We start from the raw sequence: 55,930 nt of genomic DNA, 5'->3' as shown, positions 1-55,930 counted from the left end.
CCTGGGAGGTGCTGCTGTCGAGCGCCGGCGGCCGGCGCGGCGAAGGCCCCCAGGACGGCCACTTCGCACTTGCGGGAGACGAGGCCCTGGTGCTGATCCGGCGCGCGCCGGCGGCGGACGCCTGAGCTGATCGTCTGCCTGCCTGAGCTTCACCCGTTACACGGCACAGCTTCGGAAAGCGGCGAGAAACGGGTTTTTTGCTTTCCGTTAATTATTTTTGTCTTGCCGCTCTCATCCGTTCTGATATTGTGCACCGCACTGGAACCGGAGCCGCAGCGGTGCGTTGTCGTGGTGTTACGCCGCGGTTATATCCGCTCGGGGTCCGTCCGGCTCGCGGTGTGGGGGCTCATTCATGACATGTCCGGCGTCGGCACGGTCGGCTTCGCAGGCGCCGGCGGTGTCGTCAGAGGGTTCCCCCGACGGAGCCATCGAGGCCGTGCGCGGCTCGCTCCGACCGCGCATCCTCTATGCCACGCCAGAGATGGCCGATTTCGTGAAGACCGGGGGCCTCGGCGAGGTCGCGTCCTCCCTGCCCCGGGCCCTGCGCCAGCACTACGACGTGCGCATCCTGATCCCGGGCTATCGCCAGGTCGTCGACCGCCATCCGGAGATCGCGGTGGTGGCCCAGCTTCCGGGCAGCGCCGACATGCCGCCCTGCGACCTCGGCCTGACCGAGACCGGCGACGGCCTGCCGGTCTACGTCATCATGAGCCCCGACCTCTACGACCGCGACGGCTCGCCCTACGGCGACCAGGGCGTCGACTTCTCCGACAACGACCTGCGCTTCGGCCGCCTCAGCCTCGCGGCCGCCGAGCTCGCCCAGGGCATCGACCCCGCGTGGCGCGCCGACCTCCTCCACCTCAACGACTGGCAGACGGCGCTCGCCCCCGCCTACCTGGCCTGGCGCGGCCAGCGCGTGCCGAGCGTGCTCACCATCCACAACCTCGCCTATCAGGGCCTGTTTCCGTGGGAGAATCTCGGCCGCCTCGGCGTGCCGGAGAGCGCCTTCCACATTGACGGGGTCGAGTTCTACGGCAAGCTCTCCTTCCTCAAGGCCGGCCTGTTCTACGCCTCGCACGTCACCACCGTCAGCGAGACCTACGCCCACGAGATCACCACGCCGGAATTCGGCTGCGGCCTCGACGGGCTCCTGCGCACCCGCGCCCACCAGGGGCGGCTCGCCGGCATCCTCAACGGCATCGACGAGGCCTGGGACCCGCGCACCGATCCCCACCTCGCCACCCGCTTCGAGCCCGACGACTGGAAGGGCAAGCGCGCCAATGCCGACGCGGTGCGCGGCCGGTTCGGCCTCGGCGTCTCGCGGGGACCGCTCTTCGCCATCGTGTCGCGCCTCGTGCACCAGAAGGGCGTCGACCTGACCCTGGCGGCCGCCGAGTCGATCGTCGCGGAGGGCGGGCAGCTCGTGGTGACCGGCCAGGGCGAGCCCCGGTTCGAGGCCGCCTTCCTGGACCTCGCCCGGCGCCATCCCGGTTCCGTCGGGGTGCGGGTCGGCTTCGAGGAGACCGACGCCCACCGGATGTTCGCCGGCAGCGACTTCCTGCTGATGCCCTCGCGCTTCGAGCCCTGCGGCCTCGCCCAGATGTACGCCCAGCGCTTCGGCTCCCTGCCGATCGCGCACCGCACCGGGGGGCTGGCCGACACGGTCGAGGACGGCGTCACCGGCTTCCTGTTCGGCGAGGCCTCGCTCAAGGGCCTCAGCGGCGCCATCCGCCGCGCCTTCGACACCTTCGCGTCGAAGCGCCGCCTCGGCGCGATGCGCCGCAACGCCATGGCGCGCGACTTCGGCTGGGACAGGGCCGCCGAGGGCTACGGCTCGCTCTACACCCGCGCCGTCGGCAACGGGGCCGACCTGATGCGGTCACGCGCCGCCGCCTGACCCTCCCCGGCCCTCGTCTCCCCCGGCCCACACTCCCCGACACTGCGATCGACCAGGGGTCACCGACCTCCGATCCTCAAACCTCATCCCGAGGGTGCGGGTTGGAGATGCGCCGCCGCAGACAGATCGGCCGTGGCGTGTCCCGTGCCCCGGCCCTGCGGCGCGACCGGTGCCGCGAGGCCGATCGCATTCGGGCAAGAGGGACGGTTCCCGCGCTTGACATCGGCCGCCACGCACCAACACATGAGCAGGTGTTCATGCGTTGGTGAGAATCAACGTGCGGCTCCTGTCGCCCGAGCAGGTCGCGGACGTGGCGGAGGTCTTCCGGCTCCTCGGGGAGCCGAACCGCCTGCGCATCGTGCTCGCCTGCCTGGAGGCGGAGAGCACGGTCGGCGAGATCGGCGGGGCGCTCGGCCTGTCGCAATCGCTGACCTCGCACCACCTGCGCCTGCTGCGGACGGCCCGCATCCTGCGCGCGGTCCGCCACGGGCGGCACGTCGCCTACGGCATCGACGACGATCACGTGCGCGACGTCCTCGGCAGCATGGTCGCCCACCTCACCGAGCCGCACGAGCCCGTACGAAACCAGGACCACGAGGAGGAAACGGATCCATGACCGGTACCAACGTCGAGACGGTGAAGTGCGCCTGCGAGGATTGCGTCTGCGTGGTCCCGACCGAGAAGGCGGTATCGCGCCACGGCAAGGCCTTCTGCTGCGACGAGTGCGCCGAGGGCCATCCCCACCATGCCGGCTGCGACTACGCCGGCTGCACCTGCCACGGCTGAGCGCAGGCGGGGTCGCCCTCGGACCCCGACATGCTCTACACCCGTCGCCATGACGCCCGGGCCCCCGCCCGGGCCGGGGATGGACGACGCCGATGATCGCGGGCTGGACGGTGGTGCTGACCGCCCTCGTCTACATCTGTGCCCTGTTCGCGGTCGCCCATTGGGGCGACGTCGCCGGACGGACCCTGATGCGCGACGCGCGGGTGCGGCCGACGATCTACGCCCTGTCGCTCGCGGTCTACTGCACCTCCTGGACCTTCTTCGGCTCGGTCGGCCTCGCGAGCCATGCCGGCCTCGACTTCCTCACCATCTATGTCGGCCCGGTCCTGGTGGTGGGCCTCGGCTACCGGCTGCTCGGCCGGGTGGTGCGGATCGCCAAGGCCCAGAACTCAACCTCGATCGCCGACTTCATCGCCGCCCGCTACGGCAAGAGCGAGCGCATCGCCGCCCTGGTCTGCCTGATCGCGGTGGTGGGCGCGGTGCCCTACATCGCCCTGCAATTGCGGGCGGTGGCGGCGTCGCTGCAGGTGTTCCTGCGGGCGACCGACGGGGTCGGCGCACCGGCCGGCATGCTGGGCGATCTCGGCCTGTTCGTGGCCCTGGTGCTGGCGGGCTTCGCGGTCGCCTTCGGCACCCGCCACGCCGACGCCACCGAGCACCAGGACGGGCTGACGCTCGCGGTGGCGCTGGAATCCCTCGTCAAGCTCCTGGCCTTCCTCACCGTCGGCGGCTTCGTGGTCGGCTGGATGCTGCACGACCGGCCGGTCGCCGCGAGCGTCGCGCAGGGGCTCGGGCCCCTGGTCGGGCAGACCTCCGGCCCCGCGACGCTGCTCGTCCAGACCCTGCTCTCGGCGGCGGCCGTGCTGCTGCTGCCGCGCCAGTTCCACATGGCGGTGGTGGAGAACCGGGCGCCGGCCGATATCGGCCGGGCGGCCTGGACCTTCCCGCTCTACCTCGTGCTCATCAACCTGTTCGTGGTGCCGCTGGCGCTGGCCGGCCTCGCCCTCTTCCCGGAGGGCACGGTGCAGCGCGACATGATCGTGCTCGCCCTGCCGCTGCACGAGCGCGCCGACGGAGTCGCGCTGATCGCCTTCATCGGCGGCCTCTCGGCCGCGACCGCGATGGTGATCGTCGAGTCGGTCGCGGTGGCGATCATGATCTCGAACCACCTCGTCATCCCGGTCGCCCTGCGGCGCCGGCCCCTCGGGGCCGGGGCGCCCTCCGCCCCGGAGGCCGGCGCCTCGGATCTCGGCGGCTACGTGCTGGTGGTGCGCCGCATCGCCATCGTCGCCGTGGTGCTGGTGGCCTACGTCTATTCGCGGGTCGCCGGCGAGGTGGCGCTCGCCTCGATCGGGCTCCTGTCCTTCGCGGCGGTGGCGCAGATCGGCCCGGCCTTCGTCGGCGCGCTTTACTGGGGCCGCGGCACCGGCGCGGGCGCCGCCGCCGGGCTCACGGTCGGGTTCGCGGTCTGGCTCTACACCCTGCTGCTGCCGAGCCTCGTGACCGGCGACGGCTGGGCGGCGACGCTCATCGCCGAAGGACCGTTCGGCATCGAAGCCCTGAGCCCGACGGCGCTGATGGGCATCGACGACGTCCCCCGCCTCGTCCACGGCACGCTGTGGAGCCTCGGGCTCAACACCCTCGCGTATGTCGCAGGCTCGCTCCTGCGCCCGCCGACCGCCATCGAGCGCCTGCAGGCCGAGGCGTTCGGGCAGGTCTCCGGCTTCGACGAGGCCGGGCCCGGCGCGCCGAGCTTCCGGCTGTTCCGCAGCGCCGTGACGATCGCCGAGTTGCGCGCCACCGTGGCCCGCTTCCTCGGCGAGGAGCGGGCGGTGCGGGCCTTCGAGGAGTTCGCGCAGGGACAGGGAAGGGGTCCGCTGCGCGACGACGCGATCGCGGGCCTGCCCGAACTGCGCCACGCCGAGCACCTGCTGGCCTCGGCGATCGGGGCGGCCTCGGCCCGGCTCGCCCTGTCGCTGCTCCTGCGCCGGCGCAACGTCTCGCCGAAGGCCGCCCTCAAGCTCCTCGACGACGCCTCCGCGGCCTTCCAGTACAGCCGCGACATCCTCCAGCACGGGCTCGACCACGCCAAGCAGGGCATCACGGTCTTCGACCGCGACATGAAGCTGATCGTGTGGAACCGCGCCTTCGCGGATCTCTACGACCTGCCGCCGGACATGATCCAGACCGGCATCGACCTGGAAGCCATCGTGCGCTTCAACGCCGGCCGGGGCGCCTACGGGGCACGGGACGCCGACACCCTGGTCGCCGAGCGCATCGCCGCCTTCCGGCTCGAATCCGGGCCGCAGCGCCTGCGCCTCCATCCGAGCGGCCGGGTGATCGAGATCCGCGCCAACCTCCTGCCGAACGGCGGCGTGGTCGCGACCTACACCGACGTGACCGATTCGGTCGCCGCCGAGGAGGCCCGCACCCGCCTCAACGAGGAACTCGAGACCCGGGTGCGCGAGCGGACCGAGGAGCTGACCCGCCTCAACGCGGCGCTGACCCGCGCCAAGGCCGAGGCCGAGGAGGCCAACGCCTCGAAGACCCGCTTCCTCGCCGCGGCGAGCCACGACATCCTCCAGCCCCTCAACGCGGCGCGGCTCTATGCCAGCGCCCTCGTCGAGCGCGACCGGGCCACCGACCCGACGCTCGCCGAGAACGTCGACGCGTCCCTCGACGCCGTCGAGGAGATCCTGACCGCGCTGCTCGAGATCTCGCGCCTCGACACCGGCGCGCTGAAGCCCCAGCTCTCGATCGTGCGGGTCTCCGACCTGTTCCGGCAGGTGCAGCGCGAGTTCGGCCCAATGGCGCAGGAGAAGGGCTTGCGGCTCACCGTGGTGCCCTCTTCCCTCGCCCTGCGCTCGGACCGGCAATTGCTGCGCCGCCTCCTGCACAACCTGGTCTCGAACGCGATCAAGTACACGCCGCGCGGGCGCGTGCTCGTCGGGGCGCGCCGGCGGGGCGACCGGGTGGTGCTGACGGTGTGCGACACCGGCCTCGGCATCCCGGCCGCGCAGCAGAAGCTGGTCTTCCGCGAGTTCCAGCGCCTCGACCAGGGCGCGCGGGTCGCCCGCGGCCTCGGGCTCGGCCTGTCGATCGTCGAGCGGACCGCGCGCCTCCTCGACCATCCGGTGACGCTGGCGTCGAAGCCCGGCCGCGGCTCGGCCTTCTCGGTCGCGGTGCCGGGGGCGCCCCGGAGGCCCGCCCCCGAGGCGCAGGGCGAGGCGCCCCGCCCGGTCACCGTGCCGCTCGCCGGCCTCACCGTGCTGGCGGTCGACAACGAGCCGGCGATCGTCGACGGCATGCGGGTGCTCGTCGGCAGTTGGGGCTGCGCGCTCCACACCGCGGGCTCGCTCAGCGAGGCGCTGGCCCTGGTGCTCGGCGGCCGCTTGCGCCCCGACGTGATCGTGGCCGATTACCATCTCGACCAGGGCACCGGCCTCGACCTGATCGTGTCCCTGCGGGCGGCGCTCGCCGCCGATATCCCGGCGGTGCTGCTCACCGCCGACCGCTCGCCGGAACTGCGCGACGCCGCGGGCGCGCAGCGCGTCCACGTGCTCGGCAAGCCGCTCAAGCCGGCGGCGCTTCGCGCCCTGCTGACCCAGTGGCGCGGGCAGCGGATGGCGGCGGAGTGAGGCGGAAAACAAGGAGCTGAGCAGAGTTGCGACAGGCAACCCTGCTCCGGGCCACGCTCACGCCGCGGTCCGGCGGCCCAGAACCTCCGACACCGCGATCCCGCCCAGCACCAGGGCGAGCGCCAGCGCCTCGGTGGCGCCGAACGGCTCGCCCACCACCGCGACCGCCAGGATCGCCCCGAAGACCGGGACCAGGTTGGCGAACAGGCCCGCGCGGTTCGGCCCGATGGCCTCGACCCCGCGCATGAAGGCGAGCTGCGAGGCCAGCGAGGGCCCGAGCGCCGTGAACGCGATGAGCCCCCAGCCCGCGGGGCCGGGCCAGATCGTGTGGCCGGCAGCCCATTCGCCGATGAGCAGCGGCACCGAGGTCGCCCAGGCCGCCACCGCCATCGCGGCGAAGAAGACGAGCCCCGGCACCGCCGGGCGCAAGGGCAGGGCGACGGTGTAGCCGGCATAGAACAGGCAGGCGAGCGCCACGAAGAGGTCGCCGCGGTTGAAGGCGAGGTCGCGCAGGTTGGCGAGGTCGCCGTGGCTCGCCGCCAGCGACACCCCGGCCAGGGTGATGGCGGCGCCGAGGAGCTGGCCCGGCCGCACCGCGACGCCGCGGGCGAGGTAGTTCAGCCCCATCACCAGGACCGGGATCGCGCCCTGGAACAGCACCAGGTTGACGGTGGTGGTGTGCGCCCCCGCGACGTAGAACAGCGCGTTGAAGGCGGTGTAGCCGAAGCCGCCCATCAGCAGGATCATGAGCCAGTGGGCCCGCAAGGCGCGCCCGTGCCGGAGCGTCTCGCGCCCGGCGAGGAGCGCGATGGCGGCGAGCGCGATCGACCAGCGCAAGGAGACCAACGCCTGCGGCGAGACGAGGCCGACCGCCGCCTTGCTCACCACCGCGTTGGCGGCCCAGAGCAGGGCCGCGAGGGCGAGGAGCGCGTAGGCGGTCGCCGCGGATCCGCGCCTCACGCTAGCGCCATCAGGAAGCGCTCGATCAGTTCCAGGGCCCTCTGAGTCATGGCGAGGGGGTAGCGGATGAAGACGTGGCAGCCGCCGGTATAGACCGAGGTGTAGCCGCCGTTATTGGCCGCGGCCCAGCGCATCGACATGAACAGCGTGTCGTCGAGGAGCGGATCGCGGGTGCCGACCGAGAACAGGGCCGGCGGCAGGCCGGCGAGGTCGGCATAGAGCGGCGAGACCTCGGGCGAGCGCCGGGCGACCCCTTCCGGCACGAAGCCGTCGGCGAAGCGGCGTATGTCGGTGGAGTTGAGGACCAGGCGCTGCTCGCCCCAGTTGCGGGCGCTGGCCGTCACGCCGAGGTCGAAGAGGCCGGAGAACAGGTTGGCGCCGCGAAACGCCTTCGGCAGCCGGTGGCGGTCGCGCAGGCGCAGGAGCGTCATCACGCTCAGATGCGCCCCGACCGACTCGCCGCCGATCGTCAGGGCCTCGACCCCGAACAGCTTGCGGCCCTCGTGGTGGAGCCACAACGCCGCCGCCTCGCAATCGTCGATCGGCGCCGGATAGGGATGCTCGGGCGCGAGCCGGTACGCGACCGAGACGCAGACGAAGCCGCAGCGCTCGGCGATGCGCTCGAGCCAGGGATCCTGCTCGTCGGCCCCGCCCCAGATCCAGCCGCCGGAATGGATGTGCAGGTAGGCGCCCCGGGCCTTGCGCTGCGGCCGGATCACCCGCAGGGTCAGCGGACCGCCGGGACCCTGGATCGTCATGGTCTCGGCGCGCGAGCTGTGGGGCATCGCCGGATAGGCGAGGCTGCCGCGCCGCCGGCGCTCGCGCACCTCCGCCACCGGCATGGACCAGGGGTCCGGCGCCCGGGCCTGGGCGGCGATGATCTCCTGGTTCAGCCGCTCGGCGTCGGGATCGGTTTTCGCCGGGTCGAAGAGCGCGTGGTCGATCATGCTCGGGCTATCAATCTCGCGGCGCTGCGCCGCCGGCGTCGCGCGGCGGAGCGTCTCGGGGTTGCGGGCGGGCCAGTCTTACGGCCCGGCGTGACGCGCCGGGCATCTCGAGAGCATCTTGGGATAATCCGGGAAGGTTGCCATCTCAGGTCCGGATTGCCAAACGGTGCAATGCGTCAGGCCGTACCGGGTTTCGTCCGTTATGCGACAATCCCGCAACAGTTCGGTTGCTGCGCAACAACCGGGTTGCTGCGCAACGATCGGGTTGCGTCGCAAAATTCCGACTGCGCCGCAACAGACGGGTTGCGCTGAGGCGAGGGTCGGGGCTTGGTCCCCGCAACGGTAGGATCGCGAGGAAGCATGAGCGAGCAGAGATTCAACCGTCCCTTCGGCGGGCCGAGCCCGGGCGGCCAAGGCCCCTTCCAGCAGGGACCCTACCAGCAGGGCCCCGGACCCTATCGGGAGGGCCGGGCCTCGGGCCTTCACCGCTTCCTCGGCGGCTCGCCGGCGGCGGTGCTGGTCCGGCTCGTCTTCCTGTCGCTCCTCGTCGGCGCCGGCATGGCGATGATCGGCGTCACGCCCGGGCTCCTGTTCGCCCAGGCCTACGACACGGTGCGCTCGCTGATCGCCCTCGGCCTCGACACCTTCCACGATGCCGGCCGCTGGTTCATCGCCGGCGCCGTGGTGGTGGTCCCGCTCTGGTTCCTGTCGCGCCTGCTCGCCCGGGGCCGCTGACGCGCCGCACCCCGGTGACGCCACCGACGAGGCCCGCCGCGGCGAGCCCGGAGCCCACGCGACGCCGCCGCCTCGCCCGGAATGACGCTCGCCAACGTCGCGACGCCGCGCCCCGGCCCCGTCGGGGCGGCGGCCGGGCCGGCGACGCGGCGCTGGCCGCGACGCGCGGGATCGGCGATACCGGCCCGTGGCCGGCGGTGCCGGCCCTCCTGGCCGCCCGCGGCCTCGGCCAGGCCCTGCTCGACCCGCGGCCGCGAACCGGCACCCTGGAGGCGGCACGATGACGAGAGAGCGCGCGATCACCGGCGGATGCCGGTGCGGCGGCGTCCGCTACGAGGCGGAGGGGGAGCCCTGGAACCGGACCGTCTGCCACTGCGCCGATTGCCGGGGCACGACGGGCGCCCCGATGGTCGGCTGGCTCACCGTGCGGCGGGCGGGCTGGCGCTTCACCGCCGGGACCCCGACCTGGTTCCGCTCGAGCCCGCGGGCCGAGCGGGCATTCTGCCCGGCCTGCGGCACGCACCTCGCCTATCGGGCGGACGACCTGCCGGACGAGGCCGACCTCACCCTGGCGAGCCTCGACGACCCGGAAAGCGTCCCGCCGCGCGACCACGTCTGGGTCTCCCGCCGTCTGTCCTGGGTCGGCCTGCCCGCCGGGCTGCCGGCCTACCAGGAGGCGCGGACGGGATCCTGATGCCCGCCGCCTCACCGTACACGAGATCTGAGTCCCGCATGATCACGGCGGATCCGCCCGCGCCCATCGACACGGCCCCCGACGGCCCCTTCGCACCGCCCCGCGCGGTCGAGGACATCGCCGCCTGCACCTTCAACCACGCGATCGACCTGCCCGGGCACGGCACCCTGCCGGGGGCCTGGGACCTCAGGGCAGGGTTCGACGACTACCTCGGCCACGTCGCGGTGGCGGGCAAGCGGGTGCTCGATTTCGGCGCCACCAGCGGCTTCCTGGGCTTCGGCATGGAGGCGCGCGGCGCCGAGGTGGTGTCCTACGACTTTTCCGGCGACGCGTGCTGGGAGATGGTGCCGTACCCGGATTTCGAACGCTCGGTGATCGCGCCGGAGATCCGCAAGCACCTGCGCCGGTTCGAGGACGCGTTCTGGTTCTCCCACGCGGCGCTCGGCTCGCGGGCGCGGCGGGCGGGCGGCTCGCTCTACGAGGTGCCGGAGGCGGTCGGGCCGGTCGATCTCGCGGTGCTCGGCAACGCGCTCGCGCGGCTGCGCGACCCGTTCCGGGCGCTCCACGGCGTCCTGCGGCTGACCCGCGAGACCGTGGTGGTGACCGAGATGCTGCCGAAATCGCTGCACCTGCTGCGCTACCTGCCGCGCAGCCTCGGCCTGCCGATGTTCCTCCTGCCCCGGGCCGACCAGCGGATCCGCTTCGATGCCTGGTGGCTCATCGCGCCGGCGACGATGCAGGAACTGCTCGCCATCCTGGGCTTTGGCGAGTCGACGGTGACCTATCACCGCCAGCTCCTGTTCGGGCAGAGGCGGCTCTGCTACACCGTCGTGGCACGGCGCACCGAACCGACCAACCCGGAATTGTGACGCCGCTTCAGGCGGAGCGGGCCAGGTCCGCGGCGTCGCGCCCGGTGATCGCGGCGAGGCTCCGGACGCCCTCCCGCTCCATCCGGCGCAGCAGGCCGGCCTTGATCGCGCCGACGAGGCCCGGCCCGGCATAGACGAGGGCGGAGTAGAGCTGGATCAGACTGGCGCCGGCCCGGATCTTGGTCCAGGCGGCCTCCGCCGAGTCGACCCCGCCGACGCCGATCAGCGGCAGGTCGGCGCCGACCCGCAGATAGGCCTCGGCGAGGAGCCGGGTCGAGGGCGAGAAGAGCGGCCGGCCGGACAGGCCGCCGGTCTCGGCCTTCGCGGCCCCGACGAGGCTCGCGGGCCGCGCCACGGTGGTGTTGGAAACGATCATGGCATCGACGCCCCGGCGCCGCGCCGTGGCGGTCATCGCGTCGAGCCCGTCGAGGCCGAGATCGGGGGCGATCTTGAGCAGCACGGCCGTCCCCGCCCCGGCTTCGTCCCGGGCCGCCACCACCCGGGCGAGCAGGTCGTCGAGGAAGGCCTCGCCCTGCAGGTCGCGCAGGCCCGGCGTGTTGGGCGAGGAGACGTTGACGGTGATGAAGTCGACCAGGCCCGCGAGGCTGCGGGTGCAGGCCACGTAGTCGGCGAGGCGGTCGGCCGAGTCCTTGTTGGCCCCGACATTGACCCCGACGATCCCGGGCCGGCCCCGCCGCGCGGCGAGCCGCGCCCGCACCACGTCCAGCCCCTCGCTGTTGAGGCCGAACCGGTTGATCACCGCCCCGTCCTCCGGCAGCCGAAACACCCGCGGGCGCGGGTTGCCGGGCTGCGGCCGGGGCACCACGCCGCCGACCTCGACGAAGCCGAAGCCGAGCCCGAGCAGCGCGTCCGGCGCCCGCGCGCCCTTGTCGAACCCGGCGGCGAGCCCGACCGGATTGGGGAAGGTCCGCGACATAACGGTTACGCAAAGACGGCCGTCATCAGCGACCCTCTGCCGCAGAGGAAGACGCGCCAATGCCCCCACGGTCAGGTCGTGGGCCGTTTCGGGATCGAGAGCGTGCAGGAGCGGACGGACGAGCGGGAAGACGGTCGGGAGCACGATCAACCCTCGATGGGATCTGGGAAAACGTGGCGTCCGTCGGGACCCAGCGGCAGCGGCGCGACGCTCCGGACGGCGGCGAGCGGCAACGGTCCGTAAAGATGCGGAAACAGAGCGCCGCCCCGGGACGGCTCGTAGCGCAGGGCCTCCCCCAGCGCCTCCGCGTCGACCGCGATCAGGAGAAGATTCTCAATTCCAGAGAAATGCTTAGCGGCCGTCTCGGGCGCCTGCGCGGCGGTCGAGAAGTGGATGAAGCCGTCGGCGCGGTCGACCGGCGCGCCGTCGAAGCGGCCGGCCGCCTCGGCGTCCCGCCACAGGGCGGCGGGGCATATCTTGTAGATGAGGGGCATGGGCGCCGCGGGCTCCTCGGCGGGGTGGCGGGCGAGCGATACCCGTCCGCGGCCGGGCCGGCAACGCCGTTGCCTTTCGGTGAGGGTTCGGTACTTTACATATGTTAGTTCGGCGGTGAACGCCGCCTGCGTCAGGCCAGGCCCACATGCTGTCCCACGAGCGAATCTGGTCCGCGATCGACGACCTCGCCCAGCGCAACAACCTGACGGCGTCTGGCCTTGCCAAACGCGCCGGCCTCGACGCGACGAGCTTCAACCGTTCGAAACGGATCAGCCCCGACGGGCGCAAGCGCTGGCCCTCGACCGAATCGGTCGCCAAGATCCTGGCCGCCACCGGCGCCACCCTCGACGACTTCCTGCGCCTCGTCGAGCCGCGGGGGACCGGATCCCGCATCGCGGTGCCGCTGATCGGCAGCGAGACCGCGCTCGGCCATATCGGCGCCAACGGCCTGCCGGGCAACGGCAGCGTCCTGGAGGAGATGGAGCTGCCGGATCTCGGGCAGGAACGCTGCTTCGCGATCGAGGTCCGGGGCGGGTCCCTCACGCCGTACTACCGGAACGGCGACGTGCTGGTGGTCTCGCCCACGGCCGCGCTGCGCAAGGGCGACCGCGTGGTGACCTGCCTCGGCGGCGGCGGCATCCTGGCGGCAGAGCTCAAGCGGCGCACCGCCCGGGCCGCCGAGCTCAGCTCTCCCCTCCCGGGAGAGCCCGACCGGGTCATCCCGGCGGCCGAGATCGCCTGGATGGCGCGGGTGATGTGGGTCCGGCACTGAGCCCGACCGGCGCCGCGACCCCGGACGGGCTCGCGGGACCCGTCCCCTACTCCACGCCCGCCGGGGGTTTGAGCGTCGCGCCGATGCGCGAGGAGGCGATGACCGCCTGGGTGCGGCTCTCGACGCCGAGCTTCTGCAGGATCGCCGAGACGTGGGCCTTCACGGTGGCCTCGGACACGCCGAGCTCGTAGGCGATCTGCTTGTTGAGCAGCCCCTCGGAGAGCATCATCAGCACCCGCACCTGCTGCGGCGTCAGGGTGGCGAGGCGGCGCATCAGGTCGGCCGTCTCCTTGTCGTCGGAGGCGCCGAGCTCGATGTCCGGCGGGGACCAGTTGCCGCCCGCCAGCACCTGGCCGATCGCCTCGCCGATGCGGTCGACCTCGAGGGATTTCGGGATGAAGCCGGCGGCCCCGAAGTCGAGGGCGCGGCGGATCACCACCGGATCCTCATTGGCCGAGACGATCACCACGGGGATCGCCGGGTGCTGCGCCCGCAGGTAGATCAGGCCCGAGAATCCCTGCACCCCCGGCATGGTGAGGTCGAGGAGGACGAGGTCGACCTCGGGTTCGGCGTCGAGGATCTCGGTCAGGGGCTCGAGCCCGCTCGCCTCGATGATGCGCGCACCGGGCAGGATCGCCGTCACGGCGCCCCGCAGAGCGCCGCGGAACAGCGGGTGGTCGTCCGCGACGACGATGGTGGTCTCGGAACCCAACGCACTCCCCGCCACGGCACCCGCGCTCCCGGCGCTCTTCGGCCCACCTCGTCTTCTCTATAGCTTTTTCTTGCCGCCGTGAAACCGGAGCTCTTGCGCCATCCACGCCGGCAAGGATTTGGGCAGACTGCGCAGGGCGCGGCGGTCGGCCGATGTCTCATACCCTGGCGCCTTCGCATCGACATATCGCCGCGAAGGCGTTCGGCGCATCAGCGCCGGCGCTCGTTCGAGCTTGCCTTGCGCCTGCGAACGAGTCCGTTCGAAGGCGCGGCGGTATCAATCCGTCGTCCGCACCGTCCAGGTCGCCCGCCGGATGCCCTCGGCGGCCCCGAGCCGCGCGATCACGGCGTCGATCTCGTCCGGCTCGATCGCCGTGCTGACCAGGGTGGCGACGACCTCGACGTCGTCCTCGCCGCGCTCCTCGACGTCGACCTCGCTCACCGGGTAGTGGGCCGCCTCCAGGCGCTCGACCAGGAGGTCGCGGACCTCGGAGAGGCGGTCGGTGTCGGTGGTGGCGCGGACCTCGTAGGTCGCCTCCGCGTCGCGCTCGTCGATCGGGATGCGGTTGATGGCGTTGACGAGGGGCCGCAGCAGGGTGTTGCCGGCGAGCACCGCGGCGGTGACGAGGGCCGCTTCCGCGGCGAGGTCGACCCCCGACAGGGCCCCGACCGCGGCCGAGCACCAGAGGGTCGCGGCGGTGTTGAGACCCCTGACGTTCATGCCCTCCTTCATGATCACGCCGGCGCCCAGGAAGCCGACGCCGGAGACCACGTAGGCGACGATGCGGATCGCCCCGTCGCCGTGGCCGATGCGCATGCCGAGGTCGACGAAGGCCGCCGCCCCCACCGCCACCAGGACGTTGGTGCGCAGGCCCGCGGTGCGCTGCCGGTACTGGCGCTCCGCCCCGATCAGGGTGCCGAGCACGAAGGCGCAGAACAGGCTCAAGGCCGAGTTCAGGAATTCGCCGGCCTGGAAGGCCTGGATGATCGCCATCGCGCCGCACCGCTCGTGAGGATGGGCCGCGGGCCCATGCCGGAACCGGGGCCTATAGCGGGACCGTGTGACGGAAGGATAGCGGGAGGCGGCGCGTCAGGGCGTGGGGTCGTCCGGGGCCTTGCCCGCCGGGATCTTGCCCGCCGGGACCTTGCCGGCCGAGACCTTCACCTTGGCCTTGCGGGATTTCGCGCGCTCGGCCCCGGCGGCCCGGATCAGGGCGGCGAGCCCGGGCTCGGTGACCGCCTCGGCCGCCTCCGGCACGCTGAACCAGCGCCCCTCGCGCTCGTGCTGCTCGGGCCAGGTCTTGAGCTGCTTGCGCACCTCCAGGCGGAAGACCTGGACCTGGCACAGCACCGTGTCGCGGCTCTTCAGGCGCTTCTGGTAGAAGTAGCTGCCCAGGGCCCGCCGGCCGACGCGCCCGATCAGGCCGGCCTCCTCGTAGGCCTCGCGAGCGGCGGCCTCGTAGTTCTTCAGGCCCTTCATCGGCCAGCCCTTCGGGATCACCCAGCGCCGGGTCTCGCGCGAGGTGATCAGCATCACCTGCAGGGCCCCGTCCGGGCCGGGCCGGACCGGCAGCACGCCGACCTGCCGGCGCGGCTCGCCGCTGCGCTCCGACCAGCCGGTCAGGACGCCCGCGAGGGCCCTCAGGCTCTTCATGATCCGGCGCAAGCGCGTGACAGGCGGCATCCGGGGCGGCCGGGCCGAAGGCGGAGGCAGGTCACGGCACGGCGCATGGGATGATCCGGGGCTCCTCGGCGCGAGGCCCACCAGACCTCTTCCCTGCGAGCCCGCCGGCCCGGCCCTCGCGCGGGAGGACGGCACGGCGCATCTCGCCCGCCTCTTTAAGCGGGATGGGACGCGGCGCTCAAGAACGATTTGTTAACCGGCAAAACAAATGGTGCCGGCGGCCGGCTCAGGCTTCGCTGCCGAGGGTGGCGATGAGGAGGTCGAGGCGGGCGCGCAGCTCGGCGATCTCGCCCTCGGACATCTTCAGGGTCTCGACGACGGCCCGGCGCACCGCCACGGCCTCGTCCTGGAGGGCCTGGCCCTCCTCCGTCAGGCTGATCTCGACCTCGCGCTCGTCGGCCTGCCGGCGGGTGCGGCGCACGAAGCCCGCCGCTTCGAGGCGCTTGAGCACGGGGGTCAGTGTTCCGGAATCGAGGCGCAGCCGTCGGCCGATGTCGGAGACCGTGAGCCCGTCATGCTCCCACAACACGATCAGCACGAGGTATTGCGGGTAGGTGAGGCCCAGGCGCTCGAGCAGCGGCCGGTAGCATTTCGTCATGCGGTGGGAGGCGGCGTAGAGCGCGTAGCAGAGCTGATTGTCGAGCCGCAACGCATCCACGCCTGTCAGGACAGGCTCGAGAGAGTTCATGTGCACACCATACCGACGGCAGCCGGACGCCGCCTTCGCCGCGGGACCTTCAAACCGCGAGCCTAACACGAGCAGGCGGACCACCGAAATCGCATCGCGTCGTTCGATGGTGAACAATCATCTCTCGAATGCAGCTCCATCCGCAACAGCATAAGATGGAGCGGTGGCCTCAGCGGCCGCCGCTGAGGGGCGGGCGGGTGCGGCGCTCGACGAGCGGCCGCCCGGCCCGGCGCTCCACGATCACCGTGCGGGGCCCGCGCAGGCCGCTGCCGGTGCTGATGATGCGCTCGGGCGCGCGCTCGGACTTGGGCTTGGCGGCCAAGGTCTTGGCGGCCTGGAGCACGTGCGGGCGCACCTCGTCGGGCGGCAGGCCGATCAGGCCGGCGGCGATCTCGACCTGCTGCTCGATGTCGTCGGCGAGGTCCTGCGCCGCGGCCACCGCCTCTGAGACGGTGGGGGGCTCCTTGCGCACCCGGATCGGCGGCAGGGGGCGGGGCTTGTCGGTCGGCTTCTTCACGGTGCGGCTCATCATCATGGGCTGACCATAGCGCGGCTGCCGCGATTGTTGCAGTGCAACACGCGCATGTCCAACCCGGCGCCGCTGGAATGGTTGCGCGAGGGTTTCGGGGTAGCCCGCGGTGGCGGCAGCGGAATTCGGCCCACGGCCCGATCCGCGCGCCTGTTCGGGCATAAGGTCGCAGGGACGCGATCCCCGTTCCGACCGGACCGGCACGGGCCGGCCTGTCCGGATGACGCCGGCACGGGCCGGCTTGCCGGAGACGCCCCGGATTTGCGAGGGTGGGGGGTCATGACCAGCCTCCCCCGCCTCGACCCGCGTCTCACCCCGGCCCGGCCCGATCTCGCCGACGAGCGCCTGCGCGGGCAGGTCGAGGCGGCGCGCTACGTCCCCGGCCGGCCGCACCGGGTCCGCACCCCGCTCGCGCCCCTGCGCCGCGCCCCCGATCCGGCGGCCGCCCTCGACAGCGAGGCGCTCTTCGGCGAGGCGGCGACGGTCTACGACGTCCGCGACGGCTGGGCCTTCGTGCAGCTCGCGGGCGACGGCTATGTCGGCTACCTGCCGGCCGAGGCGCTCGGCCCCGCCGGACCGGAGCCGACCCACCGGGTCGCGGCGCTCCGCACCTTCCTGTATCCCGCCGCCGACCTGAAGCGGCCGCCCCTCGGTGCCCTCAGCCTCGGCGCCCAGGTGACGGTCGCGGCGCGGGAGGGCGCCTATGCGCGTCTGCCGGACGGGAGCTTCGTCTGGGCGGAGCACCTCGCGCCCGTCGCCGCGACCGAGCCGGACTGGGCCGCGACGGCGACCCGCTTCCTCGGGGTGCCCTACCTGTGGGGCGGGCGCAGCAGCCTCGGGCTCGACTGCTCCGGGCTGGTCCAGGCGGCGCTCGCCGCCGCCGGCCTGCAGGCTCCCCGCGACAGCGACCAGCAGGAAGCGGCCCTCGGCGAGCCGGTGGCGCTCGCCCCCGACCTCGCCGGCCTGCGCCGGGGCGACCTGGTGTTCTGGCGCGGCCATGTCGGGATGATGCTGGACGCGACCCGCCTGATCCACGCCAACGGTCACCACATGGCGGTGGCCATCGAGCCCCTGGCGGAGGCGGAAGGCCGCATCCGCGCCGGCCGGACCGGGCCGGGCACCGGAGACGGGGGGATCCGGTCGATCCGGCGCCTGCGCCCCAGTACCGGATCGGCCGCCGCCTGACGGCCGGACCGGTCCCGCAGGTCATCGCTCGACAATCCCTCGGCAACGCTGGGGAAGAGGCCCGCGCGGAACGACCGTTGGCGGCGTGAATCCGTGGACATCCCGCGGGATACGGGTGGTGCGACCGTGTTTGCGTCTCGCGCCGGCCCTGCGCCGCTGTAGAATGACGTCGAAGGACGCCCGGCTGCGGCCGCTCCCGAGCGAGAAGGACACCTGCCCACGATGCTGACCGGTTCGGCCATCACCCGCGCCCTCGTCATCGTCGTGCTGGCGGCCGGGCTCGCCGGGCTGTGGCAGCTGCTGATGCCGCGCGCCACGGGACCCAACCTCTCGGAGCCGCCCAAGGTGTCCGGCGCCGGCCGGACCGGCCAGCCTCCCGCCGCGCCCGCGGGCGAGGATCCGGTGCGCTCGGTCTATCCGGGCCCGCGACCGGCCGAGTCGGCGCCGCCGCGCCAGCCGCCGGCGGCCGAGACGGCCAGGGCCCCGAACCCGGCGCCCGCCCCGAGCTATGCCCCCCCTCCGAGCCCCGCCCCGCCCTCGAGCCCCGCCCCGGCGCAGACCGCGGCGGCCCTGCCCGTCCCTCCCCCGGTCTTCGCCCCGCCGGCTCCCGCGGACCTGCCGCCCGCGGAAAGGACCGCCGCCGAGGCGCCGGCCGCCGGGACGATCGACCTCAACACCGCCAGCCTGGCGGAGCTCAACGGCCTGCGGGGCGGCGGCATGATCGGCAAGGCGATCATCGCCCGGCGACCCTACGCCTCGCCCAGCGAGCTCCTGTCGAAGCGTGTCCTGAGCCGCGCGACCTACGACCGGATCAAGGACCAGGTCACGGTGCGGTAGGGCGGCTCCCGGCGGCAATCGCGCCGGGAGCCGCCCGCTCACGCCGCCAGCGGCGCCGGGATCTCGGTCTCGCGCTCGGTCACCAGGTCGGCGGCGATGCGGCCGGAGCCCGCCGCCATGGTCCAGCCGAGCGTGCCGTGGCCGGTGTTGAGCACGAGGCCACGGATGCGGGTGCGGCCGAGATAGGGCACGTTCGAGGGCGTGGTCGGGCGCAGCCCGCTCCAGGCGGTGGCGGCGGCGAAGTTGCCGGCATGCGGGAAGGTGCGCCGGGCGTTCTCCAGGATCGCCGCGACCCGCTCGGCGTCGAGGTGGCGGGTGTAGCCCGACAGTTCGGCGGTTCCGGCGACCCGCAGGTGGGTGCCGAGATTCGAGTAGACCAGCTTATGCTCGTCGTCGGTCAGGCTGACCTGCGGCGCGCCGTTCTGGCCCTCGATCGGGATCGAGACCGAGTAGCCCTTGGCCGGGTAGATCGCGAGGTTGACGCCGTAGCGGCGCAGGAACGGCGCCGACCAGGCGCCGAGCGACACCACGACGTTCGGGGCGTCAAGCCGCTGGTGCCCGCCCGCCACCATCGCCTCGACGCCGATGATCCGATCACCGCCGGGGGAGAGCAGCAGCTTCGTCGCCTCCGAGCCGTACAGGAAGGTCGCCCCCATGGCGGCGGTGCGGGCGGCGAGGGCCTGGGTGAAGGCGCGGGCGTCGCCGCTCTCGTCCTCCGCCGTGTAGGTGGCACCGACGATGTCCTCGATGGCGTGCGCGAAGGCGGGCTCGATCGCCAGCACCTCGTCGCGGGAGACCACCCGGCGCTCGCAGCCGTGCTGGCGCATCAGCTCGGCCACGGGCTTGGCGGCCTCGAACTCCTTCGCGTCGCGGTAGAAGTGCAGGATGCCGAGCGTCTTCTCGGCGTAGGCCAGGTTCTCGGCGGCGCGGATCTCCTGCAGCTTGGCGCGGCTATAGGCGCCGAGCCGCACGATCTCGACGGTGTTGCGCCGCGCCCGCTCCGGCGTGCAGTTGCGCAGGAAGCCGGCGATCCACGACCATTGATGCCGGTCGAGGCGGGGAGTGAAGAGGAGCGGCGCACGCGCGTCGAACAGCCACTTCATCACCTTGAGGGGTGCGGAAGGGTTCGCCCAGGGCTCGGCGTGGCTCACCGAGATCTGGCCGCCATTGGCGTAGCTGGTCTCGAGCCCCGCGCCGCCCTGGCGGTCGATCACGCAGACCGAGAGGCCGGCCCGCGCCGCCCAGTAGGCGGTGGCGGTGCCGACGACGCCGGCGCCGAGCACAATGAGGTCGAAGGAGGTCTTTTGTCCCGACACGCGTTCCATCCTTCCCGCCGACTGAAGGCGGGTGGCAGGGGTTGGAACTCTGTTCGGGTTGCCTGAGAGATTCGCCGGGTCCGCACCCGGCTTGCTCCATCGGCGGGCGACGTGCGCCCTCTCCAGAGTGCCCTCTGGATCGCGGTCCTTTGACCTGAGAGCTTCGGCGCCCAGCACGGCTGGCGCGCCTTTCCCCTTCGGTGCCGGCCCGGGGCCGGTCTCTCCCGCGATCCTCAACGGACGGCCGAGGCTGTAGCACGGCCGTCCGGGCAGCGAAAGCGCAAAGGTCGGTCGCTCCGGGCAAGCGGCGACCGCGTCCGCTCAGGCCCGGCAGGCCTCGAACCCTTTCCGGATCTGCTCCGGATCGAGGTTGCGGCCGATGAACACCACGCGGGACTCGCGCGGGTCGCCGGGCTTCCACTCGTCCTGCAGGTCGCCATCGAGGATCATGTGCACGCCCTGGAAGACGAAGCGGCGCGGCTCGTCCGGGAAGCTGACGATGCCCTTGCAGCGCAGGATGTCCGGGCCCTGGACCTGGGTCAGGTCGGAGATCCACGGCATGAACTTGTTGGGATCGACCGGCCCCTTCAGCCGCGCCGAGACCGACTGGATCTCGTCGGAATGGTGGTGATGGTGGCCCTCCTCCAGGAACTCGGGCTCGACCTCGATGATGCGCGAGAGGTCGAAGGCCTTGCGGTCGAGCACGGTCTCGATCGGCACCGCGCAGTGCTGGGTGCGGTGGATCTCGGCGGAGGGGTTGATCGCCCGGATCTGGCGCTCGACGCTGTCGAGGCCCGCCTCGTCGACGAGGTCGGCCTTGTTGAGCAGGATCACGTCCGCGAAGGCGACCTGGTTCTTGGCCTCGGGGGCGTCCTTCAGGCGCTCGGACAGCCACTTGGCGTCGGCCACCGTCACCACCGCGTCGAGGCGGGCGGCCTCGCCGACATCCTGGTCGACGAAGAAGGTCTGGGCGACCGGCGCCGGGTCGGCGAGGCCGGTGGTCTCGACGATGATCGCGTCGAACTTGCCCTTGCGCTTCATCAGCCCGTCCATGATGCGGATCAGGTCGCCGCGCACGGTGCAGCAGATGCAGCCGTTGTTCATCTCGAACACTTCCTCGTCGGCGCCGACCACGAGGTCGTTGTCGATGCCGATCTCGCCGAACTCGTTGACGATCACCGCGTAGCGCTTGCCGTGCGGCTCGGTGAGGATGCGGTTGAGGAGCGTGGTCTTGCCGGCGCCGAGATAGCCGGTGAGCACCGTGACGGGGATCTTGTCGGACATGCGGGGGCGTCTTCTTGCAGCGAAACCGGTCGCGGGGCCGCCGCCGGAGCAGCGGGGAGAGCGGTGATATAGTGTATCAATCCTCCCGGCGGGAGACCGGCCCGGGGAGGGCGAAGCGGGCGACGTCGCGCAGGAGCGCCACGAAGGCGCGGGCGCCGTGATCGAGGAGGGCGCGGCCGGCCTCCGCGGTGCCGAGGCGCGCGTCGCCGATGGCGCCCGCCGGGTTGAGGTCCTGGGCGTGCCAGGCGAGAGCGGCCGGGCGGCCGGCGCGCAGGTGGGTGAAGTCCCGCTCCATCGCGCGGGTCGCCGGCACGAAGTCGCGGATCGCCTCGCGCCGCACCAGGTCGGGCCGCAACGCCAGCATCAGGGCCGTTTCGAGGCCGCCGCCATGGATGCCGTGGCGCAGCTCGTCCTCGGGGAGGAGCCTGGGCGGGGCGCCGAAGCGGCTCCAGGCGGTGGTGACCGCCACCATCCCGTGCCGGCCGCGCAATTCGAGCGCGACGAGGTCGATGAGCGCGCTGTTGCCGCCATGCGAGGAGACGATGACGAGCCGGCCGCAGCCCGCCCGCGCCACCCCGGCGCCGATCCCGGTCCAGGCCTTGAGCGCCGTCTCGGGGCTCAGGGTCAGGGTGCCGGGGAAGTCCGCGTGCTCGATCGACAGGCCGACCTGCTGCACCGGCAGCACCCGCACGTCGAGGTCGTCGGGGACGAGGTCCATGACCCGCGCCAGGTAGCCCTCGGCGATGATCGCGTCGGTGGCGAGCGGCAGGTGCGGGCCGTGCTGCTCGATCGCCGCCACCGGCAGCACCGCGACGCTGCCGGCAAGCGCACCGCCGCGGCACTCCTCGGTGGTCAGGTCGCCCCAGGGCCGGGCCGGCATGCGGTTCGCTCCTCGTCTCGCGCGTCGTCCCAGCATAGGCCGCGGCGGCGCGGGCCGAAAACCCGGCCGGCGTCATCCAGGCGTCACAGGCCGGCTGGCATGTGCGGCCGGGGGCGGCGCTCGGCGCCCTCCCCGGCCGCCCTTGCGCTCGCCGCGCCCGGGCGGCAGGATTCTGTCTCGAGAACAGGGGCGTCGCGTCATGGCAGCGGGCGAGCAGGCTTTGGCCGTGGACGCGCCGCGCCGGGCGGCCAAGCGCCTCCGGCCTCCCGGCGCCAAGAGCGTCGGCTGGGCCCTGATGCAGGCCGCGCGGCTCCATCGCGGCCGCATCGGCGACCGGCTGGCGGAGCTCGACCTCTTCGCCGGCCAGGAGCAGGTGGTGCAGGCGCTGGCCGCCGCCGGCACCATGACCATGGGCGACCTCGCCGCCACCCTGCGGGTGCGCCCGCCCACCGCCTCGAAGACCATCACGCGGCTCGCCGCCATGGGCGTCGTCGAGCGCCGGACCGAGGCCGGCGACGGCCGCATCGTGCGGGTGCGCCTGACCGAGGCCGGCATGGCCAAGGCGGCGGCGATCGAGGGCATCTGGGACGAGGTCGAGGCCGAGATGCTGGGGGGCTTCGACAACAAGGAGCGCCGGCGCCTGCGCAAGCTCCTGCGCCGGGCCGCCCGCAACCTCGCCGAGGCGGCCGGCCTCGAGGCGCACGAATCCGACGCCGAGGACGACCTCGAGGCCGGGCTCGACGGCGTCGACGCGACCCGGGACATGGATTGATCCCGGATGCCACCGCCGCCCTTCTGCCAAACGGCTTAGTTCGGGCGCGGCGCGACCTATATTGAATGATCGGTCGCCGTATAACGGTTACCGCCTTATCAACGACAGCCTTTTTCATCTGTCTGCCGTACAGACGATCGGCTTGCGGCGGTCGCAAGGTCGTTGGGCCGGTGGACAGTGGTCGATCACGAGACAACCCGCGCCGGCGAGGCGGCGTCCGGCTTCCGCGCCCGTCCCCTCTGGGCCCACGTCACCGCGCTCGCGGTCGCGCTGCTCGTGCCGGCGCTCGTCATCATCGGGCTCCTGGCCCAGAGCTGGGTCCAGGCCGAGCAGGCCAGGATGGAGGAGCGGACCGCGACCCTGAACGCGCACGCGGTCGAGCAGATCGACCGCTTCCTCACCGGCCAGATCGCGATGCTGCAGGCGCTCGCCACCTCGCCGGCGCTCGAGGCCGGCGACTTCGCCCGGTTCGACCGGCAGGCGCGGGAGCTGGTCAGCCTGCAGCGGGTGAACGTCGTCCTGTGCGACCCCGACGGGCAGCAGCGCGTGAACACCCGGCTGCCCTGGGGCACGCCCCTGCCGCGGGTGGTCCTCGAGACCGGCCGGATCGTGCGGGAGACCGGCGCGCCGGCGATCTCCGGCCTCTTCCGCAACGCCGCCGGCACGCCGACGATCGTCGTCACGGTGCCGGTCTGGCGTGACGGCACGCTGGCCTATTTCCTGAACGCCAGCCTGCCGGCCTCGCTCTTCGGGGATTTCCTGCGGGATTCGGGCGTGACCGCACCCTATTCCGGCTCGGTCGCCGACCGCACCGGCACGATCATCGGCCGGTCGGTCGACACCGACGCGGCGGCCGGCAAGCCCCTGCCGGGCTTCGGCACGGTGACCGGACCGACGGGCCGGTGGTCGGGCCGCAACCTCAGCGGCATCCCGGTCTTCGGCACGCATCACCGCTCGGCGCTCTCGGGCTGGACGGTGACGATCGGGATCGCGCAGGCGGCGCTCCAGGCCCCCTTCGCCACCTCCGTCATGGTGCTGGCACCGGTCATCCTCGGCCTCGGGTTCATCGCGCTCGTCGCCTCGGCCCTCGTCGGCCGCCGGATCCTGCTCGCCAAGACCCTGCTGGCGCGGGCAGCCGCCGATCTCGGCCGCGGCGCCCTGCTGGCCCCGCCGGTCACCCCGATCCGGGAGGTGAACGAGGTCGGGGCGGTGCTGGCGCAGACCTCCGCGACCCTGCACCGGCAGGCCGACGCCCTGCGTCGGAGCAACGCCGACCTCGAGGACCGGATCGCCGCGCGCACCCGGGAGCTCGTCGCGAAGGAAGCCGTCCTCACGACGACCCTCGACGCCATGGACCAGGGCCTGATCATGGTCGATGCGGGCGGCACGGTGGCGGTCGCCAACCGGCGGCTGTCCGAGCTCCTCGACCTCGATCCCGCCTTCCTGGCCGCGCGGCCGTCGAGCGCGGAGATGCGGCGCGTCCTCAACGCGGCGGGGGAATACGCCGCGGTCGATCCCGCCTTCGAGCGGGCGATCGCGGCCGGCAACCTCGCGGTCCTCGGCGCGCGCTACGAGCGCACGCGCCCGAACGGGACGGTCCTGGAGGTCCACAACGCCCGCACGGCCGAGGGCGGGGTGCTGCGCACCCTCACCGACATCACGGCGCGGCGGGCGGCCGAGACGGGCCTGCGGCACAAGACGGCGCTGCTCGACGCGACCCTGGCCAACATGGACCAGGGCGTGCTGGTGATCGACGCCGACGGGATCGTCCAGCTCTGCAACGAGCGCGCGGTCGACCTCCTCGGCCTGCCGCCGGACTACCGCCACAGCAAGCCGGCCTTCGCCGACCTGGTGGCCTGGCAGAACGCCAGCGGCGAGTTCGGCGATGCGCGGCCCGAGCGCGAGCCGTGGCTCAAGCTCCAGGGCGACCTGCTCGGCGCGCCCCCGGTCTACGAGCGCGCCCGGCCGAACGGCACCGTGCTCGAGGTGCGCACCGTGCGCCTCGCCGAGGGCGGGGCGATCCGCACCTTCTCGGACGTGACCGAGCGCAAGCAGCGCGAGCTCGCCGTGCTGGACGCCAACCGCGTCGCGGAGGCGGCGCGCCGGCAGGCCGAAGCCGCGCAGCGCCAAGCGGAAGCCGCGCTGCGCCAGGCCGAGGCCGCGCAGCGCCAGGCAGAGACGGCGAGCGCCGCCAAGACCGAGTTCCTGGCCACGATGTCCCACGAGATCCGCACGCCGCTCAACGGGGTGATCGGCTACGCCGAGCTTCTCCTGCAGGACGGCAGCCTGCCGCCGGCGCAGGCCCGCAGCGCCGCGCGCATCCAGGAGGCGGGCCAGGCCCTGCTGACGGTGGTCAACGACGTCCTCGACTTCTCGAAGATCGAGGCCGGCCAGATCGACCTCGACCCGCAGCCCTTCGCCCCGGCGGCGCTCGCCGACACCGCGGTCTCGATCGTCCGCACCACCGCCGATGCCAAGCGCCTGGCGCTGACGGTGCGGGCCGATCCGCGCCTCGCCCCCCGCCTCGTCGGCGATCCGGACCGGCTGCGCCAGGTCCTGCTCAACCTCCTCAACAACGCGATCAAGTTCACGCCCGCGGGCCGCGTCACCCTGCGGCTGGCGAGCACGCCGCTCGCGGACGGGCGCCACACCCTGCGGGTCGCGGTCAGCGACACCGGCATCGGCATCCCGGCGGAGCAGCACGGCCGCCTGTTCCAGCGGTTCAGCCAGGTCGACGGCTCGATCCAGCGCCGCTTCGGCGGCACCGGCCTCGGCCTGGCGATCAGCCGGCGGCTGGTCGAGACCATGGGCGGCGAGATCGGGGTCGAGAGCCGGCCGGGCGCGGGCTCGACCTTCTGGTTCGCCGTGCCCCTGGCGGAGGCGGCCGACGACGCGGCGGCCCGGGCACAGCCGGCGCCGGCGCCGCTCGCGCGGCCGGCCCGGATCCTTCTCGTCGAGGACAGCCCGATCAACCAGGAGATCGCCTGCGCCATCCTGGAGCGCCGCGGCCACCACGTGACGGTGGTGGGCGACGGCGCCGAGGCGATCTCGGCGGTGCAGGCGGGGCCGCACGACCTGGTGCTGATGGACGTGCAGATGCCCGGCATGGACGGCCTCACCGCGACGCGCCACATCCGCGAGCTCGGCCCCCCGGCGAGCCGCCTGCCGATCGTCGCGCTGACCGCCAACGTGCTGCCGCAGCAGGTCGCGCAGTTCCGTGCCGCCGGCATGGACGACCATGTCGGCAAGCCGTTCCGTCCCGACGAGCTGCTCGCGACGGTGGAGCGCTGGAGCGCCGCGCGGGCGGCCGGCGCGCCGCTTCCGGCCGACGCCGCCTGACCGCTTGCCGCGGCGGCCAGAGCCCTACTTCTCCCTCGCCGGAACCGACGCAGGAGACCGCCATGGCCAAGCAGGAACGCAGCGCGCTGATCGTCGGGGCCTCGCGGGGCTTGGGTCTCGGGCTGGTGCGGGCCTTCCTCGCCCGCGGCTGGGCCGTGACCGCCACGGCGCGGGGCGAGGCGCCGGCGCTCGCGTCCCTGAGCCCGGTCGCGCCCGAGATCGCCCGGGTCGACATCGACGACGACGCGGCCGTGGCGTCCTTGCGCGACGCCCTCGCGGGACGGAGCTTCGACGTCGTCTTCGTCGTGGCGGGCATCGCCGACGGCGCCCACGTGCCGCTGCCGCAGGGCGACCGGGCGACCGCGCTCAAGGTCTACGAGACCAACGCCGTGAGCCCGGTCCGCTTCGCCGAGGCCTTCGCGGGGACGGTCGCCCCGGGCGGCCTGATGGTGCTGATGAGCTCGATCCTCGGCAGCGTGTCGCTCAACGAGGGCGGCACCTGGGAGAGCTACCGGGCGAGCAAGGCCGCCCTCAACACCCTGACCCGATCCTTTTCGGCCCGCCACCGCGACGCGCCCTTCGGCACCGTGCTGATGCATCCGGGCTGGGTGCGCACCGACATGGGCGGGCCTGCGGCCGACATCGATGTCGCCACCAGCGCCGAGGGGATGGCGGAGGTGATCGAGGGGCGGCTCGGGCAGCGGGGCTGCGCCTATCTGGATTATCGGGGGGAGACGGTGCCGTGGTAGGGAGCGCGGTTCCGACTGCTTACAGCTCCCTGCATCACGCTCTCCCATGACCGATTGGCTGACGGCGCGACCGCCGATCAGCCACGCGTCCGGTCGTCATCTCCTACAAAGGCCGTACCCGGGATATCGCGATGCCAGGCTGGTACTGCGACGCCAGCGGCGAAGGCATCCATTCGCGCGAGGATCTCAAGGTTTCCGATCGCGCGCTGATGGCGCTCAAAGCGGAAGTCGAAGGCCTCGCGACGCCGGCGGAGGTGGCCCGCGTTCGCAAGACGCTCGGCCTGTCGCAGATGACGGCAAGCGAGATCCTGGGCGGTGGTCCTCGCTCCTTCCGGAAATATGAGAGTGGCGAGGTCATGCCGAGCCGAGTCATGACCAACCTTCTGCGCGCGATGGAGCATCACCCAGAGGAGGCAAGCCGGATCGAGGCTGAGATGCAGGCGATTGAAGAATTGATTTCTTCTTTCAGTTCAACTTAACGGCCGTTGGCCTGTCTCATCCTGTCAATTTCAACAGTCCGACAGGGACCAGAGACTCTCACTCCCTCGCCAATCCCTTTCCCAGCGCCCGCACCACGGTCTCGATCTGCCCCCGCAGCACCCGCTCGCTCAGCGCCATCAGCTTCTCGTCGAGGCCGAGGCTGACAAGGCCGTGGGTGGCGGAGAACAGCGAGCGGGCGAGAAGGGCCCGCTCGGTCTCCGACAGGTCGGGGCGCAGCACCCGCAACGGGGCCTCGATGGCGTGGAACAGCCGCCCCTGCTCGACCAGGTACCAGTCGGGAAGCGCCCCGGTCATCCGGTGCTGAAAGAGGGCGCGCCAGCGCGCCGGGTTCGAGGCGGCGAAGTGCAGGTAGGCGACGGCCAGCCGCACCAGGGTATCGATCGCGGCCTCCCGCTCGGCCGGCGTCGCCGGCCCCTCCGGCTCCGGCGCGAGGCGCACCTCGGCGATCGCCCGGTCGAAGAGGGCCAGGGTGCGCAGGTTCACCGCCAGGATCAGGGCGTCGAGGTCGGGAAATGCCGTGTAGATTGCGCCGAGCGCGCAGCCGACCTCCTTGGCCAGGTCCCGGGCCTTGAGGGCCGACAGGCCGTGCGCCGCGATGGTGCGCTCCGCCGCGTCGATCAGCGCCGTGCGCAGCCGCTCCCGCCGTTCCTCGTTCCGCATGCTGCCTCCTGGCCGCTCCCCTGGACCGCCACGGTGAACATCGTTCAAAATAGCGCTTGAACAACGTTCAAAGCTGTGGAAGGATGCGCTCGTGAACAACGTTCACGACGCCGGAGCCGACGATGCTCAACCTTCTCTCCACCCTCGTCCGGGGCGCCGCAGCCAGGGCCGCCGAGGACTTCCAAGACCAGCACGCCTTCCTGATCCTGGAGCAGCAGCTGCGCGACGCGGCCGCCGCCCTCGACGACAGCCGCCGCACCTTGGCGCGCGCCATCGCCCAGGAGAGCGCCGACGCGAAGGCGCAAGGAGCCCTCGCCGCCCGCATCGCCGATCTCGAGGCCCGCGCCGTCGCGGCGCTCGCCGGCGGGCGCGAGGACTTGGCGGCCGAGGCCGCCGAGGCCATCGCCGAGATGGAGGAGGAGGCGCAGGGTCTCGAGGCGACCCGCGTGGCCTGCGCGCGGGAGGTCGCTTCCCTGCGCCGGGCGGTGCGCCAGGGCAGCCGCCAGCTCGCCGAGCTGGAGCGCGGCCAGCGCATCGCCCGGGCCGCCGAGGCGGTGCGCCGCCTGCGGGCCCGGCGCGGGCAGGGGCTCGGGAGCCCGGCGGCGCTCGCCGAGGCGCAGGCCACCCTGCGGCGCCTGCGCGAGGCCCAGGCCGCGGACGCCGCCGCCGACGAGGCCCTCTCGATCATCGAATCGGCCGCGCCCGAATCGCTCTGCGAGCGCCTGGAGGAGGCCGGCTTCGGCCCGCGCACCCGCCCGAGCGCCGGCACCGTCATGGAGCGCCTGCGCGAGAAGGCCCGGACCGCCCCGGCGGGCGCCGCCTGACCGAACCGCATCCCCATCACCGTTTCGAGGAAACCGCATCCATGACCCCGCAGCACCCGCAGCACACCTCCGCCTGGGTGGCGTTCACCTACGCCTCCTTCATCGGCGCCGCCACCATGGTGGCGGGCGGCATCCTGTTCCTGCCCCTCGACCTCTGGACCAAGGGCTACCTCGCCATGGGGGTGACCATGCTGGTCCAGTCCTGCATCACCCTGGTCAAGACCCTGCGCGACGTCCACGAGGGCAAGCGCCTCGTCAACCGCATCGAGGATGCCCGGGCCGAGCGCCTGCTGATGGAGATGGGCAAGGAGTAGCCGGCGAACCTCCGCCCCGACATCGGATCGCCACGAGACCGCGGCAACAAAGCCGATTAGGGTTGACCGGCCAAGCACTCTCCTGCCGCGGCGGCGTCCGGCCGCCACGCCTGAACCGTCACCGAGCGAGGAACGCCCTCCATGTCCGGATCGCTGATGGCCAGCCGGCGCTTCGCGCCCCTGTTCTGGTGCCAGTTCTTCTCCGCCTTCAACGACAACTTCCTCAAGAACGCCCTGGTGTTCCTGATCATGTTCGGGGCGGGCGGCGTCGGCGGCGGGGCGGATGGCGGCTCGGCCGCCCTGGTGACGCTGGCCGGCGCGGCCTTCATCGCGCCGTTCTTCTTCCTGTCGGGCCTCGGCGGCGAGCTCGCCGACCGCTACGACAAGGCGTCAATCGCCCGCCGCCTCAAGGCGGCGGAGATCGTGGCGGCGGGCGTCGCGGTCCTGGGTTTCTGGCTCGCCTCGGTGCCGGTCCTGTTCGTGGCGCTCGTCCTGTTCGGGATCGTCGCGGCCCTGTTCGGGCCGATCAAGTACGGCATCCTGCCCGACCACCTGGCCCGGGCCGAGCTGCCGGCCGGCAACGCGCTCATCGAGGCCGCGACCTTCCTGGCCATCCTCACCGGCACCATCGCGGGGGGGCTCGCGGTCACCCATGGCGGGGCGCATGCCTTCGGGCTCCTGGTGATGGGCTTCGCCGTGCTGTGCTGGCTCGCGAGCCTCGCCATCCCGAAGACCGGCGAGGCGGCGCCGTACCTCCAGGTGGATCGCAACGTGCTGCGCTCCACCGGCAGCCTGATGCGCGACCTCTACGAGGACACCAGGCTGTGGCGCACCGGCGTCATCACGAGCTGGTTCTGGCTCGTCGGCGCCGTGGTGCTCGCCCTGCTGCCGGCGCTCGTCAAGGGCACCTTCGGGGGCGACGAGACCGTGGTGACGGCCTTGCTCGCCCTGTTCTCGGTCGGCGTCGCGCTCGGCTCGGGCCTCGCCTCCTGGCTCTGCGCCGGGCGCATCGTGATGCTGCCGACGCCGGTCGCGGCGCTCGCCATGGGTCTCGTCTCCCTCGACCTCGCCTACATGGCGGCCACCAGCGTGCCGCCCGCCTCTCCCGTCGCAGCCCTCGACTTCCTGGGCTCCTGGCGCGGCGCCCGGATCGCAATCGACTTCGTGGCGCTCGCCGCCGCCGCGGGCCTGTTCATCGTGCCCTCCTTCGCCGCGCTCCAGGCCTGGACCCCGAAGGAGCGCCGGGCCCGCGTCATCGCGGCCTCGAACGTGCTCGCCGCAGCCCTCATCGTGCTCGGCGCCGTCGGCCTCGCGGTTCTGCAGAAGGCGGGCCTGTCCTCGGCCGGGCAGTTCCTGATCGTCGGCATCGCCAACCTGCTGGCCGGCATCGCCATCCTCCTGGTCCTGCCGACGAGCGGGTTCCGCGATTTCCTGTCGATCGTCTTCCGGGCCTTCTACCGGCTCGAGGTCCGCGGGATCGAGAACATCGAGAAGGCGGGGCCGAACGCCATCATCGCCCTCAACCATGTCAGCTTCCTGGATGCGGGCCTCGCCCTGTCGCTGACCGAGCGCGACCCGACCTTCGCCATCGATCACACCATCGCGCAGAAATGGTGGGTGAAGCCCTTCCTGTGGCTGACCCGGGCGCTGCCGCTCGACCCGACGAAGCCGATGGCGACGCGCACGCTCATCAACGCCGTGAAGGCCGGCGAGACCCTGATCATCTTCCCCGAAGGCCGGCTCACCGTCACCGGCAGCCTGATGAAGGTCTATGACGGCGCCGGCCTCATCGCCGACAAGTCCGGCACGGCCGTGGTGCCGGTGAAGATCGAGGGGCCGGAGCAGACGGTGTTCTCGCGCCTGTCGCGGGCCCAGATGCGCCGGCGCTGGTGGCCCAAATTCACCGTAACGGTGCTCGAGCCGGTGCGGCTCGACGTCGACCCTGGGCTGAAGGGCAAGGTCCGCCGGCAGGCCGCGGGCGCGGCGCTCTACGGCGTGATGTCGGACCTGATCTTCCGCACCGCCCCGATCGACCGCACGGTGTTCGACGCGGTGGTGGACGCCGCCGAGCGCGAGGGCGGGGGCCGCGTCGCGGTCGAGGACCCGGTCTCCGGCAAGCTCTCCTACCGCCGCCTGCTCATGGGCGCCCGGGTGCTGGGGGCCAAGCTCGGGCCGCTCGCCCCCGAGGGACGGGCCCTCGGCGTGATGCTGCCGAACGCCAACGCCGCCGCCGTCACGGTGCTTGGGCTGATGTCGGCCGGCCGGGTCCCGGCGATGATCAACTTCACGGCCGGGGCGACCAACATCCTCAACGCCTGCAAGGCGGCGGAGGTCGACACGATCGTCACCTCCCGCGCCTTCGTGCAGAAGGGCCGCCTCGACACGCTCGTGGAGGCGCTCGGCCAGGGGCTGAAGATCGTCTACCTGGAGGACGTCCGCGAGCAGGTCGGCCGGCTCGACAAGCTGCGCGGGCTCGTCGGGTGGCGCCGGGCGCTCCACCCCCGCCGCCCGGACGACCCGGCGGCGATCCTGTTCACCTCAGGGAGCGAGGGCACGCCGAAGGGCGTGGTGCTCTCCCACCGCAACATGCTGGCCAACGCCGCCCAGGCCCAGGCCCGCATCGATTTCGGCCGCACCGACAAGGTGTTCAACGTCCTGCCGGTGTTCCACTCCTTCGGCCTCACCGTCGGGCTGGTGCTGCCGCTGGTCTCCGGCGTGCCGGTCTATCTCTACCCCTCGCCGCTGCACTACCGGGTGGTGCCGGAGCTGGTCTACGGCTCGAACAGCACCATCCTGTTCGGCACCGACACGTTCCTCACCGGCTACGCCCGCGCCGCCCACGCCTACGACTTCCGCTCGCTGCGCTACATCCTGGCCGGCGCCGAGCCGGTGAAGCCGGCGACCCGCAAGGCCTATGCGGAAAAGTTCGGCCTGCGCATCCTCGAGGGCTACGGCGTCACCGAGACGGCGCCGGTGCTCGCCCTCAACACCCCGATGTTCAACCGCTTCGGCACGGTCGGGCGGATCATGCCCGGGATGGAGGCGCGGCTCGAGCCGGTGCCGGGGGTGAGCGAGGGCGGGCGGCTGTTCGTGCGCGGGCCCAACGTGATGCTGGGCTATCTGCGGGCCGAGCGCCCCGGCGTGCTCGAGGCGCCGGCGGAAGGCTGGCACGACACCGGCGACATCGTGACGATCGATCAGGACGGCTTCGTCACCATCCGGGGCCGGGCCAAGCGCTTCGCCAAGGTCGGCGGCGAGATGATCTCGCTCGCGGCCGTCGAGGCGCTCGCCGCGGAGCTCTACCCCGACTGCGCCAGCGCGGTCGCGGCCCTGCCCGATCCCCGCAAGGGCGAGCGCCTGGTGCTGGTGACCGAGAAGAAGGACGCGAGCCGCGCCGCCTTCCAGGCCAAAGCCCGCGCCAGCGGCCTGAGCGAGCTCGCGGTGCCGGCCGAGATCGTGACGGTCGACACGCTCCCGCAGCTCGGCTCCGGCAAGGTCGATTTCGCCGGTGTGACGCGGCTCGCCGCCGAGCGCACGCGGCCGGCGGAGGCGGCGGCCTGAGGCTCGATCGCACCGGCGGTCGGCGGGCTCCGCCGGCCGCCATTGACGGTTACGTCGCGGTTAACCGGTTCGATCCCGGCACCGATCCTGCCAGGGTCGCGCATCGCAATGCGTGCAGGTTCTTCCCATGGCCCCGTCCCTGTCCGGACCAGCGGATCGCCTCGTCTTCTCGTCGTGCGAGTTCCTGAAGCTGCTCGAGGTCCATGAACTGACGGGCAGCTGGAGCTGGACCTTCGCGACCGGCGCACATGTCTGGTCGCCCGGCCTCTTTCGCCTGCTCGGCCTCGAGCCCGGCATCGACCGGCCGAGCTACGCCGCGTTCCGCGCCCTGGTGCATCCCGATGATCGCCTCCGCGTCGAGACGGAGACGCAGGTGGTGCGGGAGGGCCGCCTGCGCGACCGGACGGTTCGGGTGATCCGGCCGGACGGCTCGCTGCGGATCCTGTCCTGCCGCGGCGAGGTCTACCACGATCCGCACGGGCGGCCGCTTGCCGCCGCAGGGGCCGTCCTCGACGTCACCGACCGGGAGCGCCTCGCCGCCGTGCAGGCGCAGGAGCGCCGGCGCCGGCGGGCGCTGTTCGAGCAGACGCAGTCCTGGACCCACGCCTCGCTCTACGCCCAGGCCCAGCGGGTCGGCTCGGCGGAGCTGCTGAGCCTCACCGGCGTGACGCAGGAGGAGTTCCGCCAGGACTGCACCGTCGTGGTCGCGCCCGACGACCGGGAGCGCACGCGCGACCACGTCCGGGCGATGATGCAGGCCGGCCGGCCCTTCGTGACCCACAAGCTCCTGCTCCTCGCCGATGGCGGGCTGGGCCGCTTCCGCTTCGCCTACGCGCCGGTCCGGGACGACCGGAATGCGATCCTGACCTGGGCCACGATGGCCTCGCGCGTCGAGGGCCCGATGGCGGCGCCGATGGATGCGGTCATGCAGCGCGGGCTCGAGAGCGGGATCGGCGGGCGGCACCTCTGCGCCGCCCGCGCCCTGCTCGGCTGGTCGATGCAGGACCTCGCCGCCGCCAGCGGCCTGTCGCTCTCGTCGATCCGCCGCCTGGAGGAGGACGGCGAGGGCCCGACCGGCCGCACCCGCCGCGCCGCCGTCGCGGCCCTGCGGGAAGCCGGGATCGGCTTCACGCTCACGGACGGCAACGCGGTCGCCGTATACCGGAAGTAGCCCCGCCCCGGGGCCTCACGGCGGGGGGCGAGGATGGGCCGTCAGGCGACGCTCCCGTCGTGCGACGCTCACACCCGCTCGCGCCGGATCTCGGCGCCGCAGCGCACGAGCTTGGCCTCGAGCGCCTCGAAGCCGCGGTCGAGGTGGTAGACCCGGTTGATCTGGGTCTCGCCCTCGGCGGCCAGCCCCGCGATCACCAGCGAGACCGAGGCGCGCAGGTCGGTCGCCATCACGGGCGCGCCCTTCAGGCGCTCGACGCCGTCGACCACCGCGACGTCGCCCTCGAGCCGGATCTTGGCGCCGAGGCGGGCCAGCTCCTGCACGTGCATGAAGCGGTTCTCGAAGATCGTCTCGCGGATGCGCGACTGGCCCTTGGCCCGGGTCATCAGGGCCATGAACTGGGCCTGGAGGTCGGTCGGGAAGCCCGGGAACGGATCGGTGGTGACGTCGACCGCCGCGACGCCGTGGCCGTTGCGGCGCACCCGGATGCCGTGGTCGAGGGGCGTCACCTCGGTGCCGGTGGTGGCCAGGATGTCGAGGGCGCTGTGCAGCAGGTCGGCCCGGGTGTTCTCCAGGGTCACGTCGCCGCCGGTCATCGCCACCGCCATCGCGTAGGTGCCGGTCTCGATCCGGTCGGGCAGCACCTCGTGCCGGGCGCCCGAGAGGCGCGAGACGCCCTCGATCACGATCCGGGGCGTGCCGGCGCCCTCGATCCGTGCACCCATCCGGGTCAGGCAGGCGGCCAGATCCACCACCTCCGGCTCGCGGGCGGCGTTCTCGATCACGGTCGTGCCGTGCGCCAGCACCGCCGCCATCAGGGCGACGTGGGTGCCGCCGACCGTGACCTTGGGGAACTTGATCTCGCCGCCGCGAAGCCCGTTCTTCGTCCGCGCCACCGCGTAGCCGCCGTCGATCTCGATCGTGGCGCCGAGGGTCTCGAGCGCCATCAGCAGCAGGTCGACCGGGCGCGTGCCGATGGCGCAGCCGCCCGGCAGCGACACCCGCGCCTCGCCGAAGCGGGCGATGAGCGGCGCGATCACCCAGAAGCTCGCCCGCATGGTCGAGACCAGGTCGTAGGGCGCCGTGGTGTCGATCACGTTCGAGGCGGTGAGCCGGATCGTCTGGCCGGCCTCGGTGGTCTGGCCCGGGCGCTTGCCCACCACCATGTGGTCGACGCCGTGATTGCCGAGGATGCGCAGGAGCGAGGCGACGTCGGCGAGCCGGGGCACGTTCGACAGTTCGAGCGTCTCGCCGGTGAGCAGGCTGGCGATCATCAGCGGCAGGGCCGCGTTCTTGGCGCCCGAGATCGGGATGATCCCGTTGAGCGGCTGGCCGCCGACGATGTGGATGCGATCCATGGTGACAACAGTCCCTCGCGCGCCGCGGCGCGTCCCGCGCGCTCGATGGGAGCGCGCCCTGATCCAAAACCCGATTATCGCACCGCAGCGATGCGACCGCTACGCTTGCCCGTCAACGTTCATCCCCGGCGGTTCGATCCGCCGGCGCTGCCGCTTCGTCGCAGGCCCCCTCGGGCGCCGCCTCCCCGGCGGCCTCGCGCCCGCGGACCTGCGCCTTGCGACGCCTCAGATTCTCCCGCAGGGCCGCCTTCAGCCGCTGCTCCCGCGCCCCGTCGCCGGGCCTGCCGTCGCCCTGCCCGCTCATCGCGCGCGACCCTTCGTCGCCATGACCAATTTCCCGCTTCCGTGCCCGTGCGGGAGGCGGCAGAACGCACCCCCTCGCCCTCGACTTTTTCCAAAGACAAAGCCGTCGCATTTGAGCGAGATCAAGGCGCGACCAGCGGTGGACCGGCGATTCGGCCAACCGCCGCGCGGACCGGCTCCGTCCCGGGGGCCTGGCCCGGTCCCGCCCCGGACCCTCCCCGCGTCCGGACCAGCCCGCGAAGGACCATGATGCCCGAGATCCGGCCCGAGACCCGCCAAGAGATCCGCGAAGAGACCCGTCAGAGCGCGACCGACTACCAGGCCCTCTTCCGCGGCGCCCTCGCGCGCCTGCACGGCGAGCGCCGCTACCGCGTCTTCGCCGACATCGAGCGCATCAACGGCCGCTTCCCCACCGCCCTGTGGCGGCGCCCCGACGCCTCCACTCGCGAGATCACGGTGTGGTGCTCGAACGACTATCTCGGCATGGGCCAGCACCCCGACGTGGTGGCGGCGCTGACCGAGACCGCGCGGCGCTGCGGCGTCGGCGCCGGCGGTACCCGCAATATCGCCGGCAACAACTCGCCGCTGGTCGACCTCGAGCGCGAGCTCGCCGACCTGCACGGCAAGGAGGCGGGCCTCGTCTTCACCTCCGGCTACGTCTCGAACCAGGCCGGCATCTCGACGATCGCGAAGCTGATCCCGGACTGCCTGATCCTGTCGGACGCCTTCAACCACAACTCGATGATCGAGGGCGTGCGCCAGTCGGGCTGCGAGAAGAAGGTGTTTCGCCACAACGACCTCGCGCATCTCGAGGAGTTGCTGATCGCGGCCGGCGACCGGCCGAAGCTGATCGCCTTCGAGAGCGTCTATTCGATGGACGGCGACGTGGCGCCGATCGGCGCGATCTGCGACCTGGCTCAAGCCCATGGCGCCATGACCTACCTCGACGAGGTCCACGCGGTGGGCCTCTACGGGCCGCGCGGCGCCGGCATCGCCGAGCGCGACGGCGTGATGCACCGGGTCGACGTGATCGAGGGCACGCTGGCCAAGGGGTTCGGCTGCGTCGGCGGCTACATCACCGGCTCGGCGGCACTCTGCGACGCGGTGCGCAGCCACGCCCCCGGCTTCATCTTCACCACGGCGCTGCCGCCGGCGATCGCGGCCGCCGCCATCGCGTCGATCCGCCACCTCAAGCACTCGGGAGCCGAGCGCGAGGCGCACCAGCGCCAGGCCGCCCGCACCAAGGCGGCGCTCGTCGAGGCCGGCCTGCCGGTGCTGGCGACCGACACCCACATCGTGCCGGTGATGGTCGGCGACGCGGAACAGTGCAAGGCGGCGGCCGACCGGCTGCTGGAGCGCCACGCCATCTACATCCAGCCGATCAACTACCCCACTGTCCCGCGCGGCACCGAGCGCCTGCGCATCACCCCCTCCCCGTTCCACGGCGAGGCCCATATCGCGGCCCTGACCGCGGCGCTGGTGGAGGTGTGGGACGCCCTCGACCTGCCGCGGGCCGGAACGGTGTTCGTGGAAGCCGCGGAGTAGCGCGCCGCCCTAGTCCAGCGCCCGTTGCGGGGCGAAGCGGGCCGGCCTCGTCCTGAAGCCATGAGACCCGGCCGATCCCTGTCGGGCGTTCGTTGCGCGACGCCGCAGATGTCGGCATCGCCCAGGCCCGCGGCGGCAAGCTGGCGTGGAGCGGCGCTCCACAACGCCGTCAGTCCTGCATCGCGCGTGAGCAGATTCCCGTCGCCAGCGCCGACGCCTCACGCGCGCGGGTTCTGCTGAAGCAGGTCCTTCATAGCACTCGGGGCGGCGGCTTCTGCGAAACCTGCTGACCTGCGATCCCGAACCACCGTCTTCGTCACCACCTCTCATCGCGAGCGGCGAGCAATCGTCAGCGTCGCGCGCGCCGCGCCGTGACACTGTCGTGCAGCCTTCTCCCCGGCTCGAATCGAAGTTCTAGGTCAATCGCTCAATTTTCTACGTCAGTTTTCGGATTCAGACGTTACAAGTTATATGCTTGCCGACTGCGGCAAAAATTTTTGCTTCATTCAGTCGATAGTTTCATGATGCGGAGAAGCTGACAAGTATTTTACATTTTTTTCACTTTTCAGCAATAACTCATCGGTGCATAGCACATTGCCGATACCCAGAGCGGCTATGATCCCAACCGTACGGCTCAACCTCGCTCACGTCGTGTCCTGCTCGGTCCGCTGTTCACCCCGTCCGGCACGACGACACGCGGCCCGCGAGACAGGCTGCAACGCGGGCGAGCGGCCGGGACACCGCCTGAGGAGGTCGATCGCCGATTGCCGGGGGACCGCGGCGGTCGAGTTCGCGCTCGTGGCGATGCCGTTCCTGGGCCTCGTCGGGGCGATCGTGCAGATCGCCTTCCAGATCTGGGCCGCCCAGAATTTCGACCGCGCGCTGCAGAACACCGTGCGGACGATCTTCACCGGGCAGTTCCAGATCGCCAATGCCGGCCAGAGCGACGCCGCGACCCTGCTCGGCCTCCTGAAGACGACGATGTGCGGCCCCGCGACGGCGGCCATCCCGGCTGTGTTCAACTGTCAAGGGGTGAAGCTCGACGTCAAGACCGTCAGCAGTTTCGCGGGGGGCACCGCGCCGAATCCGGTCAACACCAGCGCCGGCACCTGGACCGCCAGCTTCGGGACGAACTACGCCTGCGCCAAGCCGGGCACCATCGTGATGGTCACGGCGGCGGTGCCGTTCCCGACCTTCTTCAACCTCCTCGGCCTCGACACACGGCGCTTCACCAGCGGCGCCGAGAGCGGATCCGGCCTGCTGACCTCGACCGCCGTGTTCCGCACGGAGCCCTACCAGATGACGGGGGCCGCAGGGTGCTGACCCCCCTTCTCCGCGACCGGCGCGGCACCGCCGCGCTCGAATTCGCCATGCTGCTGCCCGTCCTGCTGATGCTGCTCGCCGGCATGCTGGAGCTGTCCCGCGCCACCGACGCGTGGCGCAAGATCACCCTCCTCGCCCGGACCGTCGCCGACCTCGCCTCCCAGGGGGACGCCCAGAACCCGGTCGCCGCCGCGCTGATGACCGACATCTTCGCCATCGCCCCGCAGGTGATGCGCCCGTTCGACGCCTCGGGCGTGACGATCGCGGTGAGCATGATGGGGGTCGACCTGACCCGGCTCAACCTCGTGCCGCAGGTCTGCTCGGCGGCGGCGTCCGCGGGCGCCACCGCCCGGGCGGTCGGCCCGGCCACCGGCCTGACCGTGCCGGACGGCTACCGCACCCAGGGCATGCGCTACGTCCTGGTCGAGGTCAGCGGCAGCTACACGCCGATGCTCGGCGGGACCCTGGTCAAGTTCGTCAACGGCGTCAGCGACCAGATCACGCTGTCGGCGAGCGTCCCGTGGCCGATCCGGGGCGGCCAGACCTACGGCACCAACACCTTCACCGAGGTCGTCCTGCCCGGCACGAACCAGAAGGCCTGCGATGGCTCGACGCCCTGACGCCCCGGCCCCGCAGCGGCGCCCGCGCGCCTTCGCCCGGCTTCAGGGTCATCGCGGCGGCAACGTCACGATCCTGTTCGCCTTCCTGGTCCTGCCGATGCTGATGATGTCCGGCGCGGCCCTCGATTACGGCCTGGCGACGCGGCTCGAGACCAAGCTGCAGGCGGCGACCGACGCGACCGCGCTCCTCCTGTGCCAGACGCCTCTGACCGCGACGACCGCCGAGCTCAACGCGCTCGCGGTGTCGGCCATGACCGGCCAGATGGGCGCCGCCGGCCTCGTGGTCGATCCCCTGACGATCGGCGGCAACCCGCGCCAGATCCTGCTGAAGACCCACAAGGTCTCCACGGCGTTCTTCGGCGCGATCACCGGCACGCGCTCGCTCAACCCCGGTGCGCAGGCGCAGTGCGCCACGCCGGTCCCGAAGGCGTTCGAGATCGCGCTCGTCCTCGACAACACCGGCTCGATGAACAGCGCCGGCAACGACGGCGTCACCAAGCTCGCCGCCCTCAAGAGTGCCGCCAAGAAGTTCGTCAGCTACGTGCTCACCAACCCGAACTTCTCGGCCGGCACGAAGATCGCGATCGTCCCGTTCTCGGCCTCGGTGGCGGTCGATCCGAACACGTACCGTTACGCGGATTGGGTCGATACGCAGGGAAAGTCTCCCCATCAGTGGGGCAATTTTTCCGGAATGGCGGCGGCCGGGTTCACCAGCCGGTTCGACGTCTTCGCGAAGCTCCAGGCCGCCGTGCCGAGCTGGAAATGGGCCGGCTGCTTCGAGTCGCTGCCCTACCCGCAGAACGTCACCGACATGGCGACGACCGGCAATCCCTCGCTGTACATGCCGTATCTTGCGCCGGATGAGGGCGGTCCCGGCGTGGTCGGCAATGCGTACTGGAACGGCAGCTACAGCATCAACAGCTACATCGATGACGACGACGGAACGACGGACGGCTCCTGTCCGAAGCTGGACTCCACCACCGCCTTCGCGACCGCCGAGGCGCGCGCCTGCAAGTACAACGCCGTGCGCAATCCCAAAAGCGGCGCCGTCATCGCGGAACTGGGCAGGAACGGACCCAATTTCGGCTGCACGACCCAGCCGCTCCAGCGCCTGACGCGGGACAACACGGTGCTCGCCACGCTGATCGACAACATGGTGGCGGCCGGCATCACCAACATCCATGAGGGGCTGATGTGGGGATGGCGCACGATCTCCCCGAAGAGCGTCTTCGCGGACGGGACCGCCTACACCAACAATACGGTCGGCAAGATCATCGTGCTGATGACCGACGGTGAGAACACCTGGTTGGACAATGGCTCGTCCTACAATCGGTCGATCTTCTCCTCGAACCGGTACTTCATCAACGCCGACGGCAGCCATCCGGACATCCACTTCCCGTCGAGCTACCAGAACGTGGCGAACGGCACGCAGGCGCGCAACGCCCTCGACGAGCTGACGCGGCAAGGCTGCCAGAACGCCAAGGCGAATCCGGCCAACGTCACGATCTACACGATCGGGTTCAGCGTCTCGTCGGACCCGATCGACCAGCAGGGCATCAACCTGCTCAAGGCCTGCGCCTCGTCGCCGAGCCAGTACTTCCAGGCCAACGATTCCGGCAGCCTCATCGCGGCCTTCAACCAGATCGCCGCGAGCATCGGCAAGCTCCGGCTGACGAGATAGCCGGCCAGGGCGGCCAGGGTGCCGGGGGCGTGAGCCCCCGCCCTCACAGCCGCCCGAGCAGCCGCTCGACCAGCGGGTTCTCCGCCGCGAAGGCGTAGTCGATCCGCCGTACGCTCACCGCCTGGGCGCCGGCCTGCACCAGGGCGTCGGCGAGGCCGAACACCGCGTCGGCGGGGCAGCGCAGCACGATCTCGCCCCGCCCCTCCGGCGCGCCGTAGGGCAGTTCGGCCTCGTGCAGGGCGGCGAGGCCCGCGAGGTCGATCTCGCCGGAAGCCGGCATCCCGGCCCGGACCTCGCGGGTGGTGCGGGCGCGCTCCTCGGCGCTGATGCGGCCGAGCACCGCCTGCACGGCGCGCCGCGGCGTCTCGCCCCAGGAGGCCGCCAGCGACGCGACGAGGTTCGCCTCCGAGCGCAGGATCACCCCGTCGTCGAGGATCTTGAGGGCGTTCGCCGCGAGCGTGGCACCCGTCGTGGTGATGTCGACGATGATCTCGGCGCTGCCCGAGGCCGGCGCCCCTTCCGTCGCGCCCAGGCTCTCGACGATGCGGTAATCGGCGACGCCGTGCTCGTAGAAGAAGCGGCGGGTCAGGTTGACGTACTTGGTGGCGATGCGCAGGCGCTTGCCGTGGCGCACCCGCATGTCGCTCGCCACCTCGTCGAGGTCGCTCATCGAGCGCACGTCGATCCAGGCCTGGGGCACCGCCACCACCACGGTGGCCTGGCCGAAGCCGAGGGGCGTCAGCAGCTCGACCTGGCCGGCGGCGTCCGGCAGGGTCTCGCGGATCAGGTCCTCGCCGGTGATGCCGAGATGGGCCGCGCCGCTCGCGAGCTGGCCGGCGATCTCGGAGGCCGAGAGGAAGCGCACCTCGACGCCCTCGACGCCTTTCAGGCGGCCGCGATAGTCGCGGGCGCCGCTGGTCTGGGCCAGGGTCAGCCCGGCGCGGCCGAAGAAGGCGGCGGCGTTCTCCTGCAGGCGGCCCTTCGAGGGCACCGCCAGGACCAGCGGGCCGTCGGTGATCGTGTCGGTCATCAGCGCCCGCTCCCTAAGCGTTCGAGCCAGAAGGAGCAGCCGACCGCCGGCAGGGGCTCGGCACTGCCGAGGTGCTGGAGCAGGCCGTCGTAGCGCCCGCCGCCGACCACCGGCTTCTCGCCCGCGTCCTGCGCCACCTCGAAGATGAAGCCGGTATAGTAATCGAGGTTGCGGGCGAAGCTGCCGGTGAAGACGAAGCGCTCGAGCGGCAGGCCGCGGGCGGCGATGAAGCCGTTGCGCTCCTCGAACAGCGCGAGGGCCGCCTCCAGCCGCGGGTCGTCGAGGCCGGCCCGGCGGACGAGATCGCGGGCGGCGAGAGCCGCGGCGTCCGGATCGCCCGTGAGGGCGAGATAGGCGTCGAGCACCTCGCGGGCGCGGGCCCCGAGCCCGGCCCCGCCCTCGGCATGGGCCGCCGCCTTGGCGAGGAAGCGTTCGGCGATCTCGCCGGCGGTGCGCCCGCCGACCCGGCTGATGCCCGCGATGGCGAGCACGTCCTCGACGAAGGCCCGCACCCCTTGCGGGTCCTGGCCCTGGATGGCGGAGAGCAGGCCCGCATGGGCGGCGTCGACCGGCACCGGCGTGGCGATCTCGTCGAGGGAGCGGCCGGCCGCCACCGCCCGCAGGGTCCGCCGCTTGGCCGCGGGCTGGACGTTCAGCGCGTCGAGGAGCGCGGTGATCAGCCCCATGTCGCCGAGGCGCACCTGCTGGTCGCGGCGCCCGAGGCGGTCGAGCCCGTCGAGGGCGAGGTCGAGGATCTCGGCATCCGCCGCCGGCACGTCGGTCCGGCCGATCGACTCGATGCCGGCCTGGTGGAACTCGTCGGGCTCGGCCGCCCGCAGGCGGAAGACGGGTCCGAGATAGCTGTAATCGGCCGCCTGCCCGTCCGCGACGGCACGGTGATGGCGCCCGACGGGGATCGTGTATTCGGGCCGCAGGCACAGCTCCGCCCCGGCACCGTCCTGGGTGATGAAGATGCGGCGGCGGATGTCCTCGCCGGACAGCTCCAGGAAGGGCTCGACCGGCTGCAGCACCGGCGGCTCGACCCGCGCGTAGCCCCGGTCCTCGAACAGCGCCAGGAGCGCCTCGTGCGCCGCCGCCGGCCGGGGGGCCGCGGCTCCGTTACCCGTCATTGGTCTTGAACACCTGTGACACTCGGACGGCCCTGTAGCAGCCGCGGGCGGGCTTGGCGACCGTGGGGCGCGCGGCTCTCTGCGGAGTCTCCTCATTCACATAGCCAGATGAGGCGCGGATCTCTCCTCTCCCCGCGGGCGGGGAGAGGGCTGCGTCCCTGTTCAGGGGATGCAGCAAGCTGCGAACCGCAGGTTCGCCGCGAGGGTGAGGGGGTGTTTCCGGAGGAGCCACATCCGGCACCTCCCCTCACCTTCGGGTCGATCCCTGCGGGATCGATGCGCCACCTCGCTGCTGACCCGACAAGGGGTCAGCCGGCCTCTCCCCACCCGCGGGGAGAGGCGATGCGCACATCCGGGAGCGGAAAACGAATCATCAAGAGGCGAGATTCCTCACCCCCCGTAATGCCGCCCCAGCACCTCGCGCACCCGCGCGACCATCTCGCCCACCGGCACCGAGAACTGGGCCGGCCGGGCGGCCTTCCACTCGGCGTTGCTGGCGATGGCGTCCGCGGCCTTGGCGCCCTCGATCAGGTCCTTGATCTGGACCTCGCCCTTTTCCCGCTCGTCGCTGCCCTGGATGACGACGCAAGGAGCGCCCCGCCGGTCGGCGTACTTCATCTGGGCCTTCATGCCGGAGGCGCCGAGATAGAGCTCCGAGCGGATGCCGGCCTGGCGCAAGGCCGCGACGAGGGCCTGGTAGGCCGCGGTCTCCTCGCGATCGAGCACCAGCACCACCACCGGGCCGGGCGCCGCCTGCCCCGACACGATCGGGCTGCCGACGACCTGGAGGGCGGAGAAGAGGCGCGAGACGCCGACCGAGAACCCGGTCGCCGGCACCGGTTCGGAGCGGAAGCGGCCGACGAGGCCGTCGTAGCGCCCGCCGCCTGCCACCGAGCCGAAGCGCACGGTCTGGCCGTCCTCGTTCACCACCGGGAAGGTCAGCTCGGCCTCGAAGACCGGGCCCGTATAGTATTCGAGGCCGCGCACCACGGATGGATCGGCCCGCACCCGGTCGTGGCCGTAGCCCGCCGCCTCGCACAGCTTCATGATGGCGTGCAATTCGGCGATGCCCTGGCGCCCGGTCTCGGACGAGCCGACCACCTCGCCCCAGCCGCCGAAGAAGCTCTCCCAGAAGGCGAGGCGGTCGCCGCCGTCGGTGGGGGCGGCCTGGAACGCGACGTAGCGCAGGATGCGCTCGATCGCGTCGTCGGCGAGGCCGGCGCCCTTGGTGAAGTCGCCGCTCTCATCCTTGCGGCCGGGGCCCAGCAGCAGGCGCACGCCGTCGGGCCCGAGCCGGTCGAGCTTGTCGATCGCCCGCAGCACGGTGAGGCGCCGGCCGGCCTGGTCGTCGCCGCCGAGCCCGATCGCCTCCATCACGCCGTCGAGGACCTTGCGGTTGTTGACCTTCACCACGTAGTCGCCGCGGCCGATGCCGACCTTCTCCAGGGTGTCCGCGGCCATCATGCAGATCTCGGCATCCGCCGCGACGGTCGGGGCGCCGACGATGTCGGCGTCGAACTGCATGAACTGGCGGAAGCGCCCCGGGCCCGGCTTCTCGTTGCGGAAGACGTATCCGGCGCGATAGCTGCGATAGGGCTTGGGCAGGGCGTCGAAATGCTCGGCGACGTAGCGGGCGAGCGGCGCCGTCAGGTCGTAGCGCAGCGACAGCCAGGACTCGTCGTCGTCCTGGAACGAGAAGACGCCCTCGTTCGGCCGGTCGAGGTCGGGCAGGAACTTGCCGAGCGCCTCGGTGTACTCGATGAACGGGGTCTCCACCGCCTCGAAGCCGTAGAGCTCGAAGCTCTCGCGGATCTTGTCCAGCATCCGGTTGGTGGCGGCGATCTCGGCCGGCCCGCGGTCGACGAGGCCGCGCGGCAGGCGGGGCTTGAGGGTGGCGGCCTTCTCGGCCTTCGCGGGCTTGGGCATCGGGTCTCGCAGGGAAAGGATCGGTCGGCGCGCGACCTGCCGGGCGGCGGGCAACGGCGCGGGGTTCGTCGGGCTTGTGCGCCCACATAGGCCCATCTCCGCCCGGGCTCCAGCCCCATCGGGGCGGCCGGTGCGTGCCGAGGCGGAGTTCGACCTGCCGCGCCGGCTGCTGATCGTGACCGTGTGTTCTGAAGGAGCGTGCGATGGCCTACCACCACGTCGAGAGCGGGCTGGACAACGTGCACCTCGAGAACGGCTTTCATCTGCTGGAGAGGGGCCCCGGCACCGCCGTGTCGATCGAGGACGTGCACGGGCTGCACGACGCCATCGGCCGCTGCCTGATCGACGCGCCAGCGCCGCTGACGGGCGCCGAACTGCGTTTCCTGCGCGTCGAGATGGAGCTGAGCCAGCGGGCGCTCGCCGGCCTCATCGGAACGCCGGAGCAGACCCTGCGCCGCTACGAGAAGGCGCGCGGCCAGGCGGTGCCGGGCCCGGTCGACCATCTGCTGCGGGCCTCTACGCCGAATACGTCGGCGGCGACGGCTCGGTGCGCCGCAGGGTCGCGCGCCTCGCCGGCCTGGAGCCGGGGCCGCGGACGGACCTGCGCCTGCGCGAGACCGACCGGGGCTGGACGCTGGCGGCGGTGTCGCCTCACGCCTCGCCCGAGGCCAGCCAGCGCACCCGCGCCGCCTCCAGACCCCAGACGATGCCGAGCATCATGTAGACGTGGCGCCACTTCTCCATGTCGATCTGCATCGCCTGGAGGAAGAACATCAGGAGCGCCGGCACCACGATCTGGGCGTGGCGCCGGTAGGGCGTGTCCTGGCTCATCAGCCGGAAGCCCACCCGGGTGGTCATCAGCACCAGGAACACGAAGGCGACACCGGCGATCCAGCCGCCGTTGGAGAAGGCGCCGATAAAGGAATTGTGCGGCTCGAGGTTGAAGGTGCGGCGCCAGCGCAGGGGGCCCATCCCGAGCGGGTCCTCGATCAGCATGCCGATGCCGCGCAGCTGGTTGCCGAAGCGGCCGGTCTCGCCCTCGTCGTAATCCTGCGTGACCGCGGCGCGCTTGGCAAAGGTCTCGCCGACGGTGCCGACGGAGAGCAGGCCCACCAGGGCGAGAGCCCCGAACCCCGCCGTCAGCCCGGCGAGCAGCACGATCCGCCGACGCAGGGACGGGGCGCTGGTGCGGTAGAGCATCGCGACCATCAGGGCGCCCATCAGCACGGTGCCGCCCCAGGAGCCGCGGGAGAACGACAGGAACACGCCGGCGAGCAGGATCCCGAGCCCGAGACCCGACAGGAGCGGGTGGCGGGCGCGGCCGGTGAGCAGGTTGTGCAGCAGGTAGAACGCGCCGAGGGTCAGGAACGAGCCGAACACGTTCGGGTCCTGGAACGTGCCCGACGCCCGGCCGTACTTGCTGAACAGGTCCTCGTCGCCGATCAGCCCGAGATAGCCGCCGATGCCGAGGACCGCGCAGAACAGCGTGCTGGCGGTGTAGACCTTGAGGGCCAGTTCGACGCGCCGCTCGCATGCGTCGGAGAAGAACATCGTGAAGAAGATGCCGGTGACGGCGAGATAGCAGAGCTGCACCGTCCAGGCCGCCGGCAGGTCCTCGTCGAGGTAGGGCATCAGCGCGACGACCGTGGCGCCGACATAGACGAGCAGCACCGCCACCAGGGGCACCGCGCCCCGGTGGAGCCGCACGCCGAGCAGGACCCAGAGCACGATGGTCGGGATCGCCACCACGTCGTAGGGCGAGGTCTCCGAGAAGGCGAAGCAGGCGAAGAAGATGAACGCCGTCATCAGGACGAGGCCGAAGCCGTGCAGGGCCCGCAGCAGCGGCACGCCGGCGAGGTCGCGGCGCGGCAGGACGAACGTGCTCATCGGGCGCCTCCTCGGGTGACGGCACCCGGGAGACTAGCGGCGGGATGGTATGCGCCGGCTGAAGCGATAAGGTTAGCGAAGCGTCACCATCCGGTCCGGCCGAGTGGACGGACGTGACACCCTCTGCGTCACCCTGGGGGTCAGCCCGACCGGGTCAGCGCCGAAAAGGCGCGGCCCCGTCGCGACGGAGGCGCGGCGGGGCCGTATACTCGAACAGAGCCGGTACGCAACTTGGCTCCCCATGAGAATGGCGCGACGACGTGAATCCTTCGTCAACGCGCAGGCGCAAAGACGACCCGCGGCTTCCGGTCCTCAGCGCGCCGCGAGCTTGTCCTCAGCGCGCCGCGAGCTTGGCGACGGCCGGCGGGACCTCGGCCCGGGCCGGGCCCGCCTCGGCGGCCGTCACCGGCCGCGGACGGGCGGCGTAGCGGCGGGCGAGCGCGGCGCAGGCCATCAGCTGGACCTGGTGGAAGAGCATCAGCGGCAGCACGATGCCGCCGACGTCCTGGCCGGCGAAGATCACGTTGGCCATCGGCACGCCGGAGGCCAGGCTCTTCTTCGAGCCGCAGAACACGATGGTGATCTCGTCCTCCTTCGAGAAGCCGAGGAGGCGGCTCGCCGCGGTGGTGATCGCCAGCACCGCGGCGAGCAGCACCAGATCGACGACCAGCATGGTGGCGAGCGCCGGCAGCGGCGTGCGGCTCCACAGGCCGCTCACCACCGCGTGGCTGAAGGCGAGGTAGACGACGAGGAGGATCGAGCCGCGGTCGACCACCATGGTCAGCGGCTTGTGCCGGTTGAGCCAGGGGCCGAGGCGCGGCTGCAGGAACTGGCCGACGGCGAAGGGCAGCAGCAGCTGCGCCAGGATCTTGCCGACCGCCGCCCAGTCGAAGCCGTGGTGGCTGCCTTGCGTGTTGAGCAGCACCGCGACGAGGAGCGGGGTGACGATCATGCCGATGATGTTCGAGGCCGAGGCCGCGCAGATCGCCGCCGGCACGTTGCCGCCCGCCACCGACGTGAAGGCGATCGAGGATTGCACCGTCGAGGGCAGCACGCACAGGAACAGGACGCCGGCGGCGAGCGCCGGGGTCAGCAGGGTCGGGCTGAGCAGGCCGGCGGCGAGGCCCAGCAGCGGAAACAGGACGAAGGTCGAGGCGAACACCACGAGGTGCAGGCGCCAGTGCACCATGCCGGCCAGAGCCGTGCGGCGGTCGATGCGGGCGCCGTGCAGGAAGAACAGGAGCGCGATCATGCCGTTGGCGAACACGCTGAGCCATTCGGCCGCCCGGTCCTGCACCGGCAGCAGGCTGCCGAGCACCAGGGCGCAGACGATCAGCAGGGTGAAGGTGTCGGGACGGAAGCGGGAGAGCATGGCGGGCCGGATCGCGGGTCGGGAGGGGCGTCGCCCGTACCTAATCGCCGCAGGCCGGCTTGGGTACGCGGGGGCCTGAGATTACAGTTATCGTGTTTCGCGATAACGTCCGCTCCGCTCATGCAGGATGCGGAGAGCCGAAGTGACCCGCCTGATCGACCCCGTGCTGCTGCGCACCCTCGCGGCCGTGGTGCGCAGCCGCAGCTTCAGCCGGGCGGCCGAGCAGCTCGGCCTCGGCCAGTCGACGGTGAGCCAGCACGTCCAGCGCCTGGAGGCGCAGCTCGGACGCCGGCTCGTCGCCCGCAGCACCCACGCGGTGGCCCTCACGCCGGAGGGCGAGACGGTCCTGGGCTTCGCCCGCACGGTGCTCGACGCGCATGAGCGGCTCGAGCGGGCGCTCGCGGGCGGCCCGGTGCGGGGCAAGGTGCGCTTCGGCGCCTCCGAGGACTTCGTGCAGAGCCGGCTGTCGGAGGTGCTGCGGGACTTTCGCGAGGCCTATCCGTCGGTCGACCTGGAACTCAGCGTGGCGCTGACGGGCTTCCTCAACGACGCGCTCGGCCGCGGCGAGCTCGATCTCGTGCTGGGCAAGCGCCATGTCGGCGAGACGCAAGGGATGCTGGTGCGGCGCGACCAACTGGTCTGGGTCGGGCTTCCCACCGCGCTCCCCGAGCGGGGCGAGCCGGTGGCGCTCGCGAGCTTTCCGCCCCCCAGCATCACCCGGGCGATCGCGCTCGCCGCGCTCGCGCAGGAGGGCCGGGCCTTCCGCATCACCTGCACCTGCGCCAGCCTCAGCGGCCTGCGCGCCGCGGCGCTCGCCGGCGTCGGGCTGATGGCGCAGCCCCGCAGCCTGATCCCTGACGGGCTCCAGGAGCTGGCGCAGGCCGACCTGCCGCGCCTCGCCGATGTCGAGTTCGTGCTCTCCGGCCCGGGCCTCCACCGCGAGCCGAGCCGGGCGCTCGCGCACGAGATCCTGAACGCCGACATCTGGGACTGATATTTTTTGGTTCCTCGCCCGTCATCCTTCCCTGAGACTGGATCGCAGGCAGGATTGATTGGCTGCTGGAAGTCTCTAAGGTGACATGGTGACAAGATTGCAGAATGGACAGTGTATCCCGGCGTCCAGGAGGCTCTGATCCGGCGGCATCGGCAATGCGGCCTCGGATCCCCGCGACGGGACACTGGAACTCGGGATGCGTCGGATGGTCAGGACACGCGCCGGTCTCCTCGTCACGGCCGCGCTCGCGGCGGGGACCGGCGCCGCGGCACGGGCCGAGGAGGTCGTCCCGGTGATCGGCCCCGGCGGCGGAACCACCCACATCCACATCTACGCCATCCCGCACGTCGCCAACGGCCCTCCGCCCGGCCTGAATCCCGGTCCGCGGGCGCCCGCGCCGCCCGCTGCCGGGACGGGCGGCTCGTACTGGGAGCACGAGAAGTCGGTGATGATGCTGGTGGCGGACGGCGCCAGGCGGCGATTCTACTACCACCGGCCGCGGCCCGGCCTGGCGGAGGCCGGCGCCCGCAGCGGCAGCCTGCTGTTCGACGGCGTCCGGCGCGGCAACACCTATTCGGGCAGAGCCACGGTCTTCGCCGGCGCCTGCGGCACCTTCGACTACCTGGTCGACGGCACCGTCGTGGCCGACCGCCACGTCGTGATGCGCGGCACGGCGCCCCGGATCGACCGGCGCACCTGCGAGGTGGTCGGCTACCGGGCCGACGAACTGGCGTTCGACCTGTTGTGAGGCGAGGCCGGATCGTCCGCGGGCGATGATCGCGGATCCCGGTCGGCAGGGCCGTCCCTGCGGTGCGGACCTGACGATCGCTCCCGCGGCGGGGATCGTCGGGCCCGCTCGCGTCAATACCCGATGGCGCCGCGCTTGAAGCCGAAGCCCGGGATCTCGCAGCCGCAGGACGCGTTGAGGGGCGCCGGCCGGGTCGGGCAGTTGCCGCGGGCGGTGACGCAGATCCGGCCGATGCGGCCGCCGCCGAACTCGCGGTAGCGCGGCCGGTCGTAATCGTCGCCGCGGTAGCGCGGCCGGTCGTAGTCGTAGCGCTCCTCGTAGCGGCGGCGCGGGCGGTCGTCGTCGTAGCCGTAGCCGTACTGCGCGAAGGCGGGCGCGACGCCGAGGCCGAGGGTCAGGGCGGCCAGGGCGGCGGTCGTCAGGGTTCTCACGCGTCTCTCCTCAGAGGTCGGATCTGTCTGGCGGTCACGCTATCCGTCCCGACATGAACGCCGGATGAGGCCGTTCGGTGCCGCTGGGTCAGGCAAGATCGCGACGGATCCCGCCGCACGTCGTCCGCCGGGCAGCGGTTGTCGCCGGCGGGGGGCATCGCTACCTACGCTCAGTATCATTCCGACAGCACGGGCCGCGCCACGGCGGCCGGCTCCAAGCACAGGGACGCCGACAGTGAAGGACGCGGAGATGGAGCTCCTGAAGCTCGCTGCCCTCGACGCCGACGATCTCGCGGTCATCTCGACCCACCTTCAGGATGCGGTCCTGCGGACCGGAGACCTCGCCTACCTGCCCCGGGAGCGCCGCTTCGCCCTGGTGGCGCGGCGCTTCGACTGGGAATGCCCGGACGGCGCGCCGCCCCGGCGGCGGCTGACCGGCCTGCATTTCGAGAGGGTGCTCGCCGTGCGCTGCCGCAACCTCCCGCGCGACGAGCCCGACGCGCCGCTGGAGCTCCTCGCCATCACCTTCGAGCCCGGCGAGGCGCCGTCCGGCACCGCGACGCTGTTCTTCGCCGGCGGCGGCGCGATCCGGCTCGAGCTCGAATGCATCGAGGCGGCGATGAAGGATCTCGGCCCCGTCTGGCAGGCCGAGAGCCGGCCGGCGCACGCCCCCCTCGACGCGGCCTGAATTTTTTGGCAGTCGGCGGCACGCCCCGCCGACACCGCGAAGCCCGGATTCCGCATGCAGCGCCTCGATTCTCGCGATCCCGATTTCGAGGCCCAGTTCGCCCGGCTGCTCTCGGTCAAGCGCGAGGTGGCGGAGGACGTCGACGCGGCGGTGCGCGACATCATCCGGGACGTGGTCGCCCGCGGCGACGCGGCGCTCGTCGACTACACGCGGCGCTTCGACCGGCTCGACCTCTCCCCTGAGACCATCCGGGTCTCGCCCGAGGAGATCGAGGCCGCGACAGCCGCCTGCTCGGCCGAGACCCTCGAGGCCCTCGCCCTCGCGCGTGCGCGGATCGAGACCTACCACCGCGCCCAGGTGCCGGCGGACCACCGCGAGACCGACGGCTTGGGCGTCACCCTCGGCTGGCGCTGGACCGCGCTCGAATCCGTCGGCCTCTACGTGCCGGGCGGCACGGCGAGCTATCCCTCCTCGGTCCTGATGAACGCGGTGCCGGCCAAGGTCGCGGGCGTGCCGCGCATCGCCATGGTGGTGCCGACGCCGGACGGGATCACCAACCCGCTGGTGCTCGCGGCCGCGAAGCTCGCCGGGGTCGACGAGGTGTTCCGGGTCGGCGGCGCCCAGGCCGTGGCGGCGCTCGCCTACGGCACGGCCACCATCCAGCCGGTCGCCAAGATCGTCGGCCCGGGCAACGCCTACGTGGCGGCGGCCAAGCGCCGGGTCTTCGGCCAGGTCGGCATCGACATGATCGCCGGCCCGTCCGAGGTGCTGATCCTCGCCGATGCCTCCGCCAACCCGGACTGGGTCGCGGCCGACCTGCTGGCCCAGGCCGAGCACGACGCGGCCGCCCAGGCGATCCTCGTCACCGACAGCGGCGCGCTGGCCGACGCCGTCGCCGCGGCGGTGGAGGGGCAGCTCAAGACGCTGCCGCGCGCCGGGATCGCGACGGCGAGCTGGCGCGACTACGGCGCGATCGTGACGGTCGGGCGCCTGTCCGACGCGATCCCGCTCGTCGACCGGCTCGCGCCCGAGCACCTCGAGATCGAAGCGGCGGATGCAGAGGACCTGGCGGCGCGGGTGCGCAATGCCGGGGCGATCTTCCTCGGCGCCCACACGCCGGAGGCGATCGGCGATTATGTCGGGGGACCCAACCACGTCCTGCCGACCGCCCGCTCGGCCCGGTTCTCCTCCGGCCTCGGCGTGCTCGACTTCATGAAGCGGACATCGCTCCTGTCCTGCACGCCGGACGCCCTGCGGGCGCTGGGCCCCGCCGCGGTGGCCCTCGGCCGCTCCGAGGGGCTCGACGGGCACGCCCGCTCGGTGGCGATCCGCCTGAACCTGTGACGCGGATCACCCAACGTCCGGCTTGCGCGCCGGGCCGCGCTCGCCTTTTGCTGCGAGCCCCAATCCCGCGACGACCCGCAAGAGAAAACCCGCGAGAGGTGACCCGATGGCGAGCGAGGCTCCCGATCCGCGACAGCGCCTGGCGGCGGTGACGCTCGACGAGGATTCGATCGGGCGCGGCAACCCCGACCAGGAGCACGAGCGCGCCATCGCGATCTACGACATCCTGGAATCGAACAGCTTCCGCGTCGCCAACCACGACGGCGGGCCCTACGCGCTGGCGCTCGGCCTCGTGGAGAACAAGCTCTCCTTCGCGATCGCCACCGCCGACGGCCAGCCGGTGATGACCCACCTCCTGTCGCTGACGCCGTTCCGCGGCGTGATCCGCGACTACGAGATGATCTGCGACAGCTACTTCAAGGCGATCCGGACCGCCTCGCCGAGCCAGATCGAGGCGATCGACATGGGCCGGCGCGGCGTCCACAACGAGGCCTCCGAGCTGCTGCGCCAGCGCCTGGAGGGCAAGGTGGAGATCGACCACGACACCGCCCGCCGGCTGTTCACCCTGATCTTCGCCCTGCACTGGAAGGGCTGATCCGGTGTCCGGAAGCCCCCTTCCGGACAGCGCCGCTCCCGCAGGGGCCGACCCGTCCAGGGACGAGCCGTCGAAGGCCAAGCCAGCGGAGGTCAAGCCGGGCAGGCGGGTGCAGTCGGTGCTGTTCGTCTGCAACTTCAACGCCGTGCGCTCGGCCTGCGCCGAGGCGCTGGCCCGGCACTATTTCGGCAGGTCGGTCTACGTGCAGTCCGCCGGCGTGCGCGGCGGCGAGCCCACCGACCCGTTCATGATCTCGGCCCTCGACGAGATCGGCATCGACGCCTCGCGCCACCGCCCCCGCACCCTGGAGGAGCTGGCGGAGTGGGAGGGCCTGAACTTCGACCTGATCGTCTCGCTCTCGCCGGAGGCCCACCACGCCGCCCTGGAGCTCACCCGCACGGTGGCGGCCGACGTCGAGTACTGGCCGACCCCGGACCCGACGGTGTCGCAAGGCTCGCGCGAGCAGCGCCTCGACGCCTACCGCGACGTGCGCGACGGGCTGGGCTTCCGGATCCGGCAGCGCCTGCGGTGAGGGCATGAGCGCCTGCTGATCCGTTCGAAGCCGTTGCCAGGCTGTCAGAGTCCCACTGCCCGCCCGGCCGCCACGACCCCCAGCCCGGCCAGCACCGCCGCGAGCTCGAACCGGGTGACGGCCATTACGCCGGCGGCGGTGACGAGGCCCAGAAGTCCCGGCAGGCCGGCCGAGAGGCCGGTCGGCAGGGCGGTCGCCACCACGATCGAGCCCGGCAGGGCGCGCAGGCCCCGCTCGACCCGCGGGGTGAGCCGTACCCGGCTCATCAGCACCACGCCGGAGGCCCGGCACAGATAGGTGACGAGGGCGAGCGCCAGGATGGCGATCCACGGACCGGCGGGGCCGGCGAGGGCTGCGTCGATCATCGGGGCGCCCCGTCGTCGACGAGGAGGCCGGTGACGAGGCCCGCCGCGGCGCCGGCCGCGATGAAGGCGTAGCCCGGCACCAGCCGCTGCACCAGGAGCGCCACCAGGCCCGAGGCGAGCCAGGGCAGGGCCGGCCGCACCCCGCGCCAGAGCGGCGCCAGCATGGCGGCGAAGAACACCGGCAGGATCATGTCGAGGGCGTAGGCCCGGGGCTGGGTCACGAGCGCGCCCGCGAGGTGGCCCGCCGCCGTCGAGACGACCCAGAGCGGCCACAGGCCGATGCCGGAGCCGAACAGCACGCCGAGGTCGCGCCCGCCCTCCGACCGGTGGCGCACGCCGATGAGCCAGCTCGCGTCGACGAGCACGAACAGCGTGATCGCCGTGTGCCAGAGCGGCGTGCCGCGCATCCAGGGCTGGATCGTGGCACCCATCAGGATCATGCGGGCGTTGATGAGGCCCGTCACCGTCATCGCGGCGAGCAGCGCGCTCACCGTCCAGGGCTGGCCCCAGACCTCCAGGGTGACCATCTGGGCCGAGCCGGCATAGACCAGCGCGCTGGCGCCGACCGCCTCCGCCAGGCTCAATCCCCGCTGGGCCGCCGCGGCCCCGAAGGCGGCGCCGAACACTGCGATGCTCGGCCAGAGCGGCAGGCTGAGCCGGACGCCCTTGAGGATGCCGGCCGGGGTGAACGGCGCGGCGGACGAATGGGACATGGCGAGTGGGAGATGGGTTGCGGCAGGTCGTTCCGGCGCGGTCGGACGACCCGTCTGTTGCCTCCCGTCCCAACGGGCGTCAATCCGCGCCGGGGCCGACCCTGGGTTGCGCGATCCGGCTCCCAAACGGCCGGGCTTCGGGTTGACGAACCCTGAATCGGGGCGATTCGACCCCGTTTCCACGTGAAACAGCCGCGGTTCCGGTCAGCCCCGCAGGGGCAGCAGGATGACGATGCGGCGCTCCCGGAGGGAGTCGGTGACGGTCGCGGTGGCGCGCAGGTCGTAGACGAGCATCCGCTCCAGCATCTCGCCGCGCAGGGTCTCGCCGCGCCGGGTCCCGCCGCGGTTGCCCGTCGCGCCCGGCCCCGCGCGCTCGCACCAGGCCAGGGTGAGGTGGGTCGGGGTCGCGGTCCAGGTCACGGCGATCCGGTCGTGGCCGTCGAGCACGGCGCCGAGCACCAGTTCGTGCAGGGCGAGCCCGAGCTTCTCGGCCATCTCCGCCGGCAGCCGCACCGGCGGGCCGGAGAGCTCGCGCGGTTCCGGCAGGGCATGGGCGGAGAGCTCGTCCCGGATCAGCATCTCCAGGGCGACGCCGGAGAGCGGCTCGCGCGAGACCTCGGCCTGGATGCGCGCCATCGCGGCCAGCCGATCCTCGACATGGGCCACGACGTCCTCGGCCGTCGTCGCGGTGTCGGCGATCCGGCGCACGATCCCGCGGATCACCGCGAGATTGTTGCGGCCCTGGCGCTGCAGCTCCCAGACGAGGCTGTCCTGCGCCTCGCGCAGCAGATGCAGGGCGTTGACGTCGGTCGAGGTGCCGAACCACGTCGTCGGCCTGCCGTCGCTGCCGCGCCGGGGCATCGCCCGGGTGGAGAACCACAGATAGGCGTCCGCTTCCGTCTCCGCCGCCTTGCCCCGGCACAGGCGGTGCTCGACGGCGAGGTGGCCGCGCCGCGACGCCGCCTGCCAGGCCTGGAGCGTGCGCGCGCGATCCTCCGGATGCACGGCGTCGAGCCAGCCGTAGCCCCGGCTGCGGTCTTGGCCCTGCCCGGTGAAGGCGGTCCATTGCCGGCTGGCCCAGATCCAGTCCCCGCGCGGGTTGGATTGCCAGACGAGGTGCGGGATGCTCTCGACCAGCCGGCGGAAGTCGGGCTCGCTCGCCTCCTCCTCCGTCTCGAGCCGGTCGGCCTCACGCCTCATTGGAGTCGAGATGCCGCCCTTCGCGGCCCAGATGCAGGTAGTTCGGGTTGAACTGCACCGCCCGCTGCAGCGCCTCGAGGCGGTGGATGGTGAGTTCGCGGCCGCGCAGGGAGATCAGGCCGACGCTGCGCAGTTCCTGCAGCGTGCGGTTCACGTGCACCACCGACAGCCCGATCGTGTCGGCGATCTCGGCCTGGGTCAGGGGCAGGTCGCAGGTGGTGCCCTGGGTCAGGCCGACCGCGCGCAGGCGCACGAACAGCTCGCAGAGAAGGTGACCGAGACGCTCGAAGGCGGTGCGCTGGCCGATATTCACCGTCCATTCGCGCTGGATCGCCGCCGTCACCAGGGATTCCCAGGCCAGGGCCTGCGACAGCCGGGCCTGGCCGGCGGTGAGCTGGCGCATGGTCTCG

General features: G+C 72.2%; 53 protein-coding genes, 1 pseudogene and 1 riboswitch (2 of these 55 cut by a window edge). Of the genes and pseudogenes, 30 read left to right on the top strand and 24 right to left on the bottom strand.

Features of this window, described 5'->3' with window-relative positions; genetic code table 11:
• The 5 genes from EU555_RS20745 to EU555_RS20725 form a co-directional block, all read left to right on the top strand.
• Positions 1-125, top strand: partial view of an alpha-amylase family glycosyl hydrolase gene (locus tag EU555_RS20745; protein WP_135417203.1) — the end only. 1,480 nt of this gene lie to the left of the window's left edge; only the last 125 of its 1,605 coding nucleotides appear in the window; the start codon falls outside the window, past its left edge; its stop codon occupies positions 123-125.
• A 356-nt stretch (positions 126-481) separates the two neighbouring features.
• On the top strand, positions 482-1,897 hold the full coding sequence (glgA, locus tag EU555_RS20740; RefSeq protein WP_245524411.1) for a glycogen synthase GlgA: 1,416 nt from the start codon (positions 482-484) through the stop codon (positions 1,895-1,897).
• Positions 1,898-2,174: 277 nt separating this feature from the next.
• Complete coding sequence (locus EU555_RS20735) at positions 2,175-2,513, top strand: ArsR/SmtB family transcription factor (RefSeq protein WP_245524404.1); 339 nt, start codon at positions 2,175-2,177, stop codon at positions 2,511-2,513.
• On the top strand, positions 2,510-2,683 hold the full coding sequence (locus tag EU555_RS20730) for a metallothionein (RefSeq protein WP_135417132.1): 174 nt from the start codon (positions 2,510-2,512) through the stop codon (positions 2,681-2,683). The genes EU555_RS20735 and EU555_RS20730 overlap by 4 nt, the downstream gene beginning before the upstream one ends.
• Positions 2,684-2,775: 92 nt before the next feature.
• Complete coding sequence (locus EU555_RS20725) at positions 2,776-6,321, top strand: hybrid sensor histidine kinase/response regulator (RefSeq protein WP_135417131.1); 3,546 nt, start codon at positions 2,776-2,778, stop codon at positions 6,319-6,321.
• Between the two features lie 57 nt (positions 6,322-6,378).
• Here the strand turns inward: EU555_RS20725 and EU555_RS20720 are convergent, their stop codons facing one another.
• Together EU555_RS20720 and EU555_RS20715 are read right to left on the bottom strand one after the other, a co-directional pair.
• Positions 6,379-7,281, bottom strand: a complete 903-nt coding sequence (locus EU555_RS20720; RefSeq protein ID WP_135417130.1) for a DMT family transporter — start codon at positions 7,279-7,281, stop codon at positions 6,379-6,381.
• Entirely contained in the window at positions 7,278-8,228 is a 951-nt protein-coding gene (locus tag EU555_RS20715; protein WP_135417129.1) for an alpha/beta hydrolase, read from the bottom strand. The genes EU555_RS20720 and EU555_RS20715 overlap by 4 nt, the downstream gene beginning before the upstream one ends.
• A gap of 360 nt (positions 8,229-8,588) precedes the next feature.
• Here EU555_RS20715 and EU555_RS20710 point away from each other — a divergent pair, with 360 nt between their 5' ends.
• From EU555_RS20710 to EU555_RS20695, 4 genes are read left to right on the top strand one after another with little or no spacing between them, the layout of a single operon-like run.
• Positions 8,589-8,963: a DUF6460 domain-containing protein gene (locus EU555_RS20710; protein WP_135417128.1), complete on the top strand. Its 375-nt coding sequence runs from the start codon at positions 8,589-8,591 to the stop codon at positions 8,961-8,963.
• Between the two features lie 14 nt (positions 8,964-8,977).
• Positions 8,978-9,247, top strand: a complete 270-nt coding sequence (locus EU555_RS20705) for a hypothetical protein (RefSeq protein ID WP_135417127.1) — start codon at positions 8,978-8,980, stop codon at positions 9,245-9,247.
• The gene (locus tag EU555_RS20700) at positions 9,244-9,657 is read left to right on the top strand and encodes a GFA family protein (RefSeq protein ID WP_135417126.1); all 414 of its coding nucleotides are present in this window, start codon (positions 9,244-9,246) and stop codon (positions 9,655-9,657) included. The genes EU555_RS20705 and EU555_RS20700 overlap by 4 nt, the downstream gene beginning before the upstream one ends.
• A 38-nt stretch (positions 9,658-9,695) precedes the next feature.
• Positions 9,696-10,526: a class I SAM-dependent methyltransferase gene (locus EU555_RS20695; protein ID WP_135417125.1), complete on the top strand. Its 831-nt coding sequence runs from the start codon at positions 9,696-9,698 to the stop codon at positions 10,524-10,526.
• Between the two features lie 7 nt (positions 10,527-10,533).
• Here EU555_RS20695 and EU555_RS20690 read toward each other — a convergent pair whose 3' ends face one another.
• Together EU555_RS20690 and EU555_RS20685 are read right to left on the bottom strand one after the other, a co-directional pair.
• The gene (locus EU555_RS20690) at positions 10,534-11,607 is read right to left on the bottom strand and encodes a quinone-dependent dihydroorotate dehydrogenase (protein WP_135417124.1); all 1,074 of its coding nucleotides are present in this window, start codon (positions 11,605-11,607) and stop codon (positions 10,534-10,536) included.
• Between the two features lie 2 nt (positions 11,608-11,609).
• Positions 11,610-11,957 (bottom strand): DUF952 domain-containing protein, encoded by a 348-nt coding sequence (locus tag EU555_RS20685; protein ID WP_135417123.1) that lies wholly within the window; start codon positions 11,955-11,957, stop codon positions 11,610-11,612.
• Positions 11,958-12,103: 146 nt separating this feature from the next.
• Here EU555_RS20685 and EU555_RS20680 point away from each other — a divergent pair, with 146 nt between their 5' ends.
• The gene (locus EU555_RS20680) at positions 12,104-12,730 is read left to right on the top strand and encodes a S24 family peptidase (RefSeq protein ID WP_135417122.1); all 627 of its coding nucleotides are present in this window, start codon (positions 12,104-12,106) and stop codon (positions 12,728-12,730) included.
• Between the two features lie 46 nt (positions 12,731-12,776).
• Here EU555_RS20680 and EU555_RS20675 read toward each other — a convergent pair whose 3' ends face one another.
• The 5 genes from EU555_RS20675 to EU555_RS20655 all read right to left on the bottom strand — a co-directional run bounded on the left by EU555_RS20675 (position 12,777) and on the right by EU555_RS20655 (position 16,348).
• A complete protein-coding gene (locus EU555_RS20675; protein WP_135417121.1) occupies positions 12,777-13,442 on the bottom strand; it encodes a response regulator in 666 nt (221 codons plus the stop codon).
• A gap of 276 nt (positions 13,443-13,718) precedes the next feature.
• The gene (locus tag EU555_RS20670; RefSeq protein ID WP_135417120.1) at positions 13,719-14,435 is read right to left on the bottom strand and encodes an MgtC/SapB family protein; all 717 of its coding nucleotides are present in this window, start codon (positions 14,433-14,435) and stop codon (positions 13,719-13,721) included.
• A gap of 96 nt (positions 14,436-14,531) precedes the next feature.
• The gene (locus EU555_RS20665; RefSeq protein WP_135417119.1) at positions 14,532-15,095 is read right to left on the bottom strand and encodes an NUDIX hydrolase; all 564 of its coding nucleotides are present in this window, start codon (positions 15,093-15,095) and stop codon (positions 14,532-14,534) included.
• Positions 15,096-15,351: 256 nt separating this feature from the next.
• A complete protein-coding gene (locus tag EU555_RS20660) occupies positions 15,352-15,813 on the bottom strand; it encodes a MarR family winged helix-turn-helix transcriptional regulator (protein ID WP_135417118.1) in 462 nt (153 codons plus the stop codon).
• Positions 15,814-15,982: 169 nt separating this feature from the next.
• Positions 15,983-16,348, bottom strand: a complete 366-nt coding sequence (locus EU555_RS20655; RefSeq protein WP_135417117.1) for a hypothetical protein — start codon at positions 16,346-16,348, stop codon at positions 15,983-15,985.
• A 273-nt stretch (positions 16,349-16,621) separates the two neighbouring features.
• Here EU555_RS20655 and EU555_RS20650 point away from each other — a divergent pair, with 273 nt between their 5' ends.
• A complete protein-coding gene (locus tag EU555_RS20650) occupies positions 16,622-17,527 on the top strand; it encodes a C40 family peptidase (protein ID WP_135417116.1) in 906 nt (301 codons plus the stop codon).
• A gap of 222 nt (positions 17,528-17,749) precedes the next feature.
• Positions 17,750-18,364 (top strand): ComEA family DNA-binding protein, encoded by a 615-nt coding sequence (locus tag EU555_RS20645; RefSeq protein ID WP_135417115.1) that lies wholly within the window; start codon positions 17,750-17,752, stop codon positions 18,362-18,364.
• A 38-nt stretch (positions 18,365-18,402) separates the two neighbouring features.
• Here EU555_RS20645 and EU555_RS20640 read toward each other — a convergent pair whose 3' ends face one another.
• From EU555_RS20640 to EU555_RS20630, 3 genes are all read right to left on the bottom strand, one after another.
• Positions 18,403-19,680 (bottom strand): D-amino acid dehydrogenase, encoded by a 1,278-nt coding sequence (locus tag EU555_RS20640; protein ID WP_205820965.1) that lies wholly within the window; start codon positions 19,678-19,680, stop codon positions 18,403-18,405.
• 132 nt (positions 19,681-19,812) lie between these two features.
• Positions 19,813-19,917: riboswitch (glycine riboswitch) on the bottom strand.
• Positions 19,918-20,001: 84 nt separating this feature from the next.
• Complete coding sequence (locus tag EU555_RS20635) at positions 20,002-20,964, bottom strand: CobW family GTP-binding protein (protein WP_135417113.1); 963 nt, start codon at positions 20,962-20,964, stop codon at positions 20,002-20,004.
• A gap of 76 nt (positions 20,965-21,040) precedes the next feature.
• Entirely contained in the window at positions 21,041-21,844 is an 804-nt protein-coding gene (locus EU555_RS20630) for a creatininase family protein (protein ID WP_135417112.1), read from the bottom strand.
• Positions 21,845-22,043: 199 nt separating this feature from the next.
• Between EU555_RS20630 and EU555_RS20625 the strand changes: the two genes are divergently transcribed.
• The 4 genes and pseudogenes from EU555_RS20625 to EU555_RS20610 form a co-directional block, all read left to right on the top strand.
• Positions 22,044-22,616: a MarR family winged helix-turn-helix transcriptional regulator gene (locus tag EU555_RS20625; protein WP_135417111.1), complete on the top strand. Its 573-nt coding sequence runs from the start codon at positions 22,044-22,046 to the stop codon at positions 22,614-22,616.
• A 177-nt stretch (positions 22,617-22,793) separates the two neighbouring features.
• Entirely contained in the window at positions 22,794-25,955 is a 3,162-nt protein-coding gene (locus EU555_RS20620; protein ID WP_135417110.1) for a PAS-domain containing protein, read from the top strand.
• A 62-nt stretch (positions 25,956-26,017) separates the two neighbouring features.
• On the top strand, positions 26,018-26,704 hold the full coding sequence (locus EU555_RS20615) for an SDR family oxidoreductase (protein WP_135417109.1): 687 nt from the start codon (positions 26,018-26,020) through the stop codon (positions 26,702-26,704).
• Between the two features lie 92 nt (positions 26,705-26,796).
• Positions 26,797-27,183 (top strand): annotated as a pseudogene (locus EU555_RS20610) (type II toxin-antitoxin system MqsA family antitoxin); the annotation flags it as partial.
• Positions 27,184-27,241: 58 nt separating this feature from the next.
• Here EU555_RS20610 and EU555_RS20605 read toward each other — a convergent pair.
• Positions 27,242-27,865, bottom strand: coding sequence for a TetR/AcrR family transcriptional regulator (locus EU555_RS20605; protein ID WP_135417107.1), 624 nt, complete (start codon positions 27,863-27,865; stop codon positions 27,242-27,244).
• Between the two features lie 122 nt (positions 27,866-27,987).
• On the opposite strand from EU555_RS20605, the gene EU555_RS20600 reads away from it, so the two are divergent.
• From EU555_RS20600 to EU555_RS20585, 4 genes are all read left to right on the top strand, one after another.
• Positions 27,988-28,689 (top strand): PspA/IM30 family protein, encoded by a 702-nt coding sequence (locus EU555_RS20600; protein WP_135417106.1) that lies wholly within the window; start codon positions 27,988-27,990, stop codon positions 28,687-28,689.
• 41 nt (positions 28,690-28,730) lie between these two features.
• Positions 28,731-29,003 carry a YiaA/YiaB family inner membrane protein gene (locus EU555_RS20595; RefSeq protein ID WP_135417105.1) on the top strand — a complete coding sequence of 91 codons (273 nt, stop codon included), beginning with the start codon at positions 28,731-28,733 and terminating at the stop codon, positions 29,001-29,003.
• A 141-nt stretch (positions 29,004-29,144) separates the two neighbouring features.
• Positions 29,145-32,564, top strand: coding sequence for an acyl-[ACP]--phospholipid O-acyltransferase (locus EU555_RS20590; protein ID WP_135417104.1), 3,420 nt, complete (start codon positions 29,145-29,147; stop codon positions 32,562-32,564).
• 127 nt (positions 32,565-32,691) lie between these two features.
• Entirely contained in the window at positions 32,692-33,735 is a 1,044-nt protein-coding gene (locus EU555_RS20585) for a PAS domain-containing protein (protein WP_135417103.1), read from the top strand.
• 68 nt (positions 33,736-33,803) lie between these two features.
• Here EU555_RS20585 and murA read toward each other — a convergent pair whose 3' ends face one another.
• The gene (gene murA, locus EU555_RS20580; protein WP_135417102.1) at positions 33,804-35,093 is read right to left on the bottom strand and encodes a UDP-N-acetylglucosamine 1-carboxyvinyltransferase; all 1,290 of its coding nucleotides are present in this window, start codon (positions 35,091-35,093) and stop codon (positions 33,804-33,806) included.
• Positions 35,094-35,645: 552 nt separating this feature from the next.
• On the opposite strand from murA, the gene hemA reads away from it, so the two are divergent.
• The 4 genes from hemA (at position 35,646) to EU555_RS20555 (ending at position 40,565) form a co-directional block, all read left to right on the top strand.
• A complete protein-coding gene (hemA, locus tag EU555_RS20570; RefSeq protein ID WP_135417201.1) occupies positions 35,646-36,941 on the top strand; it encodes a 5-aminolevulinate synthase in 1,296 nt (431 codons plus the stop codon).
• 744 nt (positions 36,942-37,685) lie between these two features.
• Positions 37,686-38,264 carry a TadE/TadG family type IV pilus assembly protein gene (locus EU555_RS20565; RefSeq protein WP_342636489.1) on the top strand — a complete coding sequence of 193 codons (579 nt, stop codon included), beginning with the start codon at positions 37,686-37,688 and terminating at the stop codon, positions 38,262-38,264.
• Entirely contained in the window at positions 38,258-38,884 is a 627-nt protein-coding gene (locus EU555_RS20560; RefSeq protein ID WP_245524402.1) for a TadE/TadG family type IV pilus assembly protein, read from the top strand. The genes EU555_RS20565 and EU555_RS20560 overlap by 7 nt, the downstream gene beginning before the upstream one ends.
• Entirely contained in the window at positions 38,868-40,565 is a 1,698-nt protein-coding gene (locus EU555_RS20555; protein WP_135417099.1) for a TadE/TadG family type IV pilus assembly protein, read from the top strand. The genes EU555_RS20560 and EU555_RS20555 overlap by 17 nt, the downstream gene beginning before the upstream one ends.
• Before the next feature lie 43 nt (positions 40,566-40,608).
• Here EU555_RS20555 and hisG read toward each other — a convergent pair whose 3' ends face one another.
• The 5 genes from hisG to EU555_RS20530 all read right to left on the bottom strand — a co-directional run bounded on the left by hisG (position 40,609) and on the right by EU555_RS20530 (position 47,910).
• Positions 40,609-41,595 carry an ATP phosphoribosyltransferase gene (gene hisG, locus EU555_RS20550; RefSeq protein WP_135417098.1) on the bottom strand — a complete coding sequence of 329 codons (987 nt, stop codon included), beginning with the start codon at positions 41,593-41,595 and terminating at the stop codon, positions 40,609-40,611.
• Positions 41,595-42,725: an ATP phosphoribosyltransferase regulatory subunit gene (locus tag EU555_RS20545; RefSeq protein WP_135417097.1), complete on the bottom strand. Its 1,131-nt coding sequence runs from the start codon at positions 42,723-42,725 to the stop codon at positions 41,595-41,597. The genes hisG and EU555_RS20545 overlap by 1 nt, the downstream gene beginning before the upstream one ends.
• 390 nt (positions 42,726-43,115) lie before the next feature.
• Positions 43,116-44,651, bottom strand: a complete 1,536-nt coding sequence (gene hisS / locus EU555_RS20540; RefSeq protein WP_135417096.1) for a histidine--tRNA ligase — start codon at positions 44,649-44,651, stop codon at positions 43,116-43,118.
• 651 nt (positions 44,652-45,302) lie between these two features.
• Entirely contained in the window at positions 45,303-46,538 is a 1,236-nt protein-coding gene (locus tag EU555_RS20535) for an O-antigen ligase family protein (protein ID WP_135417095.1), read from the bottom strand.
• Positions 46,539-46,872: 334 nt separating this feature from the next.
• Complete coding sequence (locus tag EU555_RS20530; protein ID WP_135417094.1) at positions 46,873-47,910, bottom strand: bile acid:sodium symporter family protein; 1,038 nt, start codon at positions 47,908-47,910, stop codon at positions 46,873-46,875.
• 142 nt (positions 47,911-48,052) lie between these two features.
• Here EU555_RS20530 and EU555_RS20525 point away from each other — a divergent pair, with 142 nt between their 5' ends.
• Positions 48,053-48,904 (top strand): LysR substrate-binding domain-containing protein, encoded by an 852-nt coding sequence (locus tag EU555_RS20525; protein ID WP_135417093.1) that lies wholly within the window; start codon positions 48,053-48,055, stop codon positions 48,902-48,904.
• 205 nt (positions 48,905-49,109) lie between these two features.
• Positions 49,110-49,652, top strand: a complete 543-nt coding sequence (locus EU555_RS20520) for a hypothetical protein (RefSeq protein WP_135417092.1) — start codon at positions 49,110-49,112, stop codon at positions 49,650-49,652.
• Between the two features lie 113 nt (positions 49,653-49,765).
• On the opposite strand, the gene EU555_RS20515 is transcribed toward EU555_RS20520, so the two are convergent.
• Positions 49,766-50,083, bottom strand: coding sequence for a hypothetical protein (locus tag EU555_RS20515; RefSeq protein ID WP_245524401.1), 318 nt, complete (start codon positions 50,081-50,083; stop codon positions 49,766-49,768).
• A gap of 250 nt (positions 50,084-50,333) precedes the next feature.
• Between EU555_RS20515 and EU555_RS20510 the strand changes: the two genes are divergently transcribed.
• The 4 genes from EU555_RS20510 to EU555_RS20495 all read left to right on the top strand — a co-directional run bounded on the left by EU555_RS20510 (position 50,334) and on the right by EU555_RS20495 (position 53,242).
• Entirely contained in the window at positions 50,334-50,771 is a 438-nt protein-coding gene (locus EU555_RS20510; protein WP_167858622.1) for a DUF2948 family protein, read from the top strand.
• A gap of 54 nt (positions 50,772-50,825) precedes the next feature.
• Positions 50,826-52,115: a histidinol dehydrogenase gene (gene hisD / locus EU555_RS20505; protein WP_135417090.1), complete on the top strand. Its 1,290-nt coding sequence runs from the start codon at positions 50,826-50,828 to the stop codon at positions 52,113-52,115.
• A gap of 106 nt (positions 52,116-52,221) precedes the next feature.
• On the top strand, positions 52,222-52,710 hold the full coding sequence (locus tag EU555_RS20500; RefSeq protein WP_135417089.1) for a UPF0262 family protein: 489 nt from the start codon (positions 52,222-52,224) through the stop codon (positions 52,708-52,710).
• Between the two features lie 109 nt (positions 52,711-52,819).
• Positions 52,820-53,242, top strand: coding sequence for an arsenate-mycothiol transferase ArsC (locus EU555_RS20495; protein WP_135417198.1), 423 nt, complete (start codon positions 52,820-52,822; stop codon positions 53,240-53,242).
• Positions 53,243-53,286: 44 nt separating this feature from the next.
• Here the strand turns inward: EU555_RS20495 and EU555_RS20490 are convergent, their stop codons facing one another.
• The 4 genes from EU555_RS20490 to EU555_RS20475 all read right to left on the bottom strand — a co-directional run.
• Positions 53,287-53,607: an AzlD family protein gene (locus EU555_RS20490; protein WP_135417088.1), complete on the bottom strand. Its 321-nt coding sequence runs from the start codon at positions 53,605-53,607 to the stop codon at positions 53,287-53,289.
• Entirely contained in the window at positions 53,604-54,320 is a 717-nt protein-coding gene (locus EU555_RS20485) for an AzlC family ABC transporter permease (RefSeq protein ID WP_135417087.1), read from the bottom strand. The genes EU555_RS20490 and EU555_RS20485 overlap by 4 nt, the downstream gene beginning before the upstream one ends.
• A gap of 204 nt (positions 54,321-54,524) precedes the next feature.
• The gene (locus EU555_RS20480; RefSeq protein WP_135417086.1) at positions 54,525-55,520 is read right to left on the bottom strand and encodes an HWE histidine kinase domain-containing protein; all 996 of its coding nucleotides are present in this window, start codon (positions 55,518-55,520) and stop codon (positions 54,525-54,527) included.
• Positions 55,510-55,930: the 3' portion of a Crp/Fnr family transcriptional regulator gene (locus EU555_RS20475; RefSeq protein WP_135417085.1), read on the bottom strand. The gene runs 323 nt beyond the window's last position; the window shows 421 of its 744 coding nt (coding positions 324-744); the start codon falls outside the window, past its right edge; its stop codon occupies positions 55,510-55,512. The genes EU555_RS20480 and EU555_RS20475 overlap by 11 nt, the downstream gene beginning before the upstream one ends.

It is taken from the genome of Methylobacterium nonmethylotrophicum (assembly GCF_004745635.1).
Taxonomy (GTDB): Bacteria; Pseudomonadota; Alphaproteobacteria; order Rhizobiales; family Beijerinckiaceae; genus Methylobacterium; species Methylobacterium nonmethylotrophicum.
The sequence above is the reverse complement of the archived record's forward strand: the minus strand, read 5'-3'. Positions and strand labels throughout refer to the sequence as shown.

Coding starts and splice junctions, on each gene's coding strand:
- EU555_RS20585 (WP_135417103.1), top strand. CDS start 32,692: ATGGCCCCGTCCCTGTCCGGACCAGCGGATCGCCTCGTCTTCTCGTCG.
- EU555_RS20500 (WP_135417089.1), top strand. CDS start 52,222: ATGGCGAGCGAGGCTCCCGATCCGCGACAGCGCCTGGCGGCGGTGACG.
- EU555_RS20490 (WP_135417088.1), bottom strand. CDS start 53,607: ATGATCGACGCAGCCCTCGCCGGCCCCGCCGGTCCGTGGATCGCCATC.
- EU555_RS20660 (WP_135417118.1), bottom strand. CDS start 15,813: ATGAACTCTCTCGAGCCTGTCCTGACAGGCGTGGATGCGTTGCGGCTC.
- hisS (WP_135417096.1), bottom strand. CDS start 44,651: ATGCCCAAGCCCGCGAAGGCCGAGAAGGCCGCCACCCTCAAGCCCCGC.
- EU555_RS20595 (WP_135417105.1), top strand. CDS start 28,731: ATGACCCCGCAGCACCCGCAGCACACCTCCGCCTGGGTGGCGTTCACC.
- murA (WP_135417102.1), bottom strand. CDS start 35,093: ATGGATCGCATCCACATCGTCGGCGGCCAGCCGCTCAACGGGATCATC.
- EU555_RS20645 (WP_135417115.1), top strand. CDS start 17,750: ATGCTGACCGGTTCGGCCATCACCCGCGCCCTCGTCATCGTCGTGCTG.
- EU555_RS20680 (WP_135417122.1), top strand. CDS start 12,104: ATGCTGTCCCACGAGCGAATCTGGTCCGCGATCGACGACCTCGCCCAG.
- EU555_RS20520 (WP_135417092.1), top strand. CDS start 49,110: ATGGTCAGGACACGCGCCGGTCTCCTCGTCACGGCCGCGCTCGCGGCG.
- EU555_RS20535 (WP_135417095.1), bottom strand. CDS start 46,538: ATGAGCACGTTCGTCCTGCCGCGCCGCGACCTCGCCGGCGTGCCGCTG.
- EU555_RS20555 (WP_135417099.1), top strand. CDS start 38,868: ATGGCTCGACGCCCTGACGCCCCGGCCCCGCAGCGGCGCCCGCGCGCC.
- hisG (WP_135417098.1), bottom strand. CDS start 41,595: ATGACCGACACGATCACCGACGGCCCGCTGGTCCTGGCGGTGCCCTCG.
- hemA (WP_135417201.1), top strand. CDS start 35,646: ATGCCCGAGATCCGGCCCGAGACCCGCCAAGAGATCCGCGAAGAGACC.
- EU555_RS20480 (WP_135417086.1), bottom strand. CDS start 55,520: ATGAGGCGTGAGGCCGACCGGCTCGAGACGGAGGAGGAGGCGAGCGAG.
- EU555_RS20655 (WP_135417117.1), bottom strand. CDS start 16,348: ATGATGATGAGCCGCACCGTGAAGAAGCCGACCGACAAGCCCCGCCCC.
- EU555_RS20730 (WP_135417132.1), top strand. CDS start 2,510: ATGACCGGTACCAACGTCGAGACGGTGAAGTGCGCCTGCGAGGATTGC.
- EU555_RS20670 (WP_135417120.1), bottom strand. CDS start 14,435: ATGGCGATCATCCAGGCCTTCCAGGCCGGCGAATTCCTGAACTCGGCC.
- EU555_RS20685 (WP_135417123.1), bottom strand. CDS start 11,957: ATGCCCCTCATCTACAAGATATGCCCCGCCGCCCTGTGGCGGGACGCC.
- EU555_RS20695 (WP_135417125.1), top strand. CDS start 9,696: ATGATCACGGCGGATCCGCCCGCGCCCATCGACACGGCCCCCGACGGC.
- EU555_RS20630 (WP_135417112.1), bottom strand. CDS start 21,844: ATGCCGGCCCGGCCCTGGGGCGACCTGACCACCGAGGAGTGCCGCGGC.
- glgA (WP_245524411.1), top strand. CDS start 482: ATGGCCGATTTCGTGAAGACCGGGGGCCTCGGCGAGGTCGCGTCCTCC.
- EU555_RS20600 (WP_135417106.1), top strand. CDS start 27,988: ATGCTCAACCTTCTCTCCACCCTCGTCCGGGGCGCCGCAGCCAGGGCC.
- EU555_RS20700 (WP_135417126.1), top strand. CDS start 9,244: ATGACGAGAGAGCGCGCGATCACCGGCGGATGCCGGTGCGGCGGCGTC.
- EU555_RS20545 (WP_135417097.1), bottom strand. CDS start 42,725: ATGACGGGTAACGGAGCCGCGGCCCCCCGGCCGGCGGCGGCGCACGAG.
- EU555_RS20590 (WP_135417104.1), top strand. CDS start 29,145: ATGTCCGGATCGCTGATGGCCAGCCGGCGCTTCGCGCCCCTGTTCTGG.
- EU555_RS20530 (WP_135417094.1), bottom strand. CDS start 47,910: ATGCTCTCCCGCTTCCGTCCCGACACCTTCACCCTGCTGATCGTCTGC.
- EU555_RS20605 (WP_135417107.1), bottom strand. CDS start 27,865: ATGCGGAACGAGGAACGGCGGGAGCGGCTGCGCACGGCGCTGATCGAC.
- EU555_RS20650 (WP_135417116.1), top strand. CDS start 16,622: ATGACCAGCCTCCCCCGCCTCGACCCGCGTCTCACCCCGGCCCGGCCC.
- EU555_RS20665 (WP_135417119.1), bottom strand. CDS start 15,095: ATGAAGAGCCTGAGGGCCCTCGCGGGCGTCCTGACCGGCTGGTCGGAG.
- EU555_RS20635 (WP_135417113.1), bottom strand. CDS start 20,964: ATGTCCGACAAGATCCCCGTCACGGTGCTCACCGGCTATCTCGGCGCC.
- EU555_RS20715 (WP_135417129.1), bottom strand. CDS start 8,228: ATGATCGACCACGCGCTCTTCGACCCGGCGAAAACCGATCCCGACGCC.
- EU555_RS20625 (WP_135417111.1), top strand. CDS start 22,044: ATGGCAGCGGGCGAGCAGGCTTTGGCCGTGGACGCGCCGCGCCGGGCG.
- EU555_RS20710 (WP_135417128.1), top strand. CDS start 8,589: ATGAGCGAGCAGAGATTCAACCGTCCCTTCGGCGGGCCGAGCCCGGGC.
- EU555_RS20510 (WP_167858622.1), top strand. CDS start 50,334: ATGGAGCTCCTGAAGCTCGCTGCCCTCGACGCCGACGATCTCGCGGTC.
- hisD (WP_135417090.1), top strand. CDS start 50,826: ATGCAGCGCCTCGATTCTCGCGATCCCGATTTCGAGGCCCAGTTCGCC.
- EU555_RS20485 (WP_135417087.1), bottom strand. CDS start 54,320: ATGTCCCATTCGTCCGCCGCGCCGTTCACCCCGGCCGGCATCCTCAAG.
- EU555_RS20725 (WP_135417131.1), top strand. CDS start 2,776: ATGATCGCGGGCTGGACGGTGGTGCTGACCGCCCTCGTCTACATCTGT.
- EU555_RS20615 (WP_135417109.1), top strand. CDS start 26,018: ATGGCCAAGCAGGAACGCAGCGCGCTGATCGTCGGGGCCTCGCGGGGC.